This is a genomic window from Pseudomonas sp. App30 (genome assembly GCF_047947025.1).
Taxonomy (GTDB): Bacteria; Pseudomonadota; Gammaproteobacteria; order Pseudomonadales; family Pseudomonadaceae; genus Aquipseudomonas.
In genome coordinates this window covers 3408227-3463153 of sequence record NZ_CP133165.1, presented here as the reverse complement: position 1 = coordinate 3463153, position 54927 = coordinate 3408227, and the positions used below count along the sequence as shown (strand labels likewise).

At 63.6% G+C, this 54927-nt stretch carries 58 protein-coding genes (1 of these 58 running past the window's edge); 42 read left to right on the top strand and 16 right to left on the bottom strand.

Annotated features, from left to right (window positions below; all coding sequences use genetic code 11):
- Positions 1 to 82: 82 nt before the first annotated feature.
- The gene (gene tauA / locus RAM80_RS16195; RefSeq protein WP_416421508.1) at positions 83 to 1048 is read right to left on the bottom strand and encodes a taurine ABC transporter substrate-binding protein; all 966 of its coding nucleotides are present in this window, start codon (positions 1046 to 1048) and stop codon (positions 83 to 85) included.
- A gap of 416 nt (positions 1049 to 1464) precedes the next feature.
- Between tauA and RAM80_RS16190 the strand changes: the two genes are divergently transcribed.
- The 15 genes from RAM80_RS16190 to RAM80_RS16120 all read left to right on the top strand — a co-directional run bounded on the left by RAM80_RS16190 (position 1465) and on the right by RAM80_RS16120 (position 13908).
- Positions 1465 to 2838, top strand: coding sequence for an OprD family porin (locus tag RAM80_RS16190; protein ID WP_416421507.1), 1374 nt, complete (start codon positions 1465 to 1467; stop codon positions 2836 to 2838).
- A 173-nt stretch (positions 2839 to 3011) separates the two neighbouring features.
- Positions 3012 to 3650 (top strand): peroxiredoxin, encoded by a 639-nt coding sequence (locus RAM80_RS16185; RefSeq protein WP_416421506.1) that lies wholly within the window; start codon positions 3012 to 3014, stop codon positions 3648 to 3650.
- A gap of 245 nt (positions 3651 to 3895) precedes the next feature.
- Complete coding sequence (gene ssuE, locus RAM80_RS16180) at positions 3896 to 4489, top strand: NADPH-dependent FMN reductase (protein ID WP_416421505.1); 594 nt, start codon at positions 3896 to 3898, stop codon at positions 4487 to 4489.
- A 160-nt stretch (positions 4490 to 4649) separates the two neighbouring features.
- Complete coding sequence (locus tag RAM80_RS16175) at positions 4650 to 5615, top strand: sulfonate ABC transporter substrate-binding protein (RefSeq protein ID WP_416421504.1); 966 nt, start codon at positions 4650 to 4652, stop codon at positions 5613 to 5615.
- A 58-nt stretch (positions 5616 to 5673) separates the two neighbouring features.
- Complete coding sequence (gene ssuD / locus RAM80_RS16170) at positions 5674 to 6822, top strand: FMNH2-dependent alkanesulfonate monooxygenase (protein ID WP_416421503.1); 1149 nt, start codon at positions 5674 to 5676, stop codon at positions 6820 to 6822.
- 9 nt (positions 6823 to 6831) lie between these two features.
- A complete protein-coding gene (ssuC, locus tag RAM80_RS16165; protein ID WP_416421502.1) occupies positions 6832 to 7614 on the top strand; it encodes an aliphatic sulfonate ABC transporter permease SsuC in 783 nt (260 codons plus the stop codon).
- Positions 7611 to 8426, top strand: a complete 816-nt coding sequence (ssuB, locus tag RAM80_RS16160; protein WP_416421501.1) for an aliphatic sulfonates ABC transporter ATP-binding protein — start codon at positions 7611 to 7613, stop codon at positions 8424 to 8426. The genes ssuC and ssuB overlap by 4 nt, the downstream gene beginning before the upstream one ends.
- A 31-nt stretch (positions 8427 to 8457) precedes the next feature.
- Entirely contained in the window at positions 8458 to 8673 is a 216-nt protein-coding gene (locus RAM80_RS16155) for a TOBE domain-containing protein (protein ID WP_027980095.1), read from the top strand.
- A gap of 160 nt (positions 8674 to 8833) precedes the next feature.
- Entirely contained in the window at positions 8834 to 9490 is a 657-nt protein-coding gene (locus RAM80_RS16150) for a YjfI family protein (protein WP_416421500.1), read from the top strand.
- A gap of 18 nt (positions 9491 to 9508) precedes the next feature.
- Positions 9509 to 10213 carry a PspA/IM30 family protein gene (locus tag RAM80_RS16145; protein WP_416421499.1) on the top strand — a complete coding sequence of 235 codons (705 nt, stop codon included), beginning with the start codon at positions 9509 to 9511 and terminating at the stop codon, positions 10211 to 10213.
- Positions 10214 to 10336: 123 nt separating this feature from the next.
- On the top strand, positions 10337 to 10882 hold the full coding sequence (locus RAM80_RS16140) for a rhomboid family intramembrane serine protease (RefSeq protein WP_416421498.1): 546 nt from the start codon (positions 10337 to 10339) through the stop codon (positions 10880 to 10882).
- Between the two features lies 1 nt (position 10883).
- Positions 10884 to 11534, top strand: coding sequence for a DUF2491 family protein (locus tag RAM80_RS16135; RefSeq protein ID WP_416421497.1), 651 nt, complete (start codon positions 10884 to 10886; stop codon positions 11532 to 11534).
- A 20-nt stretch (positions 11535 to 11554) separates the two neighbouring features.
- Positions 11555 to 11983, top strand: a complete 429-nt coding sequence (locus RAM80_RS16130; protein ID WP_416421496.1) for a DUF350 domain-containing protein — start codon at positions 11555 to 11557, stop codon at positions 11981 to 11983.
- Between the two features lie 14 nt (positions 11984 to 11997).
- Positions 11998 to 12747: a DUF1190 domain-containing protein gene (locus RAM80_RS16125; RefSeq protein ID WP_416421495.1), complete on the top strand. Its 750-nt coding sequence runs from the start codon at positions 11998 to 12000 to the stop codon at positions 12745 to 12747.
- A gap of 6 nt (positions 12748 to 12753) precedes the next feature.
- Positions 12754 to 13908 carry a glutathionylspermidine synthase family protein gene (locus tag RAM80_RS16120; protein ID WP_416421494.1) on the top strand — a complete coding sequence of 385 codons (1155 nt, stop codon included), beginning with the start codon at positions 12754 to 12756 and terminating at the stop codon, positions 13906 to 13908.
- A gap of 72 nt (positions 13909 to 13980) precedes the next feature.
- Here the strand turns inward: RAM80_RS16120 and RAM80_RS16115 are convergent, their stop codons facing one another.
- Both RAM80_RS16115 and RAM80_RS16110 read right to left on the bottom strand, forming a co-directional pair.
- Complete coding sequence (locus RAM80_RS16115; RefSeq protein ID WP_416421493.1) at positions 13981 to 14607, bottom strand: TetR/AcrR family transcriptional regulator; 627 nt, start codon at positions 14605 to 14607, stop codon at positions 13981 to 13983.
- 159 nt (positions 14608 to 14766) lie between these two features.
- Positions 14767 to 16143, bottom strand: a complete 1377-nt coding sequence (locus RAM80_RS16110) for a glutamine synthetase family protein (protein ID WP_416421492.1) — start codon at positions 16141 to 16143, stop codon at positions 14767 to 14769.
- Between the two features lie 277 nt (positions 16144 to 16420).
- On the opposite strand from RAM80_RS16110, the gene RAM80_RS16105 reads away from it, so the two are divergent.
- The 7 genes from RAM80_RS16105 (at position 16421) to RAM80_RS16075 (ending at position 24539) form a co-directional block, all read left to right on the top strand.
- On the top strand, positions 16421 to 17200 hold the full coding sequence (locus tag RAM80_RS16105; RefSeq protein ID WP_416421491.1) for a gamma-glutamyl-gamma-aminobutyrate hydrolase family protein: 780 nt from the start codon (positions 16421 to 16423) through the stop codon (positions 17198 to 17200).
- Between the two features lie 14 nt (positions 17201 to 17214).
- Positions 17215 to 18573 carry a glutamine synthetase family protein gene (locus RAM80_RS16100; RefSeq protein WP_416421490.1) on the top strand — a complete coding sequence of 453 codons (1359 nt, stop codon included), beginning with the start codon at positions 17215 to 17217 and terminating at the stop codon, positions 18571 to 18573.
- Positions 18574 to 18607: 34 nt separating this feature from the next.
- Entirely contained in the window at positions 18608 to 19972 is a 1365-nt protein-coding gene (locus tag RAM80_RS16095; protein WP_416421489.1) for an aspartate aminotransferase family protein, read from the top strand.
- 149 nt (positions 19973 to 20121) lie between these two features.
- A complete protein-coding gene (locus tag RAM80_RS16090) occupies positions 20122 to 21219 on the top strand; it encodes a polyamine ABC transporter substrate-binding protein (RefSeq protein WP_416421488.1) in 1098 nt (365 codons plus the stop codon).
- A gap of 376 nt (positions 21220 to 21595) precedes the next feature.
- A complete protein-coding gene (gene potA / locus RAM80_RS16085; RefSeq protein ID WP_416421487.1) occupies positions 21596 to 22738 on the top strand; it encodes a polyamine ABC transporter ATP-binding protein in 1143 nt (380 codons plus the stop codon).
- Positions 22735 to 23652: an ABC transporter permease subunit gene (locus RAM80_RS16080; protein WP_416421486.1), complete on the top strand. Its 918-nt coding sequence runs from the start codon at positions 22735 to 22737 to the stop codon at positions 23650 to 23652. The genes potA and RAM80_RS16080 overlap by 4 nt, the downstream gene beginning before the upstream one ends.
- Positions 23649 to 24539, top strand: a complete 891-nt coding sequence (locus RAM80_RS16075; RefSeq protein WP_416421485.1) for an ABC transporter permease subunit — start codon at positions 23649 to 23651, stop codon at positions 24537 to 24539. The genes RAM80_RS16080 and RAM80_RS16075 overlap by 4 nt, the downstream gene beginning before the upstream one ends.
- A gap of 62 nt (positions 24540 to 24601) precedes the next feature.
- On the opposite strand, the gene RAM80_RS16070 is transcribed toward RAM80_RS16075, so the two are convergent.
- The 4 genes from RAM80_RS16070 to RAM80_RS16055 all read right to left on the bottom strand — a co-directional run bounded on the left by RAM80_RS16070 (position 24602) and on the right by RAM80_RS16055 (position 30374).
- Entirely contained in the window at positions 24602 to 26977 is a 2376-nt protein-coding gene (locus RAM80_RS16070) for a penicillin acylase family protein (RefSeq protein ID WP_416421484.1), read from the bottom strand.
- Between the two features lie 109 nt (positions 26978 to 27086).
- Complete coding sequence (locus tag RAM80_RS16065) at positions 27087 to 27356, bottom strand: bacteriocin immunity protein (protein WP_416421483.1); 270 nt, start codon at positions 27354 to 27356, stop codon at positions 27087 to 27089.
- Positions 27353 to 29653 (bottom strand): S-type pyocin domain-containing protein, encoded by a 2301-nt coding sequence (locus tag RAM80_RS16060; protein ID WP_416421482.1) that lies wholly within the window; start codon positions 29651 to 29653, stop codon positions 27353 to 27355. Before RAM80_RS16060 ends, RAM80_RS16065 begins: the two co-directional genes overlap by 4 nt.
- Before the next feature lie 154 nt (positions 29654 to 29807).
- The gene (locus RAM80_RS16055; protein ID WP_416421481.1) at positions 29808 to 30374 is read right to left on the bottom strand and encodes a DUF6436 domain-containing protein; all 567 of its coding nucleotides are present in this window, start codon (positions 30372 to 30374) and stop codon (positions 29808 to 29810) included.
- Between the two features lie 96 nt (positions 30375 to 30470).
- On the opposite strand from RAM80_RS16055, the gene RAM80_RS16050 reads away from it, so the two are divergent.
- Positions 30471 to 31394 (top strand): alpha/beta hydrolase, encoded by a 924-nt coding sequence (locus RAM80_RS16050; protein ID WP_416421480.1) that lies wholly within the window; start codon positions 30471 to 30473, stop codon positions 31392 to 31394.
- 201 nt (positions 31395 to 31595) lie between these two features.
- Here RAM80_RS16050 and RAM80_RS16045 read toward each other — a convergent pair whose 3' ends face one another.
- Positions 31596 to 32360, bottom strand: a complete 765-nt coding sequence (locus RAM80_RS16045) for a DUF2059 domain-containing protein (protein WP_416421479.1) — start codon at positions 32358 to 32360, stop codon at positions 31596 to 31598.
- 142 nt (positions 32361 to 32502) lie between these two features.
- Here RAM80_RS16045 and RAM80_RS16040 point away from each other — a divergent pair, with 142 nt between their 5' ends.
- The 3 genes from RAM80_RS16040 to RAM80_RS16030 all read left to right on the top strand — a co-directional run bounded on the left by RAM80_RS16040 (position 32503) and on the right by RAM80_RS16030 (position 34252).
- Positions 32503 to 33135, top strand: a complete 633-nt coding sequence (locus RAM80_RS16040) for a 2OG-Fe(II) oxygenase (protein ID WP_416421478.1) — start codon at positions 32503 to 32505, stop codon at positions 33133 to 33135.
- 1 nt (position 33136) lies between these two features.
- Positions 33137 to 33631, top strand: coding sequence for a DUF523 domain-containing protein (locus tag RAM80_RS16035; RefSeq protein ID WP_416421477.1), 495 nt, complete (start codon positions 33137 to 33139; stop codon positions 33629 to 33631).
- Positions 33632 to 33814: 183 nt separating this feature from the next.
- Entirely contained in the window at positions 33815 to 34252 is a 438-nt protein-coding gene (locus RAM80_RS16030; RefSeq protein WP_416421476.1) for a DUF4399 domain-containing protein, read from the top strand.
- Positions 34253 to 34313: 61 nt separating this feature from the next.
- Here the strand turns inward: RAM80_RS16030 and serA are convergent, their stop codons facing one another.
- The gene (gene serA, locus RAM80_RS16025; RefSeq protein ID WP_416421475.1) at positions 34314 to 35543 is read right to left on the bottom strand and encodes a phosphoglycerate dehydrogenase; all 1230 of its coding nucleotides are present in this window, start codon (positions 35541 to 35543) and stop codon (positions 34314 to 34316) included.
- 173 nt (positions 35544 to 35716) lie between these two features.
- Here serA and RAM80_RS16020 point away from each other — a divergent pair, with 173 nt between their 5' ends.
- The 3 genes from RAM80_RS16020 to RAM80_RS16010 all read left to right on the top strand — a co-directional run bounded on the left by RAM80_RS16020 (position 35717) and on the right by RAM80_RS16010 (position 38829).
- Complete coding sequence (locus RAM80_RS16020) at positions 35717 to 37111, top strand: FAD-binding oxidoreductase (protein WP_416421474.1); 1395 nt, start codon at positions 35717 to 35719, stop codon at positions 37109 to 37111.
- Positions 37112 to 37129: 18 nt separating this feature from the next.
- On the top strand, positions 37130 to 37795 hold the full coding sequence (locus RAM80_RS16015; RefSeq protein ID WP_416421473.1) for a fumarylacetoacetate hydrolase family protein: 666 nt from the start codon (positions 37130 to 37132) through the stop codon (positions 37793 to 37795).
- A 107-nt stretch (positions 37796 to 37902) separates the two neighbouring features.
- Positions 37903 to 38829 carry an SdiA-regulated domain-containing protein gene (locus RAM80_RS16010; RefSeq protein WP_416421472.1) on the top strand — a complete coding sequence of 309 codons (927 nt, stop codon included), beginning with the start codon at positions 37903 to 37905 and terminating at the stop codon, positions 38827 to 38829.
- Between the two features lie 127 nt (positions 38830 to 38956).
- On the opposite strand, the gene rpiA is transcribed toward RAM80_RS16010, so the two are convergent.
- Entirely contained in the window at positions 38957 to 39625 is a 669-nt protein-coding gene (gene rpiA / locus RAM80_RS16005) for a ribose-5-phosphate isomerase RpiA (protein WP_416421471.1), read from the bottom strand.
- A 123-nt stretch (positions 39626 to 39748) separates the two neighbouring features.
- Here rpiA and ilvA point away from each other — a divergent pair, with 123 nt between their 5' ends.
- On the top strand, positions 39749 to 41263 hold the full coding sequence (ilvA, locus tag RAM80_RS16000) for a threonine ammonia-lyase, biosynthetic (RefSeq protein WP_416421470.1): 1515 nt from the start codon (positions 39749 to 39751) through the stop codon (positions 41261 to 41263).
- 43 nt (positions 41264 to 41306) lie between these two features.
- The gene (locus RAM80_RS15995) at positions 41307 to 41756 is read left to right on the top strand and encodes a DUF2269 family protein (RefSeq protein WP_416421469.1); all 450 of its coding nucleotides are present in this window, start codon (positions 41307 to 41309) and stop codon (positions 41754 to 41756) included.
- Between the two features lie 69 nt (positions 41757 to 41825).
- On the opposite strand, the gene RAM80_RS15990 is transcribed toward RAM80_RS15995, so the two are convergent.
- Positions 41826 to 42482 carry an HAD family hydrolase gene (locus tag RAM80_RS15990; protein ID WP_416421468.1) on the bottom strand — a complete coding sequence of 219 codons (657 nt, stop codon included), beginning with the start codon at positions 42480 to 42482 and terminating at the stop codon, positions 41826 to 41828.
- A 141-nt stretch (positions 42483 to 42623) separates the two neighbouring features.
- Between RAM80_RS15990 and RAM80_RS15985 the strand changes: the two genes are divergently transcribed.
- Both RAM80_RS15985 and ptsP read left to right on the top strand, forming a co-directional pair.
- Positions 42624 to 43103 carry an RNA pyrophosphohydrolase gene (locus RAM80_RS15985; protein WP_008364786.1) on the top strand — a complete coding sequence of 160 codons (480 nt, stop codon included), beginning with the start codon at positions 42624 to 42626 and terminating at the stop codon, positions 43101 to 43103.
- Between the two features lie 22 nt (positions 43104 to 43125).
- Positions 43126 to 45405: a phosphoenolpyruvate--protein phosphotransferase gene (gene ptsP, locus RAM80_RS15980; protein WP_416421467.1), complete on the top strand. Its 2280-nt coding sequence runs from the start codon at positions 43126 to 43128 to the stop codon at positions 45403 to 45405.
- A 123-nt stretch (positions 45406 to 45528) separates the two neighbouring features.
- Here ptsP and RAM80_RS15975 read toward each other — a convergent pair whose 3' ends face one another.
- Positions 45529 to 46275, bottom strand: a complete 747-nt coding sequence (locus tag RAM80_RS15975) for an NRDE family protein (protein WP_416421466.1) — start codon at positions 46273 to 46275, stop codon at positions 45529 to 45531.
- 217 nt (positions 46276 to 46492) lie between these two features.
- On the opposite strand from RAM80_RS15975, the gene lgt reads away from it, so the two are divergent.
- Positions 46493 to 47305, top strand: coding sequence for a prolipoprotein diacylglyceryl transferase (gene lgt, locus RAM80_RS15970; RefSeq protein WP_416421465.1), 813 nt, complete (start codon positions 46493 to 46495; stop codon positions 47303 to 47305).
- Between the two features lie 79 nt (positions 47306 to 47384).
- On the top strand, positions 47385 to 48218 hold the full coding sequence (locus RAM80_RS15965) for a thymidylate synthase (RefSeq protein ID WP_416421464.1): 834 nt from the start codon (positions 47385 to 47387) through the stop codon (positions 48216 to 48218).
- Between the two features lie 83 nt (positions 48219 to 48301).
- Here the strand turns inward: RAM80_RS15965 and RAM80_RS15960 are convergent, their stop codons facing one another.
- Entirely contained in the window at positions 48302 to 48787 is a 486-nt protein-coding gene (locus RAM80_RS15960; RefSeq protein ID WP_416421463.1) for an Lrp/AsnC family transcriptional regulator, read from the bottom strand.
- Positions 48788 to 48915: 128 nt separating this feature from the next.
- On the opposite strand from RAM80_RS15960, the gene RAM80_RS15955 reads away from it, so the two are divergent.
- Both RAM80_RS15955 and RAM80_RS15950 read left to right on the top strand, forming a co-directional pair.
- A complete protein-coding gene (locus RAM80_RS15955; RefSeq protein ID WP_416421462.1) occupies positions 48916 to 49539 on the top strand; it encodes a LysE family translocator in 624 nt (207 codons plus the stop codon).
- A 102-nt stretch (positions 49540 to 49641) separates the two neighbouring features.
- On the top strand, positions 49642 to 50073 hold the full coding sequence (locus tag RAM80_RS15950) for a response regulator (RefSeq protein ID WP_416421461.1): 432 nt from the start codon (positions 49642 to 49644) through the stop codon (positions 50071 to 50073).
- Here RAM80_RS15950 and RAM80_RS15945 read toward each other — a convergent pair.
- The 3 genes from RAM80_RS15945 to flgA all read right to left on the bottom strand — a co-directional run bounded on the left by RAM80_RS15945 (position 50059) and on the right by flgA (position 51603).
- A complete protein-coding gene (locus RAM80_RS15945; RefSeq protein ID WP_416421460.1) occupies positions 50059 to 50547 on the bottom strand; it encodes a flagella synthesis protein FlgN in 489 nt (162 codons plus the stop codon). The genes RAM80_RS15950 and RAM80_RS15945 overlap by 15 nt on opposite strands.
- Positions 50528 to 50818 (bottom strand): flagellar biosynthesis anti-sigma factor FlgM, encoded by a 291-nt coding sequence (gene flgM / locus RAM80_RS15940; RefSeq protein ID WP_416421459.1) that lies wholly within the window; start codon positions 50816 to 50818, stop codon positions 50528 to 50530. Before flgM ends, RAM80_RS15945 begins: the two co-directional genes overlap by 20 nt.
- A gap of 86 nt (positions 50819 to 50904) precedes the next feature.
- Entirely contained in the window at positions 50905 to 51603 is a 699-nt protein-coding gene (gene flgA, locus RAM80_RS15935; RefSeq protein WP_416421458.1) for a flagellar basal body P-ring formation chaperone FlgA, read from the bottom strand.
- Positions 51604 to 51765: 162 nt separating this feature from the next.
- On the opposite strand from flgA, the gene flgB reads away from it, so the two are divergent.
- The 5 genes from flgB to RAM80_RS15910 all read left to right on the top strand — a co-directional run.
- Entirely contained in the window at positions 51766 to 52179 is a 414-nt protein-coding gene (flgB, locus tag RAM80_RS15930) for a flagellar basal body rod protein FlgB (protein ID WP_416421457.1), read from the top strand.
- A 14-nt stretch (positions 52180 to 52193) separates the two neighbouring features.
- Complete coding sequence (flgC, locus tag RAM80_RS15925; RefSeq protein WP_416421456.1) at positions 52194 to 52592, top strand: flagellar basal body rod protein FlgC; 399 nt, start codon at positions 52194 to 52196, stop codon at positions 52590 to 52592.
- Positions 52593 to 52595: 3 nt separating this feature from the next.
- A complete protein-coding gene (locus RAM80_RS15920; protein WP_416421455.1) occupies positions 52596 to 53279 on the top strand; it encodes a flagellar hook assembly protein FlgD in 684 nt (227 codons plus the stop codon).
- An 83-nt stretch (positions 53280 to 53362) separates the two neighbouring features.
- Positions 53363 to 54532, top strand: coding sequence for a flagellar hook protein FlgE (gene flgE / locus RAM80_RS15915; RefSeq protein WP_416421454.1), 1170 nt, complete (start codon positions 53363 to 53365; stop codon positions 54530 to 54532).
- 2 nt (positions 54533 to 54534) lie between these two features.
- On the top strand, positions 54535 to 54927 hold the 5' portion of the coding sequence (locus tag RAM80_RS15910) for a flagellar basal body rod protein FlgF (protein ID WP_416421453.1). It continues 363 nt past the right edge of the window; the window shows 393 of its 756 coding nt (coding positions 1-393); its start codon is at positions 54535 to 54537; its stop codon lies off the right edge, out of view.

Here is a 54927-nt window from a genome sequence, read left to right as displayed (position 1 = left end):
GTAGGCCGGTTTTGTGGGAGCTGGCTTGCCAGCGAGCTTTTGAGGCCCTGAAAAGCTCGCTGGCAAGCCAGCTCTCACAGGTTCAGTTAACGAACCTGGCGCTTACGTACGGGGAATAATCGGGCAGCACGCTCTCGACCTTGCCCTGTTCCTTGAGGAACTCCGCCGTCTGCTCGATGGCCTTGGCGGTGCCGCCTTGCAGCAGCGCCGGGGTTTGCTGGGCCTTGGCGTCGGGGAAGGCGGCGCCGGCCAGCAGTTCGGGCACGTCGCTGGCGTTGGCGCCGGTGAGCTTGGCTATTTTTTGCACAGGCACCGAGTCAGCCGTCCAGGCGGCCTTGTGCGCGGCATAGTCGGCGAACGAGTCCAGGGTCACCCTGGCGAACTGGGCGATCACTTCCGGGTGCTTGTCGGCGTAGTCCTTGCGCGCGACCCACACCTCAAAGGTGGGTGCGCCCCATTGGCCCACCTGGGCGGCGTCGGTGAGGGTCTTGCCGGTCTTGCGGATCTCGCCCAGGGCCGGTGACCAGACGAAGGCGCCGTCGATGTCGCCGCGCTTCCAGGCGGCTGCGATTTCCGCCGGCTGCAGGTTCACCACCTTGACCTTGCCTTCCAGCCCCCAGTGCTTCAGCGCACCCAGCAGGCTGTAGTGCGAGGTGGACACGAACGGTGTGGCGATGGTCTTGCCCACCAGGTCCTGCGGATTGTTGATGCCGCTGCCGTTGCGCACCACCAGGGCCTCGGCGGCGTTGATCTGCGCGGAGACGATGAAGGCCACGATCGGCAACTTGCGTGAAGCGGCAGCGGCCAGCGGGCTGGAACCCAGGTTGCCGATCTGCACGTCCCCCGAGGCAATGGCGGTGACCACTTCCGGGCCGCTGTTGAAACGGCGCCAGTCGATCTTCTCGCCGATGGCTTTTTCATAGGCGCCGTCGGCCTGCGGCACCTTGCTGGGGTCGATGCCGGTCTGGTAGCCGATGGTGAGGTTGGCCGCTTGCGCGCTGGCCTGGCAGATGAACAGGCTGAGGGCGACGGTTAAAAGCTTTTTCATGTGCGGACGGTTTACGGACACGGAGCACCTCTGACCGCTCGGGCGGCTTCTGCAAAGGGGGTGGGGAAATGTCCGGTGGTCCGGTTGGTGAAAGCTAAACGATCTAAAAAATAAATTACAAAGACTGTTTAGTAATTACCTTAGAGGTCGATACAGGTTAAGCGACGTGGCGTTTGGCAAAACCGGTTTTCTATTCCAAAACGATCTGAAAAGAGATGAAACAATTCTTTTTGGAGTTATGAAATATTATTTACTCTTGCCCGTCACAAAATGGACATAGACCATCGTCGTAAACCGACCTAGAGCGGTTGACGCGGTGTTCGCCACTGGCATTAATCGCAACAACCCCAGCGCAATGGACAGAAGATCCATGATTGGGGACAGACAAGAATTAGAATCATTACAGGAGCAACACAATGTACAAGTCTTCCTTGGCTCTGGCCGTGGCTGTAGGGGTATTCGCCGCGCACGCTGGCGCCGAAGGTTTCATCGATGACAGCAAGGCTGTCCTCAAACTGCGCAACTACTACATCAACACTGATAACCGTGACTCGGGTACCAAGGCTGCTGGTGCTGCGAACTACCAGGCTGAGTGGGGCCAGGGCTTCCAGCTGGAGTTCCAGTCGGGCTACACCGAAGGTACGGTCGGTTTCGGCGTTGACGCCATCGGGCTGCTGGGCGTGCGCCTGGACTCCTCGCGTGCCAAGTCGGGTAACACCAGCGGCGTGGCAGACGGCGGTACCGTGTTCCCAACCGATGGCAACGACCCTGCCAGCGAGTTCTCCAGCCTGGGCCTGACCGCCAAGGCCAAGATCTCCAAGACCGAGCTGAAACTGGGCACCCTGATGCCCAAGCTGCCGGTCATCCAGTACAACGATGGTCGCCTGCTGCCACAGACCTTCCAGGGTGGCCAGGTTACCTCGAACGAAATCAAGGACCTGACCCTGATCGCCGGTCAGATCGACACGGCCAAAGGCCGTAACTCCAGCAACAACGAGAACCTGTCGATCAGCGGCTCGAACGGCAGCGGCAACAGCAACGCCACTGGCCTGAATGCCCGTAGCAACAAGTTCTACTACGCCGGTGCCGACTACAAGGTCACCAAGGACTTGCTGGTCCAGTACTACTACGGTGAACTGACCGACTTCTACCAGCAGCATTTCCTGGGCTTGGTGCACAACTGGGCGATCGGCCCGGGCGTGCTGAAGTCTGACCTGCGCGTATTCCACAGCACCGACGACGGCGTCAGCGCCACCGATACCGACCACTTCAGCTCGGGTGACTACCGTGGTGTTGCCAGCGGCCGCGGTCCGGTCGACAACAACCTGTACAGCGGCCTGTTCCTGTACACCGTCGCCGGCCATACCTTCGGTGGCGGCTACCAGGTCAGCAACGGCAGCTCCGACTTCCCGTGGCTGAACCAGGGCGACGGTTCGTCGAACTACACCATTACCGACATGCAGATCCAGAAGTTCGGTCGTGCCGGCGAGCGCACCTGGCAAGGTCGCTACTCGTATGACTTCGCAGCGCTGGGCCTGCCAGGCGCCACTGCCGGTATCGTCTACCTGCGTGGCGACAACATCGACACCGTCGGCTCCAACCGTGCTGTCAGCGGCACTGGCCGCTCCGAGTGGGAACGCGACATCACCCTGGCCTACGTCGTGCCAACCGGCACCCTCAAGGGCCTGGGCTTCACCTGGAAAAACGCCATGTGGCGCAACGACATTCCAGGCCAGCGCGACCAGGACGAAAACCGTGTGATCGTCAGCTACTCGATCCCACTGCTGTAACCCTGCTGTAAAGACCAAAGCCTGCCGCGGACCCTATCCCGCGGCGGGCTTTGTTTTATCCAAAATCTGTTATGCCTTTTAACGCTAAATAAATCGATATTTATTCTTTTTATTTCGTCTACGCTGAGTGCACAGTGGTTCCCATAAGCACTCAACAAGGAGCAAGGCCTCTCATGAGCATCCGCCTCGGCGACATCGCCCCCGATTTCGAACAAGACTCCAGCGCCGGCAAGATCCGTTTCCACGAGTGGCTGGGCAACAGCTGGGGTGTGCTGTTCTCCCACCCCGCGGACTTCACTCCGGTGTGCACCACCGAGCTGGGCTTCACCGCCAAGCTCAAGGAAGAGTTCGCCAAGCGCAACGTCAAGGCCATCGCCCTGTCGGTGGACCCGGTGGACTCGCACCACAAGTGGATCGAGGACATCAACGAAACCCAGAACACCATCGTCAACTTCCCCATCCTGGCCGACGCCGACCGCAAGGTGGCCGACCTTTACGACCTGATCCACCCCAACGCCAACGACACCCTCACGGTGCGCTCGCTGTTCGTAATCGACCCGAACAAGAAAGTGCGCCTGACCATCACCTACCCGGCCAGCACCGGCCGCAACTTCCACGAGATCCTGCGGGTGATCGATTCGCTGCAGCTCACCGACAACCACAAGGTGGCCACCCCGGCCAACTGGCAGGACGGTGACGAGGTGGTAATCGTGCCGTCGCTCAAGGACGAGGAAGAGATCAAGCAACGCTTTCCCAAGGGCTACCGCGCGGTGAAGCCGTACCTGCGCCTGACGCCCCAGCCTAACCGCTGAGTACCCGTATTTGTGGGAGCTGGCTTGCCAGCGAGCTGTTGAAGGCTGAAAAGCTCGCTGGCAAGCCAGCTCCCACCAGGGTTTGAGGGCCGTTGATCACGGCCCTTTTTTTTGCCCGAAATCTCATATTCTTTCAGCGTCTAACCACATGAAAAAATATGATTTATGGATATATAAAAGGCCTGTTATGGTCAGTCCCATCTCGCCGATCGCGAGGCCTTTTGGTCAAAGAAGGAAGGGTGGCAATGCTGGTTGTATCTCTTGGTGGCAGCCCCAGTGTGCGTTCACGGTCCGGCGTGTTGCTGGACCAGACCCGGCTCTGGCTGCAGCGCCACAACGTGGAAGTGGCGACGTTCCAGGTACGCGACTTCGCGGCCGAGGACCTGCTGCACGCCCGCTTCGACAGCCCCAAGGTGCTCGACTTCCTGGAGCTGGTGCAGAAGGCCGACGGCCTTATCGTCGCCACGCCGGTGTACAAGGCCTCGTTCAGCGGCGCACTGAAAACCCTGCTGGACCTGCTGCCCGAGCGGGCGCTGGCCAACAAGGTGGTACTGCCCATCGCCACCGGCGGCAGCATCGCCCACATGCTGGCGGTGGATTACGCCCTGAAGCCGGTGTTGGCCGCGCTGAAGGCCCAGGAAATGCTGCAGGGGATCTTTGCTGACGACAGCCAGATCGCCTACGGCGAAGGCAGCGCCGCGGCGCAGCTGGCCCCGGCGCTGGAGCAGCGCCTGAGCAATGCCCTGGAAGAGTTCCACTACGCCCTGAGCCGCCGCCCACAGGCGCTGGAGCCCGGCATCTTGAACGAAAGACTCTTGAGCGCGCGCTGGAGTATCTAACGCCGCTTGTGGGAGCTGGCTTGCCAGCGAGCTTTTAGGCCCCAACAGCTCGCTGGCAAGCCAGCTCCCACATGTTAACTCACTGATAACACTCGCCTTACTCGCCCGCCAACGGGCAAGCAGGTGCAGCCAAAACCCAATCAAGCAAAGGAGCGGCGCTATGCGCACAGTCTTTTTGCGTCGTGGGCTGGTCGCTCTGTTTGCTGCGGCTGTGTCGTTCGGCGCCATCACCCAAGCCCAGGCTGACACCCTGCGCATCGGCTATCAGAAATACGGCACCCTTGTGCTGCTCAAGGCCCGTGGCTCGCTGGAAAAGCGCCTGGCCGCCCAGGGCGTGCAGGTGCAATGGACTGAGTTTCCCGGCGGCCCGCAGCTGCTGGAAGGCCTGAACGTGGGCTCCATCGACTTCGGCGTCACCGGCGAAACCCCGCCGGTGTTCGCCCAGGCCGCCGGCGCCGACCTGCTGTACGTGGCCCATGAGCCACCGGCCCCCAACAGCGAAGCCATCCTGGTGCCCAAGGACTCGCCGATCAAATCGGTGGCCGACCTCAAGGGCAAGAAAGTGGTGCTCAACAAGGGCTCCAACGTGCACTACCTGCTGGTGCGCGCCCTGGAAGACGCCGGCCTGAAATACACCGATATCCAGACCGTGTTCCTGCCGCCCGCCGACGCCCGCGCCGCCTTCGAGCGCGGCGCCGTGGACGCCTGGGTGATCTGGGACCCGTACCAGGCCGCTGCCGAACAGCAGCTGCAAGCGCGCACCCTGCGTGACGGCAAGGGCCTGGTGGACAACAACCAGTTCTACCTGGCGACCAAGCCTTTTGCGCAGCAGCACCCGCAGGTGATCGCCGCCCTGATCGACGAAGTGCGCTCGGTGGGCGAGTGGTCCAAGTCCAACCCCGAGCAGGTCACCCAGGAAGTCTCGCCGCTGCTGGGCCTGCCCGCCGACATCACCCTGACCTCGGTGAAACGCCAGGGCTTCGGCGCCGAGTTCATTACCCCCGACGTGGTCGCGGCGCAGCAGAAGATCGCCGACGCCTTCTACCAGCTGAAACTGATTCCCAAGCCGTTGAGCATCAAGGATGTGATCTGGACGCCGCCTGCCAAGGTCGCGACAGCCCCGTGATTCGAACTGCGGGCCGGCGCGTCGTGCCGGCCCTAGCCACCCTTAGGAGACAACTCCAATGAGCCTCAATATTTTCTGGTTTCTTCCCACCCACGGCGACGGTCATTACCTTGGCACCGCCGAAGGCGCGCGCGCCGTGGACCATGGCTACCTGCAACAGATCGCCCAGGCCGCCGACCGCCTGGGCTTTGGTGGCGTGCTGATTCCCACGGGGCGTTCCTGCGAGGATTCCTGGCTGGTGGCGGCATCGCTGATTCCGGTGACCCAGCGCCTGAAGTTCCTGGTGGCGCTGCGCCCGGGCATCATTTCGCCGACCGTGGCCGCGCGCCAGGCGGCCACCCTGGACCGCCTGTCCAACGGCCGTGCGCTGTTCAACCTGGTGACCGGTGGCGACCCGGAGGAGCTGTCCGGCGATGGTTTGTTCCTCAGCCACGAAGAGCGCTACGAAGCCTCGGTGGAATTCACCCGCATCTGGCGCCGCGTGCTGGAAGGCGAGACCGTGGACCACGACGGCAAGCACATCACCGTGAAGGGCGCCAAGCTGCTCTACCCACCGGTGCAGCAGCCGCGTCCGCCGCTGTATTTCGGCGGTTCTTCGGACGCTGCCCAGGACCTGGCCGCCGAGCAGGTGGAGCTGTACCTGACCTGGGGCGAGCCACCGGCCGCCGTCGCCGAGAAAATCGCCGAGGTGCGCGCCAAGGCCGCCAAGCAGGGGCGCACCGTGCGCTTCGGCATCCGCCTGCACGTGATCGTGCGGGAAACCAACGCCGAGGCCTGGGCGGCGGCAGACCGCCTGATTTCCCATGTGGACGACGACACCATCGCCCGCGCCCAGGCGTCGCTGTCGCGCTTTGATTCGGTGGGCCAGCAACGCATGGCCGCGCTGCACGGCGGCAGCCGCGACAACCTGGAAGTCAGCCCCAACCTGTGGGCTGGCGTGGGCCTGGTGCGCGGTGGTGCCGGCACGGCGCTGGTGGGCGATGGCCCGACCGTTGCGGCGCGGGTCAAGGAATACGCGGCGCTGGGCATCGACACCTTCATTTTCTCCGGCTACCCGCACCTGGAAGAGTCGTACCGCGTGGCCGAACTGCTGTTCCCGCACCTGGACGTGCAGCGTCCCGAACAGCCCCAGGGCGCCAATTACGTGAGCCCCTTCGGTGAAATGGTCGCCAACGACATTCTGCCCAAAGCCGCGTCGCAGAGCTGAGGGCTGACCATGGAAAAGATTATCCACAGGCTGGCGCCCTGGGCGCTGCCGGTGCTGTTGCTGGCGGTGTGGCAGTTGTCGGTGAGCGCCGGCTGGCTGTCCACGCGCATCCTCCCGGCGCCCAGCGCCGTGGTGGCGGCGGGCGTCGAGCTGGTGCGCAGCGGCGAGATCTGGACGCACCTGGCCATCAGTGGCTGGCGTGCGGGCGTGGGCTTTGTCATCGGCGGTTCGCTGGGCCTGTTCCTGGGCTTCGTGGTGGGCCTGTCGAAATGGGGCGAGCGCCTGCTCGACAGCTCCATGCAGATGATCCGCAACGTGCCCCACCTGGCGCTGATTCCGCTGGTGATTCTGTGGTTCGGCATCGATGAGTCGGCGAAGATCTTCCTGGTGGCCCTGGGCACCCTGTTCCCGATCTACCTGAACACCTACCACGGCATCCGCAACGTCGACCCGGCGCTGGTGGAAATGGCCCGCAGCTACGGCCTGAGCGGCTTCGCGCTGTTCCGCCAGGTGATTCTGCCGGGCGCGCTGCCGTCGATCCTGGTGGGCGTGCGTTTCGCCCTCGGCTTCATGTGGCTGACGCTGATCGTGGCGGAAACCATTTCGGCCAGCTCCGGCATCGGCTACCTGGCCATGAACGCCCGTGAATTCCTGCAGACCGACGTGGTGGTGCTGGCCATCGTCCTCTACGCCGTGCTCGGCAAACTCGCCGACCTGGCCGCCCGTGGCCTGGAACGCGTGTGGCTGCGCTGGCACCCGGCCTACCAGGTCGCCAAGGGAGGTGCCGCATGACCGCCGTATTGAAGAGCCAACCGCCGCGCCTGCTGCAGGGCATCCCGCTGGCGCTGGACAAGCTGCAGAAATCCTTCGGCAACCGCCAGGTGCTCAAGGACATCGACCTGCACATTCCGGCCGGGCAATTCGTCGCCGTGGTGGGCCGTAGTGGCTGTGGCAAGAGCACCTTGTTGCGCCTGCTGGCCGGCCTCGACAAGCCCAGCGGCGGTGAGTTGCTGGCGGGTTCGGCGCCGCTGAGCCAGGCCCGCGACGACACCCGCCTGATGTTCCAGGAAGCGCGCCTGCTGCCGTGGAAAAAGGTGATCGACAACGTTGGCCTGGGCCTCAAGGGTGACTGGCGCCCGCAGGCGCTGGAAGCCCTGGAAGCAGTAGGCCTGGCCGAGCGCGCCAACGAGTGGCCGGCGGCCTTGTCCGGCGGCCAGAAGCAGCGCGTGGCCCTGGCCCGCGCGCTTATCCACAAGCCGCGCCTGCTGTTGCTGGACGAACCACTGGGGGCGTTGGACGCCCTGACCCGTATCGAGATGCAACAGCTGATCGAGCGCCTGTGGAAGCAGCATGGTTTCACCGTGCTGCTGGTGACCCACGACGTGGCGGAAGCCGTGGCGGTGGCCGACCGGGTGATTCTGATCGAAGACGGCGAGGTGGGCCTGGACCTGCACGTCGAGCTGCCACGCCCGCGCGCCCGTGGCTCGCACCGCCTGGCGGCGCTGGAAACCGAAGTCCTCAACCGTGTGCTGGCGTTGCCGGGCACCCCGCCCGAACCCGAGCCCACGGCACCCTTGCCCACGCAACTGCGCTGGGCACTTTGAACCTTACCCTCGTTTGAACAGGAAGAATCACATGACTATCAAAGCGATCAACGTCCGCAACCAGTTCAAGGGCACCGTGAAGGAAATCATCGAAGGCCCGGTGCTGTCGGAAATCGACGTGCAGACCGCCTCCGGCATCGTCACTTCGGTGATCACCACCCGGTCCGTGCGCGAGCTGGAACTGGTGATCGGCAGCGAAGTGATTGCCTTCGTGAAGTCCACCGAGGTCTCGATCGCCAAGCTGTAACCACCGTTCAGGCAGTTTTTTGCCCTGCAGGGTTCGCCCTGTGGGGTTTTTTTATGCCTGGAACATTTGCGACAAATGGAAACAAATTCATCACGCGTGATGTATTGCGCTCTGCTGCAGAAGGCGTATGTTTATCACATGTGATACGGAACAGACACAAATGACAGGCAATCCAGACAGCCCCAAGCCGGCCAGGAAAAAGGCCCCCGCGGAGAAGAAAACCTCCAGTTTCTACATGAAGAAGATGCGTGCGGGCCTGGCCGATGCCGGTTACGTGAAACACGAGGCCTGGGTGCTCCCGGAGAACCGCGGGCTGCTCAAGCAGGTGGAAAAACAGCTCCGCCAGCCTGTCATGGCTGGCACTTTCAAGTTGGAGGAACACATGACCACAGCGGAGAAATGGACCCTTGACCGCCTTCACTCGGCCTTCCAGGGCCTGGACGAAGTGGTGTCGAAGGAAATCACCCTGACCCTGGTGCAGGGCGCCGAGCAGAGCCTGAAGCTGGAAATGAACGAATACGGCGGCCTGCCGATTCACATTGCCGTGGTGGGCGAGCAGATCATCGTCGACACCGTGCTGGTGGACGTCGATTCGATCAAGGACGTGGCGCACTTCAACGAAGCCGTGCTGCGCAGCCGCGAGCTATTCCCGCTGTCGTCCATCGGCCTTGAACAGATGCCCAACGGCCAGACCGTATACAACATGTTCGGCGCGCTGAGTGCCAGTTCGAGCCTGACCAACGTGGTCACCGAAGTGTCCACCCTGGTGGACAACGTGCAGCGCGCCGCCGAAGCCTTCCAGGGCTTCTTCAAGTAATCGCCAAGGAGTAACGACATGAGTAATCAATCCATCTGGAGCAAGTTGTTCACGGCGCTGCGTGGCGGTGCCAGCGAAGTCGGCGAGTCCATCGTCGACCAGCAGGCCCTGCGCATTCTCGACCAGGAGATCCGCGACGCCGACACCGCGCTGGCCAACGCCAAGCGCGAGCTGGTGACCATCATGGCCAAGCACAAGCTGGCCACCGACCGCGTGGCCCAGTACGACGCACGCATCAGCGACCTGGAAAGCAAGGCCCTGGCCGCCATGAAGGCCGAGCGCAACGACCTGGCCCACGAGGTGGCCGAGGCCATCGCCGTGCAGGTCAACGAGCGTGAGACCGAGCACAAGCAGGCCGTGGAATTCGGCGGCTACGTGGAAAAGATGCGCAAGGACATCACCAAGGCCGAGGCGCGCATCAAGAGCCTGCGCCAGCAGGTGGACGTGGCCAAGGCCCGCGAAAGCGTGCAGAAGGCCCAGGTCAGCGCCTCCATCGCCAGCGGCGGTGCCAACGGCAAGCTGGAGACTGCGGTAGGCACCTTGAGCCGCCTGCAGGCCAAGCAGGAGCAGCGCGCTGCCGAACTGGAGGCCCAGGACCAACTGGCCGAAGCCTCCACCGGCAACGACCTGGAGCGCAAGCTGAAGGAAGCGGGCATTACCCCGGACACCAGCAGCGCCAACGCCATCCTCGAGCGCCTGCGCAAGCAGCAGGCCGGCGAGTAACGCGCAATCCCGTAGCCGCTGCCGCCAGGCTGCGCTGGCCCTGATGTTCACTGCAGATTTTCAGTGGGGCATGGGGCCAGCGCAGCCTTCGGCAGCGGCTACGGATATCCCTGGGAGACGCATGTGATCGCCGCCAAGGATTTCAAACCCGTGCTCTGGCTTGCCGGAGTGATGTGCGTGGTGCAGGTGCTCAACCTGCTGTCAGGCTACAGCCTGAACACCTACGGCCTGCTGCCGCGTTCGCCGCAGGGCCTGCTGGGCATCGTCAGCGCACCGTTCCTGCACGGTTCCATCTGGCACCTGCTGGGCAACCTGGTGCCGTTCGTGGTGTTGGGCACGCTGGTGGCCAAGGACGGCATCGGCCGCTTCCTGGCGGCCAGCGGGCTGATCATCGTCATCGGCGGGCTGCTGGTGTGGCTGTTTGGCCGGGGCTACTACCACGTGGGCGCCAGTGGCTGGGTGTTCGGCCTGTGGGTGTACGTGCTGGCCCGGGCCTGGTTCCACCACAGCTGGGCCAATCTGTTCTGTGCCGTGGCCGCGCTGTTGCTCTATGGTGGGTTGGTATTCGGTTTCCTGCCCCGCCATGGCGTGTCGTTCGAGTCGCACATCGCCGGTGCGGCGGCGGGGCTGGTGGCGGCACGGATGCTTTTGCGCAAAGAAGGAGTTTGATATGGGTTGGTTCAAGCAGTTCATGGGCCTGGAGGCACCTGCCGCCAAGCCCCAGGCACCGGTGGAAGGCGCGCTGGGCCTGGCCCAGGGCCGCTCGGTGAGTTTCGACGGCACGCTCAAGCTGCTGCTCGACGGCCACAGCCGGGTAATCATTCCGCCCACCCAGCAGATCTGGGCGGTGGGCAGCGTCGACCTCGGCCAGTCGCAGTGGCTGAGCCGCTACTACATGGACGACGAGGACTACTGGCTGCAGGTGCACACCAGCGGCGAGCAGGACGGCCAGGTGGAATCGGTGATCCTGTTCAACTACCTGCGCTACGCCACCATCAGCAGCAATGCCGAGCTGCAGCGCCTGGCCGGGCCCAATAGCGACATCGGCCTGCCCACCTACAACCTCGATGGCGTGCAGTTCACCCGCGAGTGGGGCACCGAGGCCGGGCAGACCGAGCTGACCGACCTGCGCGAGCAGGTGCGCAACCCCAAGGAAAGCTACGTCGTCCAGCACCGCGCGATGCTGTACGCGCGCGACACCGGCCTGACCGACCGCCGCGAATTCCTGCTGTTCTCCGTCGAGCAGGACGAGGAGGGCACCGTCAGCCTCAGCGCCTCGCTGGGCGTGTCGCTGTACCCCACCGACCTGCACATCCTCTGACTCATCCATAGGGACATGCCATGCTAGAAGCACTTTCGATTTCGCTGAACCCCACGGCCGTGCTGGGTTTCCTGCTGTACCTGCTGGGGGCGGCGATGTTCCTCGTGCTGTTCCAGTTCATCTACACGCGCATGACGCCGCACAAGGAATTCGCCCTGATCCGCGAGGGCAACGTCGCCGCAGCCGTGGCCCTGGGCGGCGCCATCATCGGCTTCGCCATTCCGGCCAGCAACGTCATTGCCTATTCCATCAGCCTGCTGGACTTCGTGGTGTGGGCGCTGATCGCCGGCGTAGTGCAGCTGCTGGCGTTCCTGGCCGTTAGCCTGGTGCTCAAGGGCGTGTCGGCGCGCATCCAGCGGGGCGAGCTGGCCACCGGCATCTACGTGGCGGCGGTGGCGATCAGCGTGGGCATGCTCAATGCCGCCTGCATGACGCCCAACACCAACTGATCGCGGAGCCAGGGATGAAACGAAGCAAGTACGTACAACTCTCGCTGGCCGCCTCGGTGGCGCTGGCGGTGGCCGGTTGCGGCGCGCCGGAGAAGACCTACCAGGTCAAGAAGACCTTCGACTTCAAGAGCGTGGCCGAATGCACCGCGCAGAAGTTTCCGGTAGACATGTGCTCCGACGCCTACATCGCCGCGCTCAACGAACACCGGCGCATTGCCCCGGTGTACGACAACAAGGCCGACTGCGAAGCGGACTTCGTGCCTGACTACTGCCAGGTGGACTCGGCCGGCAAGTACATGCCCCAGCTGGGCGGTTTCGAACTGGACGCCAACGGCACCGTCACCCAGTCGCAGCTGGATTCGGCCAAGGCCGAGGTGGCGCGCTCGGGCGGTGAAAGCGGCGGTGGCGGCGGGGGCTTCAACGGCAGCGGCCTGCTGACCGGCCTGCTGATTGGCCACATGCTCAGCAGCAGCACCGGCAATTTCAACGCCGCCCCGGTCTACCAGTACCGCGACAACCGCGGCAACTACGCCAGCTCCACCCTGGGCTCGCGCATCAACAGCGGCGCCACGTTCTCGCGCTCGCGCCAGAGCGAGTCCGGCAACGGCTACAGCGGTGGCAGCGGCGGCTTCGGCCGCGCGGGCATCAACGCCAACCCGGTGTCGGTGCGCCAGGCCACCACCCGTGGCGGCTTCGGCAGCTCGGCCACGGCGCGCAGCGGCTGGGGCGGCTCGTCGTCTTCGCGCAGCAGCTTTGGCGGATAACCGGCCATGAAGAAAATCGCCATTGCCGAGCGCCCGGACTGGAAGCAGACCGCCGAACGCCTGGGCTTCATGTTCCACACCATCGACGGCGAGCCCTACTGGGACGAAAGCGCCTATTACCAGTTCAGCCTCAAGCAGATCGAGGACGACCTGGAAGACCCCACCCAGGCGCTGCACGAGCTGTGCATGGACCTGGTGGCCAAGGTGGTGGAGAGCGAAGAGCTGCTGGAGCGCCTGAGCATCCCCGCCGCCTACCACGACCTGGTGCGCACCTCGTGGCTGGAAGGCCACCCGCACCTGTACGGGCGCATGGACTTTTCCTACGACGGCAACGGGCCGGCGAAGCTGCTGGAGCTGAACTACGACACTCCCACCAGCCTCTACGAGGCCGCAGCCTTCCAGTGGGGCTGGCTGGAGCAGGGCATCGAGCGCGGCATGCTGCCGGCCGGCGTCGACCAGTTCAACAGCATCGACACGCGCCTGCATGAGGCCTTCGCCGCGCTGAACATCCAGCGGCCGTTCTACTTCGCCTCCATCAAGGGCTCGGTGGAAGACAAGGCCACCACCGATTACCTGCGCCTGATCGCCGACAAGGTCGGCATCGAGTCGCGGCACATCGACCTGGAAGACATCGGCCTGCTGGACGGCCGCTTCGTCGACCTGCAGGACCGCTGGATACCGCACCTGTTCAAGCTGCATGCCTGGGAGTTCATCTTCCACGAGCCGTTCGGCGCGGCCATTGCCCAGTGCGACACGCAGTTCATCGAGCCGGCGTGGAAGGCCATTTTGTCGAACAAGGGCATTTTGCCGATGCTGTGGGAGGCGCACAAAGGCCACCCGAACCTGCTGGAAAGCCACCTGAACGCCAACCCGCGCTCAGCGGTGCCGAAGGGCTGGGTGCGCAAGCCGTATTTCTCCCGCGAGGGCGCGAACATCGAGCTGCGCACGGCGGATGACCAGCTGCACGTGGTCGACGGTCCCTACGACGACGCGCCCTACATCCTGCAGCAACTGGCGCCGTTGCCGAAGTTCGGCGACAGCTACACGCTGGTGGGTTCATGGGTGATTGGCGACCGCGCGGCGGGCATCGGGATTCGCGAAGATGACAGCCTGATAACCAAGGATACCAGCAGGTTCCTCCCCCATTTGATCCTGGATTAGGTGGGAGCTGGCTTGCCAGCGAGCTTTTCGGCGGGCATAAAAGCTCGCTGGCAAGCCAGCTCCCACAAGTGTTCAGCGCTTGGGCAGGAACGGCGGCAGGTACAGCCCCACATAGGCATCGAACACCCGCATCCCTTCCTCCGCCAACCGCGGGGTAATCTGCCCGTGCAGCTGCACCGAGCGGGCGTAGACGCGGTCGCCCAGCTCCATGGCCAGGGCGAACACGTCCACGTCGTCCGGCAGTGCCGGTAGCTGGAAGTGGCGGTCGAACACCTGGTGCATCAACACCCCCAACTCCAGGTCGTGCTGGCGGTCGGCCTGGGTCACTTCGGCCAGGCCGTGCTGGGCCAGGATCAACTGGCGCGCAGCGGCGTCCTGGCTGTAGATCACCAGCATGCGTTCTTCGAGGATGCGCGACAGGTCGTGCCAGCTGCGCAGCGCGGCGTGGTCCACCGGCGCTTGCAGGCAGGCGCGGAAGGCAGCGTGCACGTCGGCGGTCAGCGCCTCGAGCAGGGCCGGCACGCTGGCGAAGAAGTGGTACACGGAAGAGGGTGGGATCTCGGCGCGTTCGGCCACGCTGTAGATCGACAGGCTGCCCACGCCTTCGCTGGCCAGCAGGGCGCGCGCTGCCTCGAGGATCGAGTCGATCCGTGCCTGGCTGCGGGCGCGAGGTTTGCGGGGCGTGGCGGTGCGGGTCATGGGCTTCTCCGGAAGGCGAGCCGCATTGTAAGGGTTTCTTGTGGGAGCTGGCTTGCCAGCGAGCTTTGAGGGCGCTGGAAAAGCTCGCTGGCAAGCCAGCTCCCACAAAAAAACCGCAGGCCTTGGAGGCGCGCGGTTTTTTTGTACGACACCAAGCCATCAAACGGTATGCAGGTACCAGTTGTACTCAAGGTCGGAGATGGAGTGTTCGAACTCCTCCAGCTCGCTTTCCTTGCAGGCCACGAAGATATCGATGTACTTCGGATCGATATAGCGCGCCAGGATCTCGCTGTCGTCCAGCTCGCGCAGGGCATCGCGCAGGTTGTTCGGCAGGCTCTGCTCGTTCTGCTCGTAGGAGTTGCCTTCCACCGGCTCGTTCGGCTCGACCTTGTTGGTCAGGCCGTGGTGCACGCCAGCCAGCACGGCAGCCATCAGCAGGTACGGGTTGGCATCGGCACCGGCCACGCGGTGTTCGATACGCACGGCGTCCGGCGTGCCGGTCGGCACGCGCAGGGCCACGGTGCGGTTGTCCAGGCCCCAGCACGGCGAGTTCGGCACGTAGAACTGGGCACCAAAGCGGCGGTACGAGTTGACGTTCGGGCACAGGAACGCCATCGACGCCGGCAGGGTCTCGAGCACACCGCCGATCGCGTGACGCAGCGCGGCGTTCTGCTCGGGATCCTCACTGGTGAAGATGTTCTTGCCGTCCTTGTCCAGGACCGAGATGTGCACGTGCAGGCCGTTGCCCGCCTGGCCCGGGTAGGGCTTGGCCATGAAGGTGGTGTCCATCTCATGGTCGTAGGCGATGTTCTTGATCAGGCGCTTGAGCAGCACGGCGTAGTCGCAGGCCTTCATCGGGTCGGCCACGTGGTGCAGGTTCACTTCGAACTGCGCCGGGGCACTTTCCTTGACGATGGCGTCGGCTGGGATGCCTTGCTCCTTGGCACCTTCCAGGATGTCCTGGAGGCAATCCACGTATTCGTCCAGGTCGTCGATCAGGTACACCTGGGTCGAGTGCGGACGCTTGCCGGAGATAGGCGAGCGCGGCGGCTGCGGACGGCCGTTCACGTTCTCCTGGTCGATCAGGTAGAACTCCAGCTCGAAGGCGGCGCAGATGGTCAGGCCCAGCTCGTCGAACTTGGCCACCACCTGGCGCAGTACTTCGCGCGGGTCGGCAAAGAAGGGTTCGCCTTCCAGTTCGTGCATGGTCATCAGCAACTGCGCGGTAGGGCGCTTCTGCCAGGGTTCGTTGGAGAGGGTATCGGGGATCGGATAGCAGATGCGGTCTGCGTCGCCGATGTCCAGGCCCAGCCCGGTGCTTTCCACCGTCGAGCCGTTGATGTCCAGGGCGAAAAGCGAGGCGGGCAGGTTGATGCCTTTCTCGTAAACCTTGTGGAGGCTGGTGCGTTCGATGCGCTTGCCGCGCACCACACCATTCATATCTGCAATCAGAAGGTCGACGTACAGAACCTCAGGATGTTCCTTAAGGAATGCGTTCGCTTCGTTGAGCTGAACGGCACGCGGGGGTACCGACATGATGCAACACCTTTGTTGTTAAAAATATCAATCATTGGGCTTTTGCTGTTTCAGTCAATCCGAAAGCCACCTTGAAGTCAAGCGAGGCTCGGTTTGCCCTGAATTGGCGCCTTGAGGCAGTTTTTGCCGCTTTTTGGGGCGGTTTTTCTTTCCCTGAAGACCCTCAAATGAATTGTTTGGTGGGGCGTGTTGTATTTTTTACGGGGGTGTTGTGAAAAAAAATGAACAACGCTAAGCTCGTTCGCAACCCATAACGCCAATAATACCGGGGGATCACATGGCACGCCTGCCGACAATCGGCGTCACCGCCTGCTTAAAACCAGTCGGGCTGCACGCCAGCCATACTTGTGGTGACAAATACGTCCGCGCAGTTGCCGTGGCCGCCGAAGGCTTGCCGATGATCATTCCGGCACTGGGCGAGCTGTTCGAACCGACCCAAATACTTGACGGCCTGGATGGCATCCTCTTCACCGGCTCCCCGTCCAACGTCGAGCCTCGTCACTATACCGGCCCCGCAAGCGCGCCAGGCACGCTGCACGATCCTGCCCGTGATGCTACCACCTTACCGCTGATTCGCGCCGCCGTGGCTGCTGGCGTGCCGGTATTGGGCATTTGCCGCGGCTTCCAGGAGCTGAACGTGGCGCTGGGCGGCACCTTGCACCAGCAGGTTCACGCAACGGGAACCTTCATGGACCATCGTGAACCCAAGGACCAGCCCGTCGAGGTCCAGTATGCCCTGCGCCATGCGGTGGATGTCCAGCCCGGCGGCGTGTTGCAGGCCATCGGCTTGCCCGCGCAGTTCCAGGTCAACTCCATTCATGCCCAGGGCATCGACCGCGTGGCCCCTGGCTTGCGCGTCGAGGCGGTGGCACCCGATGGCCTGGTGGAGGCCGTCTCCGCCCAGGGGGGCAGGGGTTTTGCACTAGGCTTGCAGTGGCACCCGGAATGGCAAGTGCTGGATAACCCGCACTATCTCGCCATCTTCCAGGCCTTCGGCAGCGCCTGCCGGCAACGTGCCAGCCAACGCGACGCCGCGGCGTCCAGGCCTGCTATCTAGCCCCTGAGGTATTTATGCGTACCAGCCTCGACCAGCTCACCGATTGGTTGAAAGAACACAAGATCACCGAGGTCGAGTGCCTGATCGCCGACCTGACCGGTATCACCCGCGGCAAGATCTCGCCCACCAACAAGTTCATCGCCGAAAAAGGCATGCGCCTGCCGGAAAGCGTGCTGCTGCAGACCGTGACCGGCGATTACGTGGAAGACGACATTTACTACGAGCTGCTGGACCCGGCCGACATCGACATGATCTGCCGCCCGGACGAGAACGCCGTGTTCGTGGTGCCGTGGGCCATCGAGCCTACCGCCCAGGTGATCCACGACACCTACGACAAGCAGGGCAACCCCATCGAGCTGTCGCCGCGCAACGTCTTGAAGAAGGTGCTCAAGCTCTACGCCGACAAGGGCTGGCAGCCCATCGTGGCGCCGGAGATGGAGTTCTACCTGACCAAGCGCTGCGAAGACCCGGACTTCCCCCTGCAGGCCCCCGTGGGCCGCTCGGGGCGCCCGGAAACCGGCCGCCAGTCGTTCTCCATTGAAGCGGCGAACGAGTTCGACCCGCTGTTCGAGGACGTCTACGACTGGTGCGAGCTGCAGCACCTGGACCTGGACACGCTGATCCACGAGGACGGCACGGCGCAGATGGAGATCAACTTCCGTCACGGCAACGCCCTGCACCTGGCCGACCAGATCCTGGTGTTCAAGCGCACCATGCGCGAGGCGGCGCTCAAGCACAACGTGGCCGCCACCTTCATGGCCAAGCCCATGACCGGCGAGCCCGGCAGCGCCATGCACCTGCACCAGAGCATCGTTGACCTGGAGACCGGCAAGAACATCTTCTCCAATGAAGACGGCAGCATGAGCACGCTGTTCCTGCACCACGTGGGCGGCCTGCAGAAGTTCATCCCCGAACTGCTGCCGCTGTTCGCGCCCAACGTCAACTCGTTCCGCCGCTTCCTGCCCGACACCTCGGCGCCGGTGAACGTGGAGTGGGGCGAGGAGAACCGCACCGTGGGCCTGCGCGTGCCGGACGCCGTGCCGCAGAACCGCCGGGTGGAAAACCGCCTGCCGGGTGCCGACGCCAACCCCTACCTGGCCATCGCCGCCAGCCTGCTGTGTGGCTATATCGGCATGGTCGAGGGCATCGAGCCCAGCGCGCCGGTGCAGGGCCGTGGCTATGAGCGCCGCAACCTGCGCCTGCCGCTGACCATCGAGGACGCCCTGGAGCGCATGGAAAACTGCAAGACGGTGGAGCAGTACCTGGGGAGCAAATTCATCATCGGTTACGTCGCGGTGAAGCGCGCCGAACACGAGAACTTCAAGCGCGTCATCAGCTCATGGGAACGTGAATTCCTGCTGTTCGCGGTGTGATCAACGCGGGGCCCGCCCCGATGAGGAGAAGGCAATGAGCAACAAGAATTCGCAAACCCAAGCGTGGCAGGCCCTGAGCGGCGAGCACCACCTGGCGCCGTTCAGCGACTACCAGCAGCTCAAGGAAAAAGGCCCGCGCATCATCACCAAGGCCAAGGGCGTGCACCTGTGGGACAGCGAAGGCAACAAGATCCTCGACGGCATGGCCGGCCTGTGGTGCGTGGCCGTGGGCTACGGCCGCGATGAGTTGGCCGACGTGGCCGCCAAACAGATGCGCGAGCTGCCGTACTACAACCTGTTCTTCCAGACCGCCCACCCACCGGCGCTGGAACTGGCCAAGGCGGTCAGCGACGTGGCGCCCGAGGGCATGACCCACGTGTTCTTCACCGGCTCAGGCTCCGAAGGCAACGACACCGTGCTGCGCATGGTCCGCCACTACTGGGCGCTGAAGGGCAAGCCCGAGAAGAAGGTGATCATCAGCCGCATCAACGGCTACCACGGCTCCACCGTGGCCGGCGCCAGCCTGGGCGGCATGGTGGGCATGCACGAGCAGGGCGACCTGCCGATTCCCGGCATCGTCCACATCGCCCAGCCGTACTGGTTCGGCGAAGGCGGTGACATGAGCCAGGACGAGTTCGGCGTGTGGGCCGCCGACCAGCTGGAGAAGAAGATTCTGGAGCTGGGCGTGGACACCGTCGGCGCCTTCATTGCCGAACCCATCCAGGGCGCCGGTGGCGTGATCATCCCGCCAGCAACCTACTGGCCGCGGGTAAAAGAGATCCTGGCCAAGTACGACATCCTGTTCGTGGCCGACGAAGTGATCTGCGGCTTTGGCCGTACCGGGGAGTGGTTCGGCAGCGATTACTACGGTCTCAAGCCGGACCTGATGACCATCGCCAAGGGCCTGACCTCGGGCTACATCCCCATGGGCGGGGTGATCGTGCGTGACGAAGTGGCCAAGACCCTGTCCGCAGGTGGCGATTTCAACCACGGCTTCACCTATTCCGGCCACCCGGTAGCCGCCGCCGTGGGCCTGGAAAACATCCGGATTCTGCGCGACGAAAAAATTATCGAGCGCGTGCGTGGAGAAACGGCACCGTATTTGCAGAAACGTCTGCGTGAGCTGAGCGACCACCCGCTGGTGGGCGAAGTTCGCGGGTTGGGCCTGCTGGGGGCCATCGAACTGGTCAAGGACAAGGCCACGCGCCAGCGCTACGAAGGCATGGGTGTGGGCATGATCTGCCGCAACTTCTGCTTCAACAATGGCCTGATCATGCGCGCCGTGGGCGACACCATGATCATTGCGCCGTCGTTGGTGATCACTCACGAAGAGATCGATGAGTTGGTTACAAAAGCACGCAAATGCCTGGACCTGACTTTGGAAGCGCTGAACAGCTAAGTGCTAGGCTTTGGGGTTGTTTGGAGGGGGGGAGGAAAAGGTTGCTGTTTTAATTGAAACAGCGCCTTCGTCCTTGCCAGACTAGGAAGTGGTGCGGTTGCCCCCGGCGCTGACACATACGGAATTAAAAAAATATTGGAGCCTTACGCATGAAGATATTTGGCAAGACCCTCCTCGCCATGTCCCTGATGGGTGTCGTGGCCGCTGCTGCACACGCGGATGACAAAGTACTGCACGTGTACAACTGGTCGGACTATATCGCGCCGAACACCATCGCGGATTTCGAGAAGGAGTCGGGGATCAAGGTCGTCTACGACGTATTCGACAGCAACGAAACCCTGGAAGCCAAACTGCTGGCTGGCAAGTCGGGCTATGACATCGTGGTGCCGTCCAACAACTTCCTGGCCAAGCAGATCAAGGCTGGCGTCTATCAGGAACTGGACAAGTCCAAACTGAGCAACTACGGCAACCTGAACAAGGACCTGCTGAAGGCTGTGTCGGTCAGCGACCCGAACAACGCCCACGCCTTCCCGTACATGTGGGGCACCATCGGCATTGGCTACAACCCCGAGAAGGTCAAGGCTGCCCTGGGCGCCGACGCCCCGGTGAACTCCTGGGACCTGGTGTTCAAGCCCGAGAACGCTGCCAAGCTGAAAGGCTGTGGCATCAGCTTCCTCGACTCGCCAACCGAGATGATCCCGGCCGCGCTGCACTACCTGGGCTTCAAGACCGACACCCAGAACAAGGACGAGATCAAGAAGGCCGAGGACCTGTTCCTCAAGATTCGCCCGTCGATCGCCTACTTCCACTCGTCCAAGTACATCTCGGACCTGGCCAACGGCAACATCTGCGTGGCCGTGGGCTACTCGGGTGACGTGAAGCAAGCCGCCTCCCGTGCCCACGAGGCCGGTGACAAGGTACACGTCAGCTACAGCATTCCGAAGGAAGGCGCCGGCAGCTTCTACGACATGGTCGCCATCCCTAAGGATGCCGAGAACGTCGAAGGCGCCTACAAGTTGATGAACTTCATCCTGCAACCAAAAGTGATGGCTGAAATCAGCGACGCCGTGGGTTACCCGAACGGCAACGCCGCGGCCACCCCGCTGGTGAACAAGGACATCGCCAACGACCCGGGCATCTACCCGCCGGCTGACGTGCAGGCCAAGCTGTACGCCATCGCCGACCTGCCGGCTGCTACCCAGCGCATCCTGACGCGCACCTGGACCACCATCAAGTCGGGCAAGTAAGCCCCGCCTGATGTTCCCTGGGTACTGCGCCGCACCAGTCGGCGCAGTACCGCAGGTGACTGAATTAGAAATAGTTTTTGCGACACTGCTGTAACAGTTGTTAAGTTGCGCGCCGGCTTTTTCAAGCGGTCGGCACGCGGCCGTCCGAAATTTGTTTTTTGCACCACCGTGTTCGCCCTTTTTTGTGCGTGCATTTGTAACTTAGGAGCCGACGTTGTTGGCCGTGTCACATGCACCTGAAGTGATCGCTCAGGTCCGTGATTCAGTCGGTCAGGCCAGCCAAAACCCTGTGGCTGGCGACCTGAAGGACCAGGCTGCAAGAATCCAGGGCCCGCCTATCCGGGGTGGGCTGTAAAATTTTGTTGGGAGTTTCGTAATGGCAGTTGCCTCCGGTGCCTATAAGAAAGCCCTCGAGGGCGATCAGCAACCTAAACAGGTGCTGGTCAAAATCGACCGGGTCACGAAGAAGTTCGACGAGACGATTGCAGTCGACGACGTGTCGCTGCAAATCAACAAGGGCGAGATCTTTGCCCTGCTCGGCGGCTCCGGCTCGGGTAAATCCACCCTGCTGCGCATGCTGGCCGGCTTCGAGCGGCCAACCGAGGGGCGTATCTACCTCGATGGCGTGGACATCACCGACATGCCGCCCTACGAGCGGCCGATCAACATGATGTTCCAGTCGTACGCGCTGTTCCCGCACATGACCGTGGCGCAGAACATCGCCTTCGGCCTCAAGCAGGACAAGATCCCCGCGGCCGAGATCGACGCCCGCGTGGCCGAGATGCTCAAGCTGGTACAGATGAGCCAGTACGCCAAGCGCAAGCCGCACCAGCTGTCCGGTGGCCAGCGCCAGCGCGTGGCCCTGGCCCGTTCGCTGGCCAAGCGCCCGAAGCTGCTGCTGCTCGACGAGCCCATGGGCGCCCTGGACAAGAAACTGCGTTCGCAGATGCAGCTCGAGCTGGTGGAGATCATCGAGCGCGTCGGCGTGACCTGCGTCATGGTAACCCACGACCAGGAAGAGGCCATGACCATGGCCCAGCGCATCGCCATCATGCACCTGGGCTGGATTGCCCAGATCGGCAGCCCGATCGACATCTATGAGACGCCGACCAGCCGCCTGGTCTGCGAGTTCATCGGCAACGTCAACCTGTTCGAAGGCGAAGTGGTGGACGACGCCGAAGGCCACGCGCTGATCCACAGCCCGGAGCTGGAGCGCAACATCTACGTAGGCCACGGCATCAGCACCTCGGTGCAGGACAAGCACATCACCTACGCCATCCGCCCGGAAAAGCTGCTGGTGACCGTCGAGCCGCCCGCCGGCGAGTACAACTGGTCGCGCGGTAAAGTACATGACATCGCCTACCTGGGCGGCCACTCGGTGTTCTACGTCGAGCTGCCGTGCGGCAAGCTGGTCCAGTCGTTCGTGGCCAACGCCGAACGCCGTGGCGCGCGCCCTACCTGGGGTGACCAGGTCTACGTGTGGTGGGAAGACGACAGCGGCGTGGTACTGCGCTCATGAACAAGAAACTGACCCGTGCCTTGCAACGAATAACCCCCGGCGGCCGCCAGTTCGTGATTGGCGTGCCGTTCCTGTGGCTGTTCCTGTTCTTCATGCTGCCGTTCTTCATCGTCTTGAAGATCAGCTTCGCTGAAGCAGACGTGGCGATCCCGCCGTACACCGAGATCTACACCTTCGTCGACCAGAAGATCCAGTTGCTGCTGAACCTGGGCAACTACGCGATGCTGGGCGACGACGACCTGTACATCTCGGCGTACCTGGGCTCGCTGAAAATGGCCTTCTTCAGCACGCTGCTGTGCCTGGTGATCGGCTACCCCATGGCCTACGCCATCGCCCGCGCCCGCAAGGAAGCGCAGACGGTGCTGTTGCTGCTGATCATGATGCCGACCTGGACCGCTATCCTGATCCGCGTCTACGCCTGGATGGGCATCCTCAGCAACAATGGCCTGCTCAACGCCTTCCTGATGTGGACCGGCCTGATCGACCAGCCGCTGCAGATCCTCAACACCAACCTGGCGGTGTACATCGGCGTGGTCTATTCGTACCTGCCGTTCATGATCCTGCCGCTGTTCGCCAACCTGGTGAAGCATGATCCAAGCCTGCTGGAAGCCGCATCGGACCTGGGTTCGAGCACTTTCAACAGCTTCTGGAAGATCACCGTGCCGCTGTCGAAAAACGGCATCATCGCCGGCTGCATGCTGGTGTTCATCCCGGTGGTCGGCGAGTTCGTGATTCCCGAGCTGCTGGGCGGCCCGGAAACCCTGATGATCGGCCGCGTGCTGTGGCAAGAGTTCTTCAACAACCGTGACTGGCCGGTGGCATCCGCCCTGGCGGTGGTGATGCTGGCGATCCTGATCGTGCCGATCCTGCTCTTCAACCGTAGTCAGGCCAAAGAGATGGAGGGCAAGGCATGAAGCGTTTCAGTTTTTCCAACCTGATGCTGGTACTGGGCCTGCTGTTCATCTACCTGCCCATGGTCATCCTGGTGATCTACTCGTTCAACGCCTCCAAGCTGGTAACGGTGTGGGGCGGCTGGTCGGTGAAATGGTACGTGGGCCTGGTGGACAACACCCAGCTGGTGAGCTCGGTGGGCCGTTCGCTGGAAATCGCCTGCTACACCGCCATTGCGGCAGTGGCGCTGGGCACCCTGGCGGCGTTCGTGCTGACCCGCGTCACCCGCTTCAAGGGCCGCACGCTGTTCGGCGGCCTGGTGACCGCGCCGCTGGTAATGCCCGAGGTGATCACCGGCCTGTCGCTGTTGCTGCTGTTCGTGGCCATGGCCCAGTCCCTGGGCTGGCCTGAAGAGCGTGGCATCGTCACCATCTGGATCGCCCACACCACGTTCTGCGCCGCCTACGTGGCGGTGGTGGTGTCGGCCCGCCTGCGCGAGCTGGACCTGTCCATCGAAGAGGCGGCCATGGACCTGGGCGCGCGGCCGTGGAAGGTGTTCATGCTGATCACCATCCCGATGATCGCGCCTTCGCTGGCAGCGGGCGGCATGATGTCGTTCGCCCTGTCGCTGGACGACCTGGTGCTGGCCAGCTTCGTGTCGGGCCCTGGCTCCACGACGCTGCCGATGGAAGTGTTCTCGGCGGTGCGCCTGGGCGTGAAGCCGGAGATCAACGCCGTGGCCAGCCTGATCCTGCTGTCGGTGTCGATCGTCACCTTCCTGGTGTGGTACTTCACCCGCCGCAACGAAGAGCGCCGCAAACGCGCGATTCAAGCTGCAATCGAAGAAGCCGCGGCCGATGGCTGGAAACAGCCTGACCCGCGTCGCGCGCAACAGCCAGTGGCTGCTTGAGTGCCCTGACGCGGCCTTTGGCCGCTGCTACAGACCCGTAGCAGCGGCCGCAGGCCGCGTCCCTACCTCCCAGGCACCAACTCCAGGGTGCTCACCGTGCCCTTCGCCACATCCCCCTCCTGCAACAACGCCTGCCGGTATTTCCCCTCGCTGTAGTCTTTCGCCTGGTCGCCATAGTGCGCATCGAACAACACACCGCTTTGCCCCACAGGGTTGATGGTGTGCGCGTGCGCCGGGTCGGCGAAGTCGATGACGCGCCGGGTGGACGGCCCATAACTCACTTTCCACGGCGCCGGGCCCAGCTTCGCTGATTGGTTGTTGGGCACCTCATGGCTGCCCGGCATGGCGAACGGCCCGACATTGAACAGCCGGTCCAGTGGCTGCTGCATACCCAGCGGGTGTTCGTGGGTGAGGGTGTGCGCCTTGCCCCATTGCCACTGGTTCGGGTCCTTGCCCAGCGTGCCTTTGAGGTGGTCGACCGCCACGCGCCAGGCCATGCGCACGATGTCGGCACGGTTCTCACGCTCGGCCGAGCTGCGGTCGTCCCACCAGGGCGAGTCCGGGTCCGCAGCCAGGCGGGGCAGGGCGAAGTCCAGGTCGCGGGTGGACAGCAGGGTTTCGAACATGGCGTTGCCCAGTTCGTCGTGCATGGCTGCGTAGGTGAGGTCGTAGAGGAATTCGGTGAACAGCGTGGCGCTGGTGGAGTCCAGCGGGTAATCGCCCTGCCACTGCGCCAGTTGCTCGACCAAAGCCTTTTCGCCAGGGTCAGTGACCACCTGGCGCAGCACTGGCAGCAATGGCGTCAGCACGCGCTGGGCGTAGCCGGTGCGGGTACCCAGTTGCAGCGCTTCGGTGTGGGCGGCGTCCCACTTCACCCCAGGTGAGCTGAGCTGGCTGAACAGCTGCTGGCCGCGGTCGGCCAGGTTGTAGTAGCCGGGGATGGCGATGCCAGTGGGCGACAGCGGCTGGAAGTTGGCCGAGACGATGAAGCCCCGGGCCGGGTTTTCTTCCTGGGGGTTGGCGCTGAACGGGTAGAAGCCCAGCTTGTCGGCCTCGGCGGTGCTGCCGTCGAGGATGAACTGCGGCTGCACCCCGGCCGGGCGGATGGGCAACTGCGCCGCGGCCCACCAGCCGATGTCGCCGCGGGCGTTGGCCCACATCAGGTTCAGGCCCGGCGACTGGATCTTCGCCGCGGCGCTGCGCATCTTGTCCAGGGTGTCGGCGCGGTTGACCTCGTAGAAGCCCAGCAGGATCGGGTTCTCCGAGGCCAGGAACGACCACCACATGGCAATCGGCGTGCTGGGCGCGACCTTGCCCAGGGCGTCGTTGACGATGGGGCCGTGGGGCGAGCGGCGCAGGGTGATGGTGACCGGCGCCTGGCCCTTGACCGCGATCTGCTGGGTGCTGCTCTCAAGGTCGGCCCACTGGCCGTGGTACCACACCTGGCTGGGGTTGGCCGGGTTGACCTTCTCGGCCACCAGGTCCAGGTCATCGTTCTGGAACATGGTCAGGCTCCAGCCGAAGTCCATGTTCTGCCCCAGCGCGGCGAAGGGGTTGAGCGGCTGGTGGTAGCCGTACAGGTTGAAGCCGGGGGCCGACAGCTGCGCCTCGTACCACACCGCCGGCACCGAGAAGCGGATGTGCGGGTCGCCGGCCAGTATCGGCTTGCCGCTGGCGGTGTGGCTGCCGGCGATCGCCCAGGCGTTGCTGCCTTCGAACTGCGGCAGGCCGGCCTGCTCCAGGGCCTGGTGGCTGACCTGGGCCAGGGTGTCCAGGCTCTTCCAGTCGCTGGCGGTGAGCGGCAGCACGCCCTGGGGGTGCCAGTCCAGGTCGAAGATCTTCAGGTAGCGGGGCCCCAGCTGGTCGCGCACGTAGGTGAGCAGGGGTTCGGTGCGGAACGCCGCGGCAAAGCTGTAGGCCATGTAGCCGGCGACGCTGAACGTGTCCTGGGCGGTAAAGGGCCGGGGCTGGATGCCCAGCACGTCGAACTCCATGGGCCGCGGGTGCCCGGCCTGGTACTGGTTCACGCCGTCCAGGTAGGCCTGCAGCGCCTGCCAGGCGGGCGACTGCTGGTCCTGGCGGGCCACGTACACCTCGGCCTGCTCGCGAATGCGCAGGCTGCGGAACAGGGTGTCGGTGGCGAGCAGCTTGGGCCCCAGCACCTCGGCCAGCTCGCCGCGCGCCAGGCGCCGCATGATCTCCATCTGGAACAGCCGGTCCTGGGCCTGCACGTAACCCAGGGCGCGGTACATGTCCTGCTGGTTCTGCGCCTGGATGTGCGGCACGCCGCGGTCGTCGTAGCGCACGCTGACCGGTGCGGCCAGGTGGGCGAGGGCGATCTCGCCGCTGCGCTGCGGCTGCTTGGAATGAACGTACCAGGCGCCACCGGCCGCAGCGGCGGCGATGAGCACGGCAAGGGCGGTGAGGCTGCGTTTCATTGGAAGTCCTTGTTCTCTACTCGACAGGAACAGTGGCGGACGAGAGGGGGAAGGGCAAGTGAAGAGTGGAGGGCAAACAGGCCATCAATGGGATTGATGGCCCCAAGAGTCATGCAGTTTTGAAGCCGGGTTTACCCGCCTCGGCACGGTAGCGTTTAACCTCATCGAGAATGCCCTGCGGGGAGTCTTCTCTATCAGGCGGTGGATAGAAAATTACATTGGTTCCCTCAGGGTGTTCAGTGATGGCCTCGAAGTGAAGAGCGAATTTCTCTGAAAACTCTAGATACTCTTCGTCGTCTATCGTTCGGTCGAAAAGTTTTTCAATCAGTGCTAAAAATTCGGCTTCCGTGTACTCTTCTAGCTTATGGGTTAGCTTCATCTGATGCTCCTTGTTTTGGCGATGTGTCTTTTAGGTGTCATCACTCTTAGGTTGTCCATGTCATAGACCGCCCCTCCATATTGGATTTCCATGACATGGTCAATTTCGAATGTTATTCGGCTACCAACGCGTTCTGTAGGGATCGAGAAAGGTGCGCCGCCCTTAGTCATGCGCGCTAAGTTTGATTCTGAAAACTGTTTGGACAATATTGGGTCATTAGCAATTGCTCTCCAGAAATTTCCGCGAAAATCATCAAAGCTATTAAATCTGCGGTTTCTTAGCTGTTCGGCGATGTTTGCGGGAATTGGAGCCCCCTTTTCCAATGACTCTGGCCCCAACCAAAGCCCACTGACCGTTTGACCCTGCCCGCTCGCGACACCTACCTCATACCTTGCCCCCCTGACCGACAGGTATATGCTCGGGAGGCCGGATTTCGCCGGGAAGACAAGAATGTAATCGTCAAATTCAATATCTTCAATGGCCGGATGTGAAAGCTTCGAGCCCTCTGGAAAAATCTGGATGTCGCCCGCATAGGGTTTGATGGGCGGAACGAAAATTGAGGGGTTGTCGGGTGAGTAAATATGGGGCTTTCGGGTGGGGTGCCAGTAAATCGTATGGCCGGCGGGCCCATCGGTAGTAAATTTGTAACCTCGTTTTTTTGGGTCCCATTTCGGCCGTCGAATTCGGATTTCTTTTCTGAGTTGCTCGCCGTCAACTTTGGTTACAAAAATTTCTGATAGGTCTCCATTTGTACGGGAGCCTATTCGGTAATCCAGTTCCGGAATTCCAGATGGCAGCCCTACCTTGAGGGTCACGTCCAGGTTCGAATCGATATGGGCTAGCGGAACTGCAATGGCGAAACGATCCCCGTTCCCAAGTTTGGTGCTGTACAGCATGAGGCTTGCAAATAAGGCTGCTTTACTTGCAGCTTCCAGCGCCATTTCTGCAATTATGCCGCGCAACGCATCCGAGATGGCTGGAAGCGCGAGCCTGAACGATTCGACCGCCCTAGGTGAGGCGGCAAGAAACTGTGTGCTTGATAATGCGCTGATAGTGCTGGAGAAGGTTGAAGGTTTGACAATGGGTACGGCCCGCGCAATTTCAAACAAACGCTCCTGCTCTATATAGGCGTCATGAACAGCTTGTAAGCCCTTCCGTTGCAACTCTTGAAAACGCTGGTTATAAGCGCGCAGGAAGGCTTCATCGTTTTTGATCAGTTTTTCCGTTGTGTTTAATAATTTTCTTGCCTGTCGTAGCGTTGTCGGCATGACAGGGCCATGTGCTGTGTTTTCGATCAACTTTCTAAGGTCTGGCAGCAACGTAAGTCGGCGCGCCTGATGCGTGGCTAGTTTTCCTGACGCCCGTGTGTTGGTGTCTATTAGACTCAAGATGCGTTTGATCGGTAGATCCAGTTTGTGCGCCTGCTCTTCCGCAAAAATATCAACTACGGTGGGGCGCTGGTTGGCCCAGTTTACCGAATTGCTCAAGCTCTTTTGGAAGCCCAGTGCACCGCCTTGCTCCACCCGCATCAGCTCTATTGCATTTTCGGAGACTTGCAGGCGCGCTTTAAATATCTCGTCACGTGCCGACGTCTGTTCCGCCACCAACTTGCGTTTCAGTCTTAGGCGCTCTGCAGCTTGGCTGGCTTCTTGTGCTTCTTTTTGCCTTTTTTCTTCATCCTCTTTGGCCAGGGTTTCCAACCGCTGGCGCTCGGTAGTCAAGCGTGTGGACAGTTCTGACAGGTGTTCGATGGACGCTTCGATTCGCCTTGCTTCCAGCGCGGCACTGTAAGAATCTTTCCAATCACTGATCGCTTGGAAATGACTGTCGCGGGCAGGCACTGTGTGGGCGAACGTCTCGAAATTCTTGCCAATTGGGTCAGTACCGTAATAACTCAGCGCCCGCTGGTGCTTGATCGGCAACATTGCCCGCTTTTCCGACAGCAACCGGTCAGTAGCGGAGAGGCGCCGACTGACGTCCTGGATGTCAGGAAAAGGATTTGAGGGGCCTGCAAGTGAGTTGATTTCCTCGCGTATCAACTCGGGCAGTCGGTAGGTGTTCAGGTGGTTGTAGTGTTCTATTTCCTCAGCGGCTTCTTTGAACTCATTTTGCAGTTGAACATCAATGATCGTTAATCCCTGTTTTTCTTTGGCTACATAAAAAATAGGAGGGGGGTAGTATTGGTATCCGGGATAGCCGCCATACGAAAATGATGTCGGAAAGTTCCAGTTCGTTACGGGTGTATAACGTGGTGCGGATATATGAGAGGGCGCAAGGTTGATGCGGTTTGTGGACATACAGAAGACTCCTTGTCTGTGTGCCCACAATTTAAATCGCGCAGGGATCCCATCTGCCGTGCATGTTTATATGTAAGAAGTAGTTTTTGGCAGGCACATGCAAGCACTCTAAACAAAGAGGTCCGGGTAGTATTTAGCTATGTGGGATTTGGTGTTATTGCTGCCAGGGGCAGTAACAGCCGACAGCAAACATATGGGTTGCCTGTACGGTAAGACCGGTATCGAGGGCTTTTAAAATCGGCTCGATGAAGCTATTGCTGGAACTGCAGACCGCCCCCTCGCTGTAGGGGCCGAAGTAAGCAAGCTTTCCCGCGCGGTCCCATATGGCGACAGCCGGGCTGGCAGAAATACGGTCGCTTCCTGGCAGGTCGGGCAGGGAAGTAATACCCAGGCTTCGTGGCAAATTTCCGCGGCTGGATTGCCGTTGCACGGAGTAGAAGCGCACGCCTTTCGCAGCAAATTGCTCCGTCAACTCTGCCAAATGTTGCTCGTTGACTACGTTGCACGGGCACGCCGGGTCCCAGAAGTGCACCAGGCGAATGGGGCCGGGGCCGGCCAGGGCGTCGGGCAGTTTCAGGGCGTCGCCTTCGAAAAGCGTGGCGTGTTCGCTGAACACACGGATATATCGGCCCTGGAACCAGTCATATGCAGTCCACAGGGTGAGCCCGCAGATCAGTGCCAGGAGGGTGAGGAACAGGGTTTTGCGGCGCGAGGCAGGCATAGAGGCTCGGTCCGGGACAGGACGCCTAGCTTGCCATGCCCAGCCATACAGATGAATATCAGGGGTGTGTTTATTCGCTTTCAGCTGCGAGACCTTATGCCCGCGACATTTCGGCCGGATGCGCTACGCGCCAGCCTCAAACCCCTGGCCGCGCGTCAGCCCTTGTCTGCCGAAGCCCAGGCCTACCAGGCCTTCTACGGCATAGACCTGCCGTGCGAGCGCTGGCTGGGCCGTTTCGAAGCGGTGGGCTACGAGCTGGTGAGCCAGGTGTGGCTGCCGCCGGCGCCGGTGGCCACGCTGTTTCTGTTGCACGGCTTTTATGACCACATGGGCCTGTACCGGCACGTGATCCGCTGGGCGCTGGACCATGGCTTCGCGGTGATCTCCGCGGACCTGCCCGGGCATGGCCTGTCCAGTGGCGAGCGGGCGCGCATCGACGACTTCGAGGACTACCAGGCGGCGCTGTTCGCGCTGTTCAAGGAGGCCGGCAGCCTGGGCCTGCCGCAGCCCTGGCACCTGCTGGGGCAGAGCACCGGCGGCGCCATCGTGCTCGACCACCTGCTGTACCACGGCACCACCAGCCCGGCCCAAGGCCAGTCGATCCTGCTGGCGCCGCTGGTGCGGCCGCGTGGCTGGGGCTGGTCGCAGGTCAGCTACCGGCTGCTGAGCCCGTTCGTCAAAGGCATCGCCCGGCGTTTCAGCGAAAACACCAACGACCCCGATTTCATGCCGTTCCTGCAGGCCGACCCGCTGCAACCCGTGCGCCTGCCCACGGCCTGGGTGGGCGCGCTGGTGAACTGGGTGCCGCGCATCGAAGCGGCGCCCAGCAGCTCGCGTTCGCCGTTGATACTGCAGGGCGATGCCGACATGACCGTGGATTGGGAGCACAACCTGGGGGTGTTGCAGCGCAAGTTCCAGGCGCCGCAGGTGCTCATGTTACCGGGCGCGCGGCACCACCTGGCGAACGAAGTGGCGCCGATTCGCGAGCGCTATTTCAGCTTTATCGACGCCAACCTCTGACAGCGCCGGGCACGGCGTTGCGGGTAACGCTGTACGGGGGGGGCGTAGCAGCAACTGTATTGAAATCGCGTCGCCTGCATCGCGACTAAAGTCGGCTCCTACGCCGTCCGAGGTAGGAGCCGGCCTTGGCCGCGATGCAGGCGACGCGGTTCATGGGGTAGACGCATTCGCGTAGCAGCTGCCGGAGGCTGCGTCCGGCGGCTACGGGGTTTTGCGTGGGTTCAGGCTTGAGGTGCTCTGGCCCACGGCCAGGCTCGCGCGCACGGCGGCCAGGGCGGCCTGGTAATACGCGTGGCCGTCGGGGGACTCGGCGAAGTTGGCGAACTCTTCCAGCTCGGGGTCGGACAGGTCGCGGTACACGTACAGCAGGGTGTTATCCAGGTCGTTGCCGATCTGTGCCATGAGGCGCTGGCGCTGGCCGTCGAGCATGCCCTGGGCCTGGTCGCTACCCAGCAGGCCGGGGATCATCTGGCTGAGGCTGTCGGCAGCGACGCCGGCGATGGCCAGGCTCACTTCGGCGCCGGCCTCGCGGGCGGGCAGGGCGCGTGACAGGTGGCCGATGATCAGCGCGCGGGTGTCGCTGGCGGTCATGTGCGGCAGGCCCTGGGCGTTCTTGGCCAGCTGGTCGCGGCGGGTGGCCAGCAGTTCGGCGGCCACCACCTTGCGCCCCAGCGGCGACTGGAAGAAGGCCAGGGCCGGGTTCGGGTCGGCCAGGGTCTGGCGCAGCCTGGCCTCGGCGCGCTGGTCCATGGCCTGGGGGGCGAAGCGCTGGTCACTGTTGTTGACCAGGGCCTGGAAAACCGCGGGGGGCAAACTGTTCTGGTAGCGCTGCTGGGCCGCTTTAAGGGCGTCGGTGAAATGCGCCCGCTGCTCCGGCCAGCCGGCGACCTTGTACAACTGGTCGTGACTGTCTGCCCACGCGGGCAGGGCGCAGCACATGATCAAAAGGAAAAACAAACGGCGCATCAGGGACTCCTGTCGGCAGGCCGCCATTGTCCTTGGCCGGGCGGGGTCTTGTCGAGAATTCGTATCAGCCGGCGCAACATAAACGACGTGCTGCAGCCAGGGGGCCAAGTGGCTCTGTCGGTTTTGCGGGCACATAGATACTATGCGCGGCATGCAAATATCCTCTGATCATCCGCTGCTGTTACGTATCGTCGACGACCTGGCCGAGCGCGGCTGGTCGCAGCAAGACATCTTCCTGCCACAGGCTTTGACCCGTGAGCTTGCGGCCGAGTGCCGCCGACGTGCCGTGCAGGGCGAGCTGGCGCCTGCGGCGGTTGGGCGGGGGCCGGCCCAGGAGATTCGCGAAGGCATTCGCGGCGATCGCATCCAGTGGCTGGAGCCGGGGGACTCGGCCCCCAGCGACCGCTACCTGGAGCTGATGGACGCCCTGCGCGAGGCCCTGAACCGCGGGCTGTTCCTGGGTTTGGAGGATTTCGAATGCCATTTCGCGCTCTACCCGCCGGGTGCCTTCTACCGCAAGCACGTCGACCGCTTCCGCGATGATGACCGGCGCATGGTTTCGGCCGTGGTCTACCTCAACGACGCCTGGGTGCCGGAGCATGGCGGCCAGCTGCGCATGTACCTGGAAGAAGGACGCGAGCACGACGTGGCGCCGGTGGGTGGCTGCCTGGTGGTGTTCCTCTCGGGCGAGGTGCCCCACGAAGTGCTGCCCGCCGCCCAGGACCGCCTGTCGCTGACCGGCTGGTTCCGCCGCCGTGGCAACGAGCCGTTCTGACATGCACAAGATCCTGGTCAGCCGTTGCCTGCTGGGCCACCGCGTGCGCTACGACGGCGGTGCCAGCGGGCCGTTCGACCAGCTGGACCTGTGGCTTGCCGAGGGCCGCATCGTCGGCCTGTGCCCGGAAGTGGCCGGCGGCCTGCCCACCCCACGCCCTGCAGCGGAGATTCCCGGCGGGCAGGGCGTGCAGGTGCTGGAAGGCCAGGCCCGCGTGCTGACCCAGGCGGGCGAGGATTTCACCGAGGCGTTCATGCGCGGCGCGCAGCTGGCGCTGGAGGCCGTGCGCCGGCACGGCATTCGTATCGCGGTGCTCAAGGCCAACAGCCCGTCGTGCGGCAACCTGCTGACCTACGACGGCAGTTTTACCGCCACCAAGGTCACAGGCGAGGGCGTGACGGCGGCGTTGCTGCGCCGTGAAGGCGTGCAGGTGTTCAGCGAGCTTGAATTGGCTGAGGCTGACAAGGCTTTGAAAGCCATCGAAATGGCTGGCTGATTACCTGTGGGAGCTGGCTTGCCAGCGAGATTTTGTTCCGCTCCAACAGCTCGCTGGCAAGCCAGCTCCCACACCCCGGTTTGCATGAAACATGCTTTCGGGGGCGCATTCCAGAGCGCCCAAGTGGGTTATTTCGTCTAAGGTATTCCAGACAAAACCAGAACCGTTTCCTGGAGACCCCAAATGAAATCGCTATTTTCCCGCGCCGCCGTTGCCGGCCTGCTGATGGGTGCCTCGCTGCTGGCCACTGCCGATGACCTGAAAAGCGTCGAAGCCCCGGCGGGCGCCAAGGTGTTCATCGTTTCCCCAGCCGACGGCGCCACCGTCGACAAGACCTTCACGGTGAAATTCGGCATCGAAGGCATGAAGCTGGCCCCCGCTGGCGACCCCACGCCCAACACCGGCCACCACCACCTGCTGGTAGACGTCGACCAGCAGCCGCCAGCCAACCAGCCTTTGGCCGTGACTGACCACATCCTGCACTTCGGCAAGGCCCAGACCGAAACCACCCTGACCCTGGCCCCGGGCAAGCACACCCTGCAACTGCTGCTGGCCGACCGCTTCCACGTGCCGTTCAAGCCGGCGGTGGAATCGAAGAAGATCACCGTTACCGTGAAGTAGGCGTCACGGCAACAAAAAAAGGGAGGCCCGAGGGCCTCCCTTTTTCATGACGCAGGCTTGCTTAGAACAGTACGCGGCTACGGATGGTGCCGTTGATCTGTTGCAGCTTGGCCTGGGCCAGGTCCGAGTACTCGGCGTCGACGTCGATCACCACGTAACCGACTTTCTCGTTGGTCTGCAGGAACTGACCGGAGATGTTGATGCCGTTTTCGGCGAAGACCTTGTTGATCTCGCTCAGCACGCCCGGGATGTTCTCGTGGATGTGCAGCAGGCGGTGCTTGCCCGGGTGAGCCGGCAGGGCCACTTCAGGGAAGTTGACCGACGACACCGAGGTACCGTTGTCGCTGTACTTGACCAGCTTCTCGGCCACTTCCAGGCCGATGTTGGCCTGGGCTTCGGCGGTGGAACCACCGATGTGCGGGGTCAGGATCACGTTGTCCAGGCCACGCAGCGGGCTTTCGAAGATGTCGTCGTTGGAGCGTGGCTCCACCGGGAACACGTCGATGGCGGCGCCGATCAGGTGCTTGTCCTTGATGGCTTCGGCCAGGTGGTCCAACTCGACCACGGTGCCGCGCGCGGCGTTGATCAGGATGCCGCCCTTCTTGATGGCGCGGATTTCCTTCTCGCCCATCATCCACTGGGTGGCAGCGGTTTCAGGCACGTGCAGCGAGACGATGTCGGACATGCCCAGCAGCTCGGTCAGGCTGGCTACCTGGGTGGCGTTGCCCAGCGGCAGCTTGGTGATGGTGTCGTAGAAGAACACCTGCATGCCCAGGCTTTCGGCCAGTACCGACAGTTGGGTACCGATCGAGCCGTAGCCGACGATGCCCAGCTTCTTGCCACGGATCTCGAAGGAGTTGGCCGCGCTCTTGATCCAGCCACCGCGGTGGCAGGAAGCGTTCTTCTCCGGGATGCCGCGCAGCAGCAGGATGGCCTCGGCCAGCACCAGTTCGGCTACCGAACGGGTGTTGGAGTACGGGGCGTTGAACACGGCGATGCCGCGCTCGCGGGCCGCGTCCAGGTCAACCTGGTTGGTGCCGATGCAGAAGCAGCCGACAGCCACCAGCTTTTTCGCGCAATCGAAGAGCTCTTCGGTCAGCTGGGTGCGGGAGCGGATACCGATGAAGTGTGCATCGGCGATCTTTTCCTTCAGCTCGGCCTCAGGCAGCGCCTTGATGTGGTACTCGATATTCGTGTACCCGGCGGCCTTGAGGACGTCGACGGCGGATTGGTGGACGCCTTCGAGAAGAAGGAACTTGATCTTGCTCTTATCGAGAGAAGTCTTGCTCATCTGCGTAAACCTGTGTCCCGGAGAAAAAATGGCAGGGGGTATGAAGCGGGTCGCGAAACGGCGCCAAGCGCGGTTAGCGGGGGGCGTATGCTAGCATATCCCCCCCTTGATAAGCCCATCCCTGGGACGTGAAGTGTGCTCAGGGTGACTATGAATAGTTCGAGAGTTCTGCGATGACCCATCCTGCGTTTCTTGAAGAGCTTCAGACCCTGGTTGAACCCGGCAAGGTACTCACCGACGCCGATTCTCTCGAGGCTTATGGCAAGGACTGGACGAAACAATTCGCCCCGGCCCCCAGTGCAATCGTGTTCCCCAAGACCATCGAGCAAGTGCAGGCCATCGTGCGCTGGGCCAATGCCCACCAGGTGGCGCTGGTGCCGTCGGGCGGCCGCACCGGCCTTTCTGCCGCGGCCGTGGCAGCCAATGGCGAAGTTGTCGTGTCGTTCGACTACATGAACCGCATCGGCGCGGTGGATACCGTTGATCGGACCGTGGTCTGCCAGCCGGGGGTCATCACCAAGCAGTTGCAGAACCTGGCCAAGGACCACGACCTGTATTATCCGGTGGACTTCGCCTCTTCAGGTTCAAGCCAGATTGGCGGCAATATCGGCACCAATGCCGGCGGGATCAAGGTGATTCGCTACGGCATGACCCGCAACTGGGTGGCCGGCCTCAAGGTAGTCACCGGCAAGGGCGACCTGCTGGAGCTGAACAAGGACCTGATCAAGAACGCCACCGGCTACGACATGCGCCAGCTGTTCATCGGCGCCGAAGGCACCCTGGGCTTCGTGGTGGAAGCCACCATGCGCCTGGACCGGGCGCCGAAGAACCTCACCGCCATGGTGCTGGGTACCCCGGACTTTGACTCGATCATGCCGGTATTGCACGCGTTCCGCGGCAAACTGGATCTCACGGCGTTCGAATTCTTCTCCGACAAGGCGCTGGCCAAGGTCATGGCCCGTGGTGACGTGCCGCCGCCGTTCGCCACCGAGTGCCCGTTCTACGCGCTGCTGGAATTCGAGGCCACCACCGAGGAGGTCTCCAACGAGGCGCTGGCCACCTTCGAGCACTGCGTGGAGCAGGGCTGGGTGGTGGACGGGGTAATGAGCCAGAGCGAGCAACAGTTGGCCAACCTGTGGAAGCTGCGTGAGTACATCTCCGAGACCATCTCGCACCGCACCCCGTACAAGAACGATATCTCGGTGACCGTGGCGCAAGTGCCGGCGTTCCTCAAGGACATCGACGCGATCGTCAGCGAAAGCTACCCAGACTTCGAAGTGGTCTGGTACGGCCACATCGGCGACGGCAACCTGCACCTGAACATTCTCAAGCCCGAGGACCTGAGCAAGGAGGAGTTCTTCGCCAAGTGCGCGGTGGTGAACACCGCAGTGTTCGAGACGGTGCAGAAGTACAACGGCTCGATCTCGGCCGAGCACGGCGTGGGCCTGGTCAAGCGCGACTACCTGGACTACAGCCGCTCGCCCGCCGAAATCGACTACATGAAGGCCCTGAAGGCGGTGTTCGACCCCAATGGCATCATGAACCCAGGCAAGATCTTCCCGGTTTGATCAATCAAGGAGTCGGTCATGAGCTATCAGCATCAATACGTTGACGGTACCCGCATCCACTTCCCGGTGGGCAAGGTGGTGTGTATCGGGCGCAACTACGCCGAGCACGCCAAGGAGCTGAACAACCCGGTGCCCACCGAGCCGCTGCTGTTCATCAAGCCGGGCAGCTGCGTGGTGGCGGCCGAAGGCGGCTTCAGCATCCCCACCGAGCGCGGTTCGGTGCACTACGAGGCGGAAATCGCCGTGCTGCTGGGCAAGCCGCTGTCCACCAGGCCCAGCGAGGAAGAGGTGCTGGACGCCATTTCCGGCTACGCCCCGGCCCTGGACCTGACTCTGCGCGACGTGCAGAGCAAGCTCAAGGAGAAGGGCCTGCCGTGGGAGCTGGCCAAGGCCTTCGACGGCGCCTGCGTGCTGACGCCGTTCGTGGTGGCCAGCAGCTTCCCGGACGTGACCGACATCCCCGTACGCCTGACCATCAACGGTGAAGTGCGCCAGGACGGCAACAGCAACCTGATGCTCAACCCCATCGTGCCGATGATCCAGTACATGGCCGCGCACTTCTCGCTGCAGGCCGGTGACGTGATCATGACCGGCACCCCCGCAGGCGTGGGCGCGCTGAACCCTGGCGACCAGCTGGTGCTGGAGCTGCCGGGTGCCAGCCGCTTCGAGACGGTTGTTGCCTGATCGGCGCTTTTTGCACTTTTTTAACACGCCATTTGGATAATGCGGCTTAATCGCCTGGCGCGCCCCTTGCGCGCCAGGCTCGCCGCATTTTTCAGGAACCCCTCCACATGGCCGTATCCCCTTCCAATTCCTTGCCTGCGCCCTCGCGCAAGCCACGCCTGTTGCAGCGCTGGTACGTCTGGTTGTTGCTGGTGGTGGTGGCCTATGTGGTCGCCGCCGTCATGCACTGGGACGCCCGCGCCAAGCTGTGGGTGGTCGAGCGCCTGACCCCGCAGGCTGAACGCGACGCCGCCGTGTGGCTGCCGGACTACCACGCCTTCATCGACGGCAAGCTGCTGCCGGGCATGGAAAAGGACGAAGCCTCGGACCTGACCTACAACCCCGAGACCAAGACCCTGTTCTCGGTGATGGGCAAGAACGCCTTCCTGGTGGAGCTGAACCTGGAAGGTGACGTGCTGCGCAAGATGCCGCTTAACGGCTGGTCCAATCCCGAGGGCGTGGCCTACCTGAGCGGCGGCCGCATGGCCATTACCGACGAGCGCCAGCACCTGATGACCGTGGTGCAGGTGACCCCGGACACCAAGGCGCTGAACCTGGCGGACTGGCCGCAGTTCGACCTGGGGCCATCGGCCAACCAGAACAAGGGCTTCGAAGGCATCGCCTGGGACCCGCGCCGCGGCCAGATCCTGCTGGGCGAAGAGCGCCCGGCGGCGATGTTCACCCTCAAGAGCGATGCCGAGGGCAAATGGCAGGGTGACAAGGTGAAACTGGCCTACACCACGCTGAACCTGCGCAACCTGTCGGCGCTGGGCGTGGACCCGCGCACGGGCAACACCCTGGTGTTGTCGGCGGATTCGCACATGCTGCTGGAGCTGGACCCTACGGGCAAGCAGGTCAGCTTCATGACCCTGCTGGGCGGCATGAACGGCCTGAAAGACACCATCCCCCGCGCCGAGGGCGTGGCGATGGACGAAAGCGGGACTATCTACATGGTCAGCGAGCCGAACCTGTTCTACGTGTTTCGCAAGTTCTGAAGCCTGACGCGTAACATCCCGTAGCCGCTGCCGCAGGCTGCGCTGGCCCTCAGCCACGCTGGAGATCTCCAGTGTTCATCAGGGCCAGCGCAGCCTGCGGCAGCGGCTACGTTTTGTGCGGTACCCGTCAGCGCAGGCTCTTCACGCCTTCCGAAGTCCCCAGCAACAGCAGGTCAGCCGGGCGCGCCGCGAACAGGCCGTTGGTCACCACGCCAACGATGGCGTTGATCTGCGCTTCCAGCGCCACCGGGTCGGTGATCTGCATGTTGTGCACGTCGAGGATGATGTTGCCGTTGTCAGTGATCACGCCTTCACGGTACACCGGGTCGCCGCCCAGTTTCACCAGCTCGCGGGCCACGTGGCTGCGGGCCATGGGGATGACCTCGACCGGCAGCGGGAAGGCGCCCAGCACCGGTACCAGCTTGCTGGCGTCGGCGATGCAGATGAAGGTCTTGGCCACGGCCGCGACGATTTTCTCGCGAGTCAGGGCCGCGCCGCCGCCCTTGATCAGGTTCAGCTTCTCGTCGCTCTCGTCGGCGCCGTCCACGTAGAACTCCAGGTCGCTGACCGTGTTCAGTTCATACACCGGGATACCGTGGCCCTTCAGGCGCGCGGCAGTGGCTTCGGAGCTGGCAACGGCGCCGTCGAAGGCACCCTTGTGCTGGGCCAGGGCGTCGATGAAGCAGTTGGCGGTCGAGCCGGTGCCGACGCCGACGATGCTCTTGTCGTCCAGCTTGGGCAGAATGAAGTCGACAGCAGCCTGGGCGACGGCCTGTTTGAGTTGGTCCTGGGTCATGCGGGCTCCGGAGCGGGCATAAAAGGCGGGGGGAAGGGCGGCATTATACCCCTTTGCTGTGGTCCTTGGCTGGAACGCTGGGGTAGACTCGCAGGTCTTGCTCAACCGCCAGTGATGCTTCCGATGCTCGAACAGTACGTTAAGAAGATCCTCACCTCGCGCGTCTATGACGTTGCCGTGGAAACTCCCCTGCAGGCCGCCGGCCAGCTGTCCAAACGCCTTGGCAACCATATTCTGCTCAAGCGCGAAGACCTGCAGCCGGTGTTTTCCTTCAAGATCCGCGGCGCCTACAACAAGCTGGCGCAGTTGAGCGACGAAGAACGTGCCCGTGGCGTGGTCACCGCCTCGGCGGGCAACCATGCCCAGGGCCTGGCCCTGGCCGCACGGGAAATGGGCGTGAAGGCCACCATCGTGATGCCCAAGACCACCCCCGAAATCAAGGTCGAGGGCGTGCGCTCGCGCGGCGGCAAGGTCGTGCTGCACGGCGATTCGTTCCCCGAGGCGCTGGCCTATTCGCTGAAGCTGGTGGACGAGAAGGGCTACGTCTACATCCACCCCTACGACGACCCGCACACCATTGCCGGCCAGGGCACCGTGGCCATGGAGATCCTGCGCCAGCACCCTGGCCAGCTCGACGCCATCTTCGTGCCGGTGGGCGGCGGCGGCCTGATCGCCGGCATCGCCGCGTACGTGAAATACCTGCGCCCGGAAATCAAGATCATCGGTGTCGAACCCGATGACTCCAACTGCCTGCAGGCGGCCATGGCTGCCGGCGAGCGCGTGGTGCTGCCAACCGTGGGCATCTTCGCCGACGGCGTGGCGGTGGCCCAGATCGGCCAGCACACCTTCGACATCTGCAAGGATTACGTCGACGAAGTGATCACCGTCAGCACCGACGAAATCTGCGCGGCAATCAAGGATATCTACGACGATACCCGCTCGATCACCGAGCCAGCAGGCGCCCTGGGCGTGGCTGGCATCAAGAAATACGTGGAACTGCGCGGCGTCAGCGGCCAGACCCTGGTGGCCATCGATTCGGGCGCCAACGTCAACTTCGACCGCCTGCGCCACGTGGCCGAGCGCGCCGAGCTGGGCGAAGGCCGCGAAGCCGTCATCGCCGTGACCATCCCCGAGCAGCCGGGCAGCTTCAAGGCCTTCTGCGAGGCCATCGGCAAGCGCCAGATCACCGAATTCAACTACCGCTACAACACCGGGCGCGAGGCGCACATCTTCGTTGGCGTGCAGACCCACCCGGACACCGACCCGCGCGCGGCCCTGGTGGCCAGCCTGAGCGAGCAGGGCTTCCCGGTGCTGGACCTGACCGACAACGAACTGGCCAAGCTGCACATCCGCCACATGGTCGGCGGCCACGCCGTGCAGGTCAGCGACGAGATGGTGCTGCGCTTCGAGTTCCCGGAGCGTCCGGGCGCGTTGTTCAACTTCCTCAACAAGCTGGGCGGGCGCTGGAACATCTCGATGTTCCACTACCGCAACCACGGCGCCGCCGATGGCCGCGTGGTAGCAGGCCTGCAGGTGCCGGCCGAGCAGCGTGGGGAAGTGGCTGCCGCGTTGACCGAGATCGGCTATCCGTTCTGGGACGAGACCGACAACCCGGCCTACCGCCTGTTCCTGGGCTGACTGCTAGGCTGTAGAGCATCGACACCCGCACAGGAGCTGCCCCATGGAAACCCTGAGCCTGCTGAAAATGCTCCACGGCATCGCCACCGCGCTGCTGTTGGGCAGCGTGGCCGCGGTGCTGTTCCAGACCTGGCGCGGCTGGCGCGGCGGCGACAAGTCGGCGTTCGCCAGGACCCTGCAACGGCCGTGGCTGTACGCCTGGATTCTGATGGGCGTCAGCGTCGCGAGCTTTCCCTTCACCGGCTGGTGGATGATGCACACCGTGGGCTGGCCGCTGGGCCAGGCCTGGCTGCTGGGCGCCTCGGTGCTGTACGTGGTGGGGGTGGCGGGGTTCCTGCTGCTGGTGCGCCGCACCATTCGCTGGCGGCAGGCGGCCGTGGCCTACAACCAGGTGCAGGTGGTGAAGCAGCGCAAGTTCAGCGTGGTGTTCGCGGCGGTGTCGCTGGTGGTGCTGGTGGCGATCCTGGCGTTGATGCTGGCTAAGCCGGTGTAGGCTGGACGCGGCCTTCGGCCGCTGCTACGGGCCCGTAGCAGCGGCCACAGGCCGCGTCATGGGCCCACATCAATCGCGAAGAGACATCACCTTCCACCCGCGCCGCTGGGCTTCGGCCAGCAGGTTCGGGTCGGCGTCCACCACCACCGGGTGGGTCACCTTCTCCAGCAACGGCAGGTCGTTCATGGAATCGCTATAGAAGTAGCTGCCTTCCAGGTCGAAGCCGTTCTCTTCCAACCAGCGGTTCAGGCGCGTCACCTTGCCTTCACGGAAGCACGGCACATCGGTGCTGCGGCCGGTGTAGCGGCCGTCGACCATCTCGCATTCGGTGGCCAGTAGCGTGTCCACGCCCAGGCGCTCGGCAATCGGGCCGGTGACGAAGCGGTTGGTGGCGGTGATGATCAGCAGCTTGTCGCCGGCGTCACGGTGCTGCTGCAGCAGCGCCAGGGCCTTGGGCAGGATGATCGGTTCCACGCAGTCGCGCATGAAGTCGGCGTGCCATTCGGCCAGCTGGGCCATCTCGGTGGTCGCCAGAATCTCCAGGCTGAAGTTCAGGTAGTCGGTCAGGTTCAGCTTGCCGGCCAGGTAGTCCTGGTAGAACGCGTCGTTGCGGTTCTTGTATTCCACCGGGTCGAGGATGCCGCGCTCGCACAGGTAGTCGCCCCAGGCGTGATCGCTGTCGCCACCAAGCAGGGTGTTGTCGAGGTCGAATAAAGCCAGGCGCATGGAAGTTACTCGTCTGAAAACAGGAAAAGGCCCACAGAATACGGACTTTTCACAACAGTGCACATAAGGTATGCGGGTGCGTTGCTGCCTTGACGATCTTTGTGGAACAATGCCAAGACATGCGTTTGCGAGGTTGCTGCCGTGATCGACCCCGATGGTTTCCGTCCCAATGTCGGCATTATTCTGACCAATGATGCCGGACAGGTGCTGTGGGCTCGTCGTATCAATCAGGATGCCTGGCAGTTTCCACAGGGAGGTATCAACCCTCAGGAGACGCCGGAAGAGGCCTTGTACCGCGAGCTGAATGAAGAAGTGGGGCTGGAGCGACAAGATGTTGAAATTCTTGCCTGCACCCGCGGCTGGTTGCGTTATCGTTTACCTCAACGCCTGGTGCGTACCCACAGCCAACCGCTGTGTATCGGCCAGAAGCAGAAGTGGTTCCTCTTGCGGCTGGTCTCCAACGAACAGCGCGTGAGGATGGATTTGACCGGTAAACCGGAATTCGATGGCTGGCGCTGGGTCAGTTATTGGTACCCGCTTGGCCAGGTGGTGACATTCAAGCGCGAGGTGTATCGCCGCGCTCTCAAAGAGCTTGCCCCGCGCCTGCTGGCGCGCGACTGACGACGGAGTTCGACCCCGAGCCATGCTCAATACGCTGCGCAAGATCGTCCAGGAAGTCAACTCCGCCAAGGATCTCAAGACGGCGTTGGGGATCATTGTGCTGCGCGTCAAAGAGGCCATGGGCAGCCAGGTCTGTTCGGTCTACCTGCTGGACCCGGAAACCAACCGTTTCGTGCTGATGGCCACCGAGGGCTTGAACAAGCGCTCCATCGGCAAGGTCAGCATGGCCCCCAACGAAGGCCTGGTGGGCCTGGTGGGCACGCGCGAAGAACCGCTGAACCTGGAAAACGCCGCCGACCACCCCCGTTATCGCTACTTCGCCGAGACCGGCGAGGAACGCTTCGCCTCCTTCTTGGGCGCACCGATCATTCACCACCGCCGCGTGGTGGGGGTACTGGTTATCCAGCAAAAGGAGCGGCGTCAGTTCGACGAGGGCGAAGAAGCCTTCCTGGTCACCATGAGCGCGCAATTGGCCGGCGTCATTGCCCACGCTGAGGCCACCGGCTCGATCCGGGGCCTGGGGCGCCAGGGCAAGGGCATCCAGGAGGCCAAGTTCGTTGGCGTGCCGGGTTCGCCCGGCGCCGCCGTGGGTACCGCGGTGGTCATGCTGCCGCCCGCCGACCTCGACGTGGTGCCCGACAAGACCGTCACCGACATCAAGGCCGAACTGGAACTGTTCCAGACCGCGCTGGAAGGCGTTCGCAACGACATGCGCACCCTTTCGGCGAAGTTGGCCACGCAATTGCGCCCCGAAGAGCGCGCGCTGTTCGACGTCTACCTGATGATGCTCGACGACGCCTCGCTGGGCAGCGAGGTGACCAACGTCATCAAGACCGGCCAGTGGGCCCAGGGCGCCCTGCGCCAGGTGGTCACCGAGCACGTCAACCGTTTCGAACTGATGGACGACGCCTACCTGCGCGAGCGCGCCTCGGACGTCAAGGACCTGGGCCGCCGCCTGCTGGCCTACCTGCAGGAAGCCCGGCAACAAACCCTGGTTTACCCCGACAATACCATCCTGATCAGCGAAGAACTCTCGCCGGCCATGCTTGGCGAGGTGCCGGAAGGCAAGCTCGTGGGCCTGATTTCGGTGCTTGGCTCGGGCAACTCCCACGTCGCCATCCTGGCCCGGGCCATGGGCATCCCGACGGTGATGGGCCTGGTGGACCTGCCGTACTCGAAGGTCGACGGCATCCAGATGATCGTCGACGGCTACAAGGGCGAGGTCTACACCAACCCCAGCGAGGTGCTGGCCAAGCAGTTCGCCGAAGTGGTCGAGGAAGAACGCCAGCTGGCCCAGGGCCTCGACGCCCTGCGCGAATTGCCGTGCGTGACCCTGGACGGCCACCGCATGCCGCTGTGGGTGAACACCGGCCTGCTCGCCGACGTGGCCCGTGCCCAGCAGCGCGGCGCCGAGGGCGTGGGCCTGTACCGCACCGAAGTGCCGTTCATGATCAACCAGCGCTTCCCCAGCGAGAAGGAACAGCTGGCCATCTACCGTGAGCAGCTGGCGGCCTTCCACCCGCTGCCGGTGACCATGCGCAGCCTGGACATCGGCGGTGACAAGGCGCTGTCCTACTTCCCCATCAAGGAAGACAACCCGTTCCTGGGCTGGCGCGGCATTCGCGTTACCCTCGACCACCCGGAAATCTTCCTGGTGCAGACCCGCGCCATGCTCAAGGCCAGCGAGGGCCTGAACAACCTGCGCATCCTGCTGCCGATGATCTCCGGCACCCACGAGACCGAAGAAGCCCTGCACCTGATCCACCGGGCCTGGGGCGAGGTGCGCGACGAAGGCACCGACGTGCCGATGCCGCCCGTGGGCGTGATGATCGAGATTCCGGCGGCGGTGTACCTGACCCGTGAATTGGCGCGCCAGGTGGACTTCCTGTCGGTGGGCTCCAACGACCTGACCCAGTACCTGCTGGCCGTGGACCGCAACAACCCGCGGGTGGCCGACCTCTACGACTACCTGCACCCGGCGGTGCTACAGGCCCTGCAACACGTGGTCACCGAGGCTCATGCCGAAGGCAAGCCGGTGAGCATCTGCGGCGAGATGGCCGGCGACCCGGCGGCCGCGGTGCTGCTGATGGCCATGGGCTTCGACAGCCTGTCGATGAACGCCACCAACCTGCCGAAGGTGAAGTGGATGCTGCGCCAGATCAGCCTGGGCAAGGCCAAGGAACTGCTGGCGCAACTGATGAAGATCGACAACCCGCAGGTTATCCACAGCTCGCTGCAGTTGGCGCTGAAGAACCTGGGCCTGGCGCGGATGATTAATCCGGCTGCGCCGAAGACCCTGTAGGCCCTGACGCCGCCCAACCCCCGTAGCCGCTGCCGATAGGCTGCGCTGGCCCTTGGATACCCTGAAGATCTTCAGCGTGGACGAGGGCCAGCGCAGCCTTCGGCAGCGGCTACGCAGTGTGCACTACAGGCTCAGGTCCACCTCCCCCAACGCCCCGCCATACGGCCCGAAGCTGCGCTCCACGATGCGCCGCGAACCCTCGGCGCGCACGATCAGCGCCGTGCTCGCCCGGGTGCCGTAGTTCTCGCTGGCGATGAACACGCTCGACAGCAACGACTCGGTCGCCAGGCCCACGCCGGTGTCGGGCAGGGCGCCATCGGCAGCGCGCTCCGGGTCCCGCAGCAGGGCCAGCAGCCCTTCAGGCCGGGGATCATCCACTTGCGCCGCCAACGCCGCCTTCGCCTTCAGCAGTTTCGGCCATGGCGTGTCCAGCCCGGCGTTGGACAGCCCGTACACGCCGCTGGCCAGCTCCCGGGGCAGGCGTTCACGCTGGTTGAAATAGCACAGCCGCCCGGCCGCCCCCAGCAGCAGGTTGAACCCCGAATACTCGCCGGCACGGCTGCCGATGTCGTCCAGGTATTGATCAATCGACACCTGGCTGGTCAGAAAACGCGCAACCAGGTCGCCGCGCGAGCGCCGGCCCAGGGGCTGGCCGGGGTCGCGAATGTTGGTCAGGGCGGCAAAGCGCCCGTTCGGCCCCAGCCCCAGCCAGGTGCCGCCGGCTTCCAGGTCGCGGCCGGCGTGCACGCCCTCGGCGTCCTGCCAGTGGCCCAGCGGCAGGCTGGGGCGGGCGTAGAATTCGTCGCGGTTGGCGGCCAGCACCAGCGGCACGGGGTGCCCGGGGCGCCAGGCGAATACGATCAGACACATTAGGTCAGCCTTGTGTTTTGTTTCACTGTACCCGCACTCCGTCCCTGCACAGTAGAGGCGACGGGTCCTATCCGTTACCATGCGCTCCAGTTTTCACTGACACAAGTTTCATGGCAACGGGCTGTCGGGCCGGGCATAGTCTCGGGTTTTCCCGCCCCTCGTGGCCATCCGGGAACGCAGGGGTGATCCCGCCGCCTGTCCACGTCAAGGAGTCGCAATGCTGCCTTACCCGCAGATCAATCCGGTGGCGGTCGCCATCGGACCGCTTCAAATCCACTGGTACGGCCTGATGTACCTGATCGGCATCGGCAGCGCCTGGCTGCTGGCCTCCAGCCGCCTGAACCGCTTCGACCCCACCTGGACCAAGGAGAAACTCTCCGACCTGGTGTTCTGGTGCGCCATGGGCGTGATCGTCGGCGGGCGCCTGGGCTACGTGCTGTTCTACGACCTGAAGGTGTACATCGACAACCCCACGCTGATCTTCGAGGTGTGGAAGGGCGGCATGGCGTTCCACGGCGGCCTGATCGGCGTGATGCTGGCCACCTGGTGGTTCGGGCGCAAGAACGGCAAGTCGTTCTTCGAACTGATGGACTTCATTGCCCCGCTGGTACCGATCGGCCTGGGCGCCGGGCGCATCGGCAACTTCATCAACGGCGAACTGTGGGGCAAGCCCACCGACGTGCCGTGGGCGATGATCTTCCCGCCGCTGAGCGACCCGGCCCAGCTGCCACGCCATCCGTCGCAGCTGTACCAGTTTGCCCTTGAAGGCGTGGCGCTGTTCATTATCCTGTGGCTGTTCTCGCGCAAGCCGCGCCCCACCATGGCGGTGTCGGGCATGTTCGCGCTGTTCTACGGCATCTTCCGTTTCATCGTCGAGTTCGTCCGCGTGCCCGACGCGCAACTGGGCTACCTGGCGTTCGGCTGGGTCACCATGGGCCAGATCCTCTGCATCCCGATGATCCTCGGTGGGCTAGGGTTGATCTGGTGGGCCTACAACCGGCCCACCGCGCCGAAAAACGCCGCGGTATGATGGACGGGCGGGGCGAAAGCCCCGCCTTTTTCTTTTTCTGCAAACGGTCGCTGCTGCTGGCGACCGACTTGAGGCCTCAATGAAAGCGTACCTGGATCTCCTGACCGATGTGATCACCAACGGCGTGACCAAGGGTGATCGGACCGGCACCGGCACCAAGGCCGTCTTCGCGCGCCAGTTCCGTCACAACCTGGCCGATGGCTTCCCGCTGCTGACCACCAAGAAGCTGCACTTCAAGAGCATCGCCAACGAGCTGATCTGGATGCTCAGCGGCAACACCAACGTGAAGTGGCTGAACGAAAACGGCGTCACCATCTGGGACGAGTGGGCCACCGAGAGCGGTGACCTGGGCCCGGTGTACGGCGAGCAGTGGACCGCCTGGCCGACCAAGGATGGCAAGACCATCAACCAGATCGACTACATGGTCGACACCCTGAAGAACAACCCCAACAGCCGTCGCATCCTGTTCCACGGCTGGAACGTTGAATACCTGCCCGACGAGGCCAAGAGCCCGCAGCAGAACGCCGCCGAAGGCCGCCAGGCGCTGCCGCCGTGCCACCTGCTGTACCAGGCCTTCGTCAACGAAGGGCACCTGTCGATGCAGCTGTACATCCGCAGCTCCGACGTGTTCCTGGGCCTGCCGTACAACACCGCGGCCCTGGCTTTGCTGACCCACATGCTGGCGCAGCAGTGCGACCTGATCCCCCATGAGATCATCGTCACCACCGGCGACACCCACGCCTACGCCAACCACATGGAACAGATCCAGACCCAGCTGGCCCGCGAGCCGCGCAAGCTGCCGACGCTGAACATCAAGCGCAAGCCGGCGTCGATCTACGACTACAAGTTCGAAGACTTCGAGATCGTCGGCTACGACCCGCACCCGGGCATCAAGGCCCCGGTCGCCATCTGACCTATGTGGGAGCTGGCTTGCCAGCGAGCTTTTGAGGACCTAAAAGCTCGCTGGCAAGCCAGCTCCCACAAAGACAGCTACGGCTACGCGGTTGCGGGGCGCTTCACCGGGAACGCCACGAACGGCTTGATCTCCTTGAGCACGAACATGCTCTGCATCTCCTTGATGCCCGGCAGGCGCCGCACCACCGACATGGCGAAGTCGGCGAACTGGTCCAGGTCGCGGGCCACCACCTGCAGCAGGAAATCGGCATCGCCGCCGATGCTGTAGCAGGCCACCACATCCTCCAGCTGCATCACCTCCTGCTCGAACTTCCTGGCCTCGGCTTCGCTGTGGCTGTCGATGCTCACCCGGATGAACACCATCACCCCCAGGCCGATCTTGCGCCGGTCCAGCACCGCCCGGTAGCCGAGGATGAAGCGGTGCTCTTCCAGGTGCCGCACGCGCCGCCAGCATGGCGAGGCGGACACGCCCAGCGCATCGGCCAGGGTCTGGTTGGTCATGCGGCCGTCCTGCTGCAGGGCGGTCAGCAGCTTCACGTCCAGGGCGCTTAACGTCTGGTTGGTCATAAATTCCTGCTCAATCCATCTGGCGGGTAACATCTGCCCAAAATAGCCGGTTTCTGGGCAAACACAGGAATAATTTTCCAGCCGCCACGCGCTAGCATTTTTCCCACCCAGCCAAGGAGGAATGCCCCATGCTCGACCTGTCCCAAGTACTCACCTACAGCGCCGCCCTGGGTGTGGCCGCCGCCATCCCCGGCCCCGGCATGGCCGCGCTGGTGGCGCGCAGCGTCAGCGGCGGCGCGCTGTCGGGCTTCTGCCTGCTGGGCGGGCTGATTCTCGGCGACCTGACCTACCTGTCGCTGGCCGTGTTTGGCCTGGCGATGATCGCCGAACACTTCCACGCCCTGTTCCAGCTGGTGCGCTGGGGCGTGGCGCTGTACCTGGCCTACCTGGCCTGGCAGTTCTGGCGCGCCCAGCACCAGGCCATCGAGACGGGCAGGGCGGTGCCGCGCAAGGAACTGCTGTCGGCGGCCCTGTCCGGGTTGACCATCACCCTGGGCAACCCCAAGACCATCGCCTTCTACCTGGCCTTGCTGCCGCTGGTGATCAATCTGGAGGCGGTGTCATTGCAGGCTTGGGCCTTCATGCTGGTGCCGCTGACCATCGCCGTGCTGCTGGCCGTGGGTGCGCTGTTCGTGTTCGGCGCCGTGCGCATCCGCCACCTGCTGTCGAGCCTGCGCGCCCAGCAGCGCCTGTTTCGCGGCGCGGCCCTGATCATGGCCGCCGCTGCCGCCGCCATGCTGGTGCGCGGGTAGAGGCGCGAACTGATGGGTTTTTGGCCCCGTGTTCTTTCGATGGCTGGCGCCAACCCGCTATTAACCTCCGTGCGCAAGCCATCCATGCATACGGGGTTTGCCGTGACTGATCGAGAGCTGCTAGAGAATTCCAGGCTACGGATTCTGCTGATAGAACCGCACGCCTTCCAACTGTTCGACACCCAGACCCTGCTCTACGACCTGGGCTGCCACTACCTGACCCCGGTCATGAGCCAGGACGAACTGGCGCGGGTGCTGCGCAGCAGCCGCGAGCACTTCGACGTGGCGATCTGCAGCGTGGGGACCTTCGACATGAGCGACCTGGAGCTGGCGGAACTGGTGTACGCCGACCGCAAGGTCAGGCACCTGATTCTGCTGTCCGACGGCCAGGTGCCGGCGCCGGCGCTGCTGGCCAGCCTGGTGCGGCGCCCGGCCCAGCCACTGCTGGGCATCGTGCAGAAACCGCTGCGGGCCACCACCATGCGCGCGCTGTTCGACCGCGTGCTGGCGGCCGGCAGTTCATGCCCGGCCTGAGTGCCCGGCGTGGCGACCGTCGGGGCCGTACAGGGTGCGGCCGGTGGCCTCGTTGAGGTAGTTGAGGATGCGCTGGTTCTGCTGCTGGCGCACCCGCAGCATGTCGCCGTTGAACTGGTTGAGGTGCTGCGCGCGGGCGGCCAGGTCCTGCAGGCGCGTCCAGGCGGGCAGGCAGCCCTGGTCCCGGGCCAGCTGCATGGCGCCGTGGTGGTCGGGCGCATGGCCCAGCGAGCGCTGGGCGCGGCGGCGGGTGGTTTCCAGCTGCTCCAGGTCTTCTAGGATCGTCTGCTTGGCGATGCTCAGCTCGGTCAGCCGCTCGCCATCGATCTTCGGCCCGGCCAGCGCCAGGCGTTCCTGTTCCAGCAACGTCAGCAGGCGCTGCGCGGCCACCTGCTGGCGTTGCAGGTGGCGCGCCAGGCCCCTGGCGATGTCTTGTCCGGCCGGCGGCCGTTTTTCACTCGGGTGCTTGCCCATTCATTTCCATCACACTTTCGGCCATGCCATCGAAGATCCGCGACGAGTCGATCTGCAGCGAACCATCGCTGATCGACTGGCGAATCTCGTTCACCCGATTCATGTCGATATCGGCAGTGGACGCGTCCGAGCCGTAGAGGCTTTCGTTTAATTCCAGCGTGTTGCTGACCGCCGGATCCGTGTCACTGGCCTCACTTTTCTGCAGCCGATTGTTGGCCGAGAGGTCGGTATTGGGCAGTGTGTTGCTGAGCGCAGTGCTGATTATTTTCACGGTCGAATTTTCATAGTGTCCCTTTTGCCCACTATCGGCATTGGGTGATTGAACTTGAACGCCTGTGTTTCAAATATGTGGCACGTTCAATCGCGTACCAGCAGTTGATCAGGCCCGGTCACTTTGCCGCGCAGCAGCTTGCCGCGCTCGGCCACCACGCGCACCTCGTCGCCCAGGTAACCGTTATCCAGGGCCTTGCCCTGGCGGCTCAAGGTGAAGCCGGCGCCGCGAAACTGCATGGCCACCGGATGGTTCTGCTCCACCAGCCAGGTCTTGCGCAGCGCCGTGGTGATCAGCGGCGCCGAGGCCTTGAACGCGTGGCCCGCGCGTAGCCCCACCACCTCCTTGACGCTCAGCGCAGTGTTGGCCGGCAGCTTCTCCAGGGCGCCGGTCCTGAGGGCCAGCATGTCGGCTTCGATCACCTGGGTGGCCGCCAGGTTCTGCTGGCTGACCACGTAGGTCCCCATCACTGACACCTTTGCCTGCACGTAGTGCAACGCGCGCCCGCAGCGCACGCCCACCAGCACCCGGCCATAGCTGCGCTGCTCGGGGTGGGTGAGGAACGGGCGCGGGTCCTCGCAGGCCGCTGCCAGGTTGCTCAGCTCGATCTGCGGGTGGTTGGCGTGGGCCGGCAGGGCCGCGGTCAGCAGCTCGCGGATACGGGCCTGCTCCAGGGCCGGGTCGGCCACGGCCAGGGGGCTTTGCGGCAGCCACAGCAGCGCACTCAGGCAGGCGCTGGCAGTGGCGAGCCGGGCGCGCGCGGCGCGGGTAGGGCGAGTCGTCATGGGCGAATTCGTCGAGGGGTCGTGCAGGTGATTCTAGAGCGCGGCGCCGCGATGCAAGGTCGGAAGTGCTCGATAAATGCGTGTCTGTTTCGGCCTTTGGCTTGGCAACCTTGCGACTACTCTGCGCGCCTCACCCCCCAAACCGAGTCGGAGGCCGCCAGCATGATCGACAAGCTCGACAACGAGCTCAGCTTCCAGCAGGCCGCCTTGAGCCTGCGCGCCGAGCGTCAGCAAGTGCTGGCCAACAACATCGCCAACGCCGACACGCCGGGCTACCGCGCCCGCGATTTCGATTTTTCCAGCGAACTGGCCAGCGCCCTGGGGCAGGGCATGCCCAAGGCCAGCGGCATGAGCCTGGCGACCACCTCGGACCGGCACCTGGCGGCGACCTTCAGCGGCACCTCGTTGCACGAACTGCTCTATCGCGTACCCGACCAGCCCAGCCTGGACGGCAACACCGTGGACATGGACCGCGAACGCGCCCAGTTCAGTGACAACTCGGTGCACTACGAGGCCAGCCTGACGTTTCTGAACAGCCGGCTGCAAGCGCTCAAGACCGCCATGCAGTCCGAATAGAGCAGGTACCCACCATGTCGATTTTCAGCATCTTCGATATCGCCGGTTCCGCGCTGAGTGCCCAGTCCCAGCGCATGAACGTGACCGCCAGCAACCTGGCCAACGCCGACAGTGTCAGCGGCCCCGACGGCCAGCCGTACCGTGCCCGCCAGGCCGTGTTCGAGGCCCAGGCCGAGGGCCTGGGCGGCGTGCGCGTGAGCCAGGTGGTCGAGGACCAGTCGGCGTTCCGCAAGGAATACCGCCCCGGCGACCCCATGGCCGACGCCGACGGCTACGTCAGCATGCCCAACGTGGAGCCGGTGGGCGAGATGGTCAACATGATTTCCGCCTCGCGCTCCTACCAGGCCAACGTCGAGGTCATGAGCACGAGCAAGCAACTGATGCTTAAGACCCTGACCCTGGGAGAGTCCTGATCCATGACCAACACCATCAGCAGTTCCGTGCTGTCGTCGATGAACACCAGTTCGAGCAGCAGCACCACCAGCACCACCACGACCACGGCGGATGACCTGCAGGACCAGTTCCTCACCCTGCTGGTGACCGAGCTGCAGAACCAGGACCCCTCCGAGCCCATGGACAACACCGAGATGGTCTCGCAGCTGGCGCAGATCAACATGATCAGCGGCATCACCGACCTGGGTGACACGCTGGACAGCATCTCCGGCCAGATCGACACCAGCCAGGCCCTGCAAGCCTCGGCGCTGGTGGGCAAGGGCGTGCTGGTGGACGGCGACTCGATCACCGTGGACGGCGGCAGCGCCACCACCTACGGGGTCAACCTGGACGGCGACGCCGACACGGTCACCGCCACCATCACCGACAGCAGCGGCAACGTGGTCCGCACCATCAACGTCGGCGCCTTGAACGAAGGCACCCATTCGCTGACCTGGGATGGCCTGGAAGACGACGGCAGCACCGCGGCGGACGGCTCCTACACCGTGAGCATCACCGCCACCGACGGCGGCACCGCCGTGACCGCCACCGAGCTCAACTACGCGCTGGTCTCGGGCGTGAGCACCGACGACGACAGCGACGTGGTGCTGGAACTGGGCGCCAACACCGACAGCGCCAGCCTCAGCGACATCCGCCTGCTGCTGTAGCAGCGCAGCGCGACCTTTCACAGAAACGTGACCTTCGCGGCGTTTGCGGCTGCCCGGTCCTTATTGGCTTCAAGGAGCGAAACATGGGCTTTTCCCAAGCACTGAGCGGTTTGAGCGCGGCGTCCACCGACCTCAACGTGATCAGCAACAACATCTCCAACTCCGAAACCGTGGGCTTCAAGAGCTCCACCACCGAGTTCGCCGACGTCTACGCCGACGCCGAAGTGGGCCTGGGCACGTCCGTGTCTGGCGTGGTGCAGAATTTCGAGTCGGGCAGCCTCACCACCACCGACAACGACCTGGACCTGGCCATCAGCGGCGACGGTTTCTTCGTCTTCAACGACGGCAGCACCACCACCTACTCGCGCAACGGCCAGCTGACCCTGAGCTCGGACGGCTACCTGGAGAATGCCTCGGGCGCCAAGCTGGTGGGCGTCAACGGCGTGATCCAGATCCCGTCCAGCGGCCTGCAGGCCAGCGCCACCAGCGAACTGGATGCCACGCTGAACCTGGACTCCAGCTCGGACGCCATCACCAGCACCTTCGACTCGACCGACGCCACCACCTATTCGTACTCCACCAGCGCCACGGTGTACGACTCGCTGGGCAACAGCCACACCATGACGCTGTACTTCGCCAAGAGCGACGACACCAACACCTGGAACGTCTACAGCGCCATCGACGGCAACACCCTGACCGATGACGACGGCAATGCCCTGAGCCAGGAAGTGGCGTTCGACACCAGCGGCCTGCTGACCAGTGGCGCCACGTCGACCTACACCTATGACCCGGGCAACGGCGCGGCCGAGATGAGCATCGACCTCGACCTGACCGGCACCACCCAGTTCGGCAACGACTTCGAGCTGTCCAGCAGCTCCCAGGACGGCTACACCTCGGGCAGCCTGACCGGCTTCACCATCGATTCCAGCGGCAACGTGGTGGCCAGCTACTCCAACGACCAGACGCAGATCATCGACCAGATCGTGCTCGCCACCTTCAACAACGAGCAGGGCCTGAAGGCTGTCGGCGACAACAGCTGGACCGCCACCAGCGAGTCGGGCGTGGCCCTGCTGGGCACCGCCGGCACCGGCCAGCTGGGCTCGATCGAGAGCGGCGTGACCGAAGACTCCAACGTCGACCTGACCACCGAACTGGTGAACCTGATCATTGCCCAGCGCAACTTCCAGGCCAACTCGCAATCGGTGAAGACCCAGAGCGAAGTCCTCCAGCAAGCGGTCAGCCTCGGGTCGTAATCATGGATCGCATGCTTTTCACCGCCATGAGCGGCGCCAACCAGGCCCTCGACCAGCAAGCCGTGGTGGCCAACAACCTGGCCAACCTGTCCACCCCCGGCTTCCGCGCGCAACTGGCGCAGATGCAGGCCGTGCCGGTGCCCGGCGAAGGCCTGCCGACGCGGGTGTCGGTGGCCGCCACCGGCGTAGGCGTGGACTGGAACCAGGGCCCGGTGACCCGCACCGACCGCAACCTCGACGTGGCCCTGGATGCCAACGGCCTGCTGGCTGTGCAGACCAGCGACGGCAGCGAGGCCTACACCCGCCGCGGCGACCTGCAGGTGGACGGTGCCGGCAACCTGTCCCTGGGCGGCCGCCCGGTGATCGGCGATGGCGGCCCGCTCAGCGTGCCGCCG

Excerpts from the sequence above, each read along its gene's own strand:
- tauA (WP_416421508.1), bottom strand. The coding sequence starts at position 1,048 with ATGAAAAAGCTTTTAACCGTCGCCCTCAGCCTGTTCATCTGCCAGGCC.
- RAM80_RS16190 (WP_416421507.1), top strand. The coding sequence starts at position 1,465 with ATGTACAAGTCTTCCTTGGCTCTGGCCGTGGCTGTAGGGGTATTCGCC.
- RAM80_RS16185 (WP_416421506.1), top strand. The coding sequence starts at position 3,012 with ATGAGCATCCGCCTCGGCGACATCGCCCCCGATTTCGAACAAGACTCC.
- ssuE (WP_416421505.1), top strand. The coding sequence starts at position 3,896 with ATGCTGGTTGTATCTCTTGGTGGCAGCCCCAGTGTGCGTTCACGGTCC.
- RAM80_RS16175 (WP_416421504.1), top strand. The coding sequence starts at position 4,650 with ATGCGCACAGTCTTTTTGCGTCGTGGGCTGGTCGCTCTGTTTGCTGCG.
- ssuD (WP_416421503.1), top strand. The coding sequence starts at position 5,674 with ATGAGCCTCAATATTTTCTGGTTTCTTCCCACCCACGGCGACGGTCAT.
- ssuC (WP_416421502.1), top strand. The coding sequence starts at position 6,832 with ATGGAAAAGATTATCCACAGGCTGGCGCCCTGGGCGCTGCCGGTGCTG.
- ssuB (WP_416421501.1), top strand. The coding sequence starts at position 7,611 with ATGACCGCCGTATTGAAGAGCCAACCGCCGCGCCTGCTGCAGGGCATC.
- RAM80_RS16155 (WP_027980095.1), top strand. The coding sequence starts at position 8,458 with ATGACTATCAAAGCGATCAACGTCCGCAACCAGTTCAAGGGCACCGTG.
- RAM80_RS16150 (WP_416421500.1), top strand. The coding sequence starts at position 8,834 with ATGACAGGCAATCCAGACAGCCCCAAGCCGGCCAGGAAAAAGGCCCCC.
- RAM80_RS16145 (WP_416421499.1), top strand. The coding sequence starts at position 9,509 with ATGAGTAATCAATCCATCTGGAGCAAGTTGTTCACGGCGCTGCGTGGC.
- RAM80_RS16135 (WP_416421497.1), top strand. The coding sequence starts at position 10,884 with ATGGGTTGGTTCAAGCAGTTCATGGGCCTGGAGGCACCTGCCGCCAAG.
- RAM80_RS16130 (WP_416421496.1), top strand. The coding sequence starts at position 11,555 with ATGCTAGAAGCACTTTCGATTTCGCTGAACCCCACGGCCGTGCTGGGT.
- RAM80_RS16125 (WP_416421495.1), top strand. The coding sequence starts at position 11,998 with ATGAAACGAAGCAAGTACGTACAACTCTCGCTGGCCGCCTCGGTGGCG.
- RAM80_RS16120 (WP_416421494.1), top strand. The coding sequence starts at position 12,754 with ATGAAGAAAATCGCCATTGCCGAGCGCCCGGACTGGAAGCAGACCGCC.
- RAM80_RS16115 (WP_416421493.1), bottom strand. The coding sequence starts at position 14,607 with ATGACCCGCACCGCCACGCCCCGCAAACCTCGCGCCCGCAGCCAGGCA.
- RAM80_RS16110 (WP_416421492.1), bottom strand. The coding sequence starts at position 16,143 with ATGTCGGTACCCCCGCGTGCCGTTCAGCTCAACGAAGCGAACGCATTC.
- RAM80_RS16105 (WP_416421491.1), top strand. The coding sequence starts at position 16,421 with ATGGCACGCCTGCCGACAATCGGCGTCACCGCCTGCTTAAAACCAGTC.
- RAM80_RS16100 (WP_416421490.1), top strand. The coding sequence starts at position 17,215 with ATGCGTACCAGCCTCGACCAGCTCACCGATTGGTTGAAAGAACACAAG.
- RAM80_RS16095 (WP_416421489.1), top strand. The coding sequence starts at position 18,608 with ATGAGCAACAAGAATTCGCAAACCCAAGCGTGGCAGGCCCTGAGCGGC.
- RAM80_RS16090 (WP_416421488.1), top strand. The coding sequence starts at position 20,122 with ATGAAGATATTTGGCAAGACCCTCCTCGCCATGTCCCTGATGGGTGTC.
- potA (WP_416421487.1), top strand. The coding sequence starts at position 21,596 with ATGGCAGTTGCCTCCGGTGCCTATAAGAAAGCCCTCGAGGGCGATCAG.
- RAM80_RS16080 (WP_416421486.1), top strand. The coding sequence starts at position 22,735 with ATGAACAAGAAACTGACCCGTGCCTTGCAACGAATAACCCCCGGCGGC.
- RAM80_RS16075 (WP_416421485.1), top strand. The coding sequence starts at position 23,649 with ATGAAGCGTTTCAGTTTTTCCAACCTGATGCTGGTACTGGGCCTGCTG.
- RAM80_RS16070 (WP_416421484.1), bottom strand. The coding sequence starts at position 26,977 with ATGAAACGCAGCCTCACCGCCCTTGCCGTGCTCATCGCCGCCGCTGCG.
- RAM80_RS16065 (WP_416421483.1), bottom strand. The coding sequence starts at position 27,356 with ATGAAGCTAACCCATAAGCTAGAAGAGTACACGGAAGCCGAATTTTTA.
- RAM80_RS16060 (WP_416421482.1), bottom strand. The coding sequence starts at position 29,653 with ATGTCCACAAACCGCATCAACCTTGCGCCCTCTCATATATCCGCACCA.
- RAM80_RS16055 (WP_416421481.1), bottom strand. The coding sequence starts at position 30,374 with ATGCCTGCCTCGCGCCGCAAAACCCTGTTCCTCACCCTCCTGGCACTG.
- RAM80_RS16050 (WP_416421480.1), top strand. The coding sequence starts at position 30,471 with ATGCCCGCGACATTTCGGCCGGATGCGCTACGCGCCAGCCTCAAACCC.
- RAM80_RS16045 (WP_416421479.1), bottom strand. The coding sequence starts at position 32,360 with ATGCGCCGTTTGTTTTTCCTTTTGATCATGTGCTGCGCCCTGCCCGCG.
- RAM80_RS16040 (WP_416421478.1), top strand. The coding sequence starts at position 32,503 with ATGCGCGGCATGCAAATATCCTCTGATCATCCGCTGCTGTTACGTATC.
- RAM80_RS16035 (WP_416421477.1), top strand. The coding sequence starts at position 33,137 with ATGCACAAGATCCTGGTCAGCCGTTGCCTGCTGGGCCACCGCGTGCGC.
- RAM80_RS16030 (WP_416421476.1), top strand. The coding sequence starts at position 33,815 with ATGAAATCGCTATTTTCCCGCGCCGCCGTTGCCGGCCTGCTGATGGGT.
- serA (WP_416421475.1), bottom strand. The coding sequence starts at position 35,543 with ATGAGCAAGACTTCTCTCGATAAGAGCAAGATCAAGTTCCTTCTTCTC.
- RAM80_RS16020 (WP_416421474.1), top strand. The coding sequence starts at position 35,717 with ATGACCCATCCTGCGTTTCTTGAAGAGCTTCAGACCCTGGTTGAACCC.
- RAM80_RS16015 (WP_416421473.1), top strand. The coding sequence starts at position 37,130 with ATGAGCTATCAGCATCAATACGTTGACGGTACCCGCATCCACTTCCCG.
- RAM80_RS16010 (WP_416421472.1), top strand. The coding sequence starts at position 37,903 with ATGGCCGTATCCCCTTCCAATTCCTTGCCTGCGCCCTCGCGCAAGCCA.
- rpiA (WP_416421471.1), bottom strand. The coding sequence starts at position 39,625 with ATGACCCAGGACCAACTCAAACAGGCCGTCGCCCAGGCTGCTGTCGAC.
- ilvA (WP_416421470.1), top strand. The coding sequence starts at position 39,749 with ATGCTCGAACAGTACGTTAAGAAGATCCTCACCTCGCGCGTCTATGAC.
- RAM80_RS15995 (WP_416421469.1), top strand. The coding sequence starts at position 41,307 with ATGGAAACCCTGAGCCTGCTGAAAATGCTCCACGGCATCGCCACCGCG.
- RAM80_RS15990 (WP_416421468.1), bottom strand. The coding sequence starts at position 42,482 with ATGCGCCTGGCTTTATTCGACCTCGACAACACCCTGCTTGGTGGCGAC.
- ptsP (WP_416421467.1), top strand. The coding sequence starts at position 43,126 with ATGCTCAATACGCTGCGCAAGATCGTCCAGGAAGTCAACTCCGCCAAG.
- RAM80_RS15975 (WP_416421466.1), bottom strand. The coding sequence starts at position 46,275 with ATGTGTCTGATCGTATTCGCCTGGCGCCCCGGGCACCCCGTGCCGCTG.
- lgt (WP_416421465.1), top strand. The coding sequence starts at position 46,493 with ATGCTGCCTTACCCGCAGATCAATCCGGTGGCGGTCGCCATCGGACCG.
- RAM80_RS15965 (WP_416421464.1), top strand. The coding sequence starts at position 47,385 with ATGAAAGCGTACCTGGATCTCCTGACCGATGTGATCACCAACGGCGTG.
- RAM80_RS15960 (WP_416421463.1), bottom strand. The coding sequence starts at position 48,787 with ATGACCAACCAGACGTTAAGCGCCCTGGACGTGAAGCTGCTGACCGCC.
- RAM80_RS15955 (WP_416421462.1), top strand. The coding sequence starts at position 48,916 with ATGCTCGACCTGTCCCAAGTACTCACCTACAGCGCCGCCCTGGGTGTG.
- RAM80_RS15945 (WP_416421460.1), bottom strand. The coding sequence starts at position 50,547 with ATGGGCAAGCACCCGAGTGAAAAACGGCCGCCGGCCGGACAAGACATC.
- flgA (WP_416421458.1), bottom strand. The coding sequence starts at position 51,603 with ATGACGACTCGCCCTACCCGCGCCGCGCGCGCCCGGCTCGCCACTGCC.
- flgB (WP_416421457.1), top strand. The coding sequence starts at position 51,766 with ATGATCGACAAGCTCGACAACGAGCTCAGCTTCCAGCAGGCCGCCTTG.
- flgC (WP_416421456.1), top strand. The coding sequence starts at position 52,194 with ATGTCGATTTTCAGCATCTTCGATATCGCCGGTTCCGCGCTGAGTGCC.
- RAM80_RS15920 (WP_416421455.1), top strand. The coding sequence starts at position 52,596 with ATGACCAACACCATCAGCAGTTCCGTGCTGTCGTCGATGAACACCAGT.
- flgE (WP_416421454.1), top strand. The coding sequence starts at position 53,363 with ATGGGCTTTTCCCAAGCACTGAGCGGTTTGAGCGCGGCGTCCACCGAC.